Genomic DNA, 55861 nt, shown 5'->3' with positions numbered 1-55861 from the left:
GATTCTTCTTCGCCTGGGCAACATAGGGCAACCCTTCGAAGGTCTGCACCCGCTCCAGGACCCAGTCGCGGACAGCGGCGGGCTCCTGGAGATGCTCGGCACACTCCCCCGCCAACTGGATCACTGCGTTGACCAGGGTGGACTTCGCAGCAGTGAAGTGCTCATAGTCACCGTCGTAGGACTCCACGACTTCGCTGGCCAATTGCCATGACTGGGCCCCGCCCAGAAGGACGACGTCACGTTCGATGCCGAGCCGGAGGCCGTAATCGGCAACTATGCCGCTCGCGTAGGAATGGTACGTGGAAACCTTGGGGTCGAGGTCGTCCGCGCCCAGCAGGCCTTCGGGGAAGCCGAGGCTTCCGTTGTCCGCGGCCGCGATGCGCTGAAGGGTGGCCAGTTTGGAACGGATCCGGCTCGCCAGTTCGCCGGCAGCCTTGCGCGTGAACGTTACGCCCAGGACTTCCTCCGGCCGCACCCAACCGTTGGCCACAAGCCAGACCACGCGGTCTGCCATGGTCGCCGTCTTGCCGGACCCGGCTCCTGCAATGACAAGGCGGGGTGTCAGCGAGGACTCAATGATCGCCGCTTGTTCGTCGGTGGGGTGGTTCTTTTCGCCAAGAATGTCCGCAAGTTCAGACGGCGAAAAGCGCGGTACCGGAACCTCAGGAACTTCCCCAAGGGCACCGTCCACTCCGAAGTGAGGACCGCTCAGGAGCTCGGTTGTCATTCAGTGACCTGCTTTCCTCTGGCGCACAATGGGCAAACATCGGGGAGACGGCAACCATGTCCACCGTGGCCCGCCTTGGTGGGATCATGTCGGGCCTCAAACGTCGAACCGGCCATCAAAGCAGCGGCTTCGTTGACCAGTTCCTCTGCCCAGTTATCCGCTGCATCAAGAGGATCCTGCTGCTGCACTGCGGGAGTTTTCGTCTTGGTCCCGAGTTGGGCAAGGACTGCCCCGCCAGGGGCAGGGCTGGTCCCGCGCAAGGCGGGCTGCGCGGCGTCGTGCGTTGTTGCTCCGTTTACGGCGTCCTGGAAGGCGCCCTTGAGCACCGCCGCCTGATAGGCGCCCAACTGAGGGTGGCTGGCGACCTCGGCTTTACCCGGCTGACGTTTTCCTGTCTTGAGGTCAACAATCACCAGACGGCCCTCGCCGTCAATTTCCAAACGGTCAACCTGGCCTCGAAGAACAGCGTGACGAGTGGTGTCAGCGTCGTTGCCGGCTGCCACCGGATGCGGGCCGGCAAGATGCACGTCTGGAAGACTGACCTCAAAATCGTGCTCGACGGCCAGCAGGCTGCGGCCTTGGCTGCGCATGAGGAGGATGTACTGGGCAAGTTTGCGCACCATGAGTTCGGCCCGCTGATAGTCGAGTTTCCCTTCCCAATTGTCTTTCATGCCAAGTGCCGGCCAACGACGGGCGAGTTCTGCAACGTATTCGCCGCCCGAGGCGTCCGGTAGCTCTTGCGCAATGCTGTGGACCAGCGTGCCCAAACTGCGGGCAAAGTCAGTGGCTGCTTCACCGCCTGCTGCCTGCACAAACCAGTCCAGCGGGGATTTGTGCACGGTTTCCACCTTCGACGGTGAAACGTGGACGGTGGCACCTGGCGGCACCACGGCCTCCTCAGAACTAAGCGCTGCCAGTCCCCACCACGAATCCGGGTGTGCTCCCGGAACGGGCGGGACCACGCTCGCCAATCGGGCCAGGACTCGGGCGGCGTCCTGGGGTGATTGGCTCCCTGCACGTCCTCCGGTGTCCTCCTGCTGCGCGTGCTGCCTGAGCTCAGCGACGAGCGCGCGCAGGGTCATGGGACGGTCAACAGGCGTGTAGTCCCGTGCGTACTCGCCAGGGGCCAACGGCGCGACGTAGTCCAGGAAGGATGACGGCTGCTCGTCCTCCGAGGAAACAGCCGTGCAGATCAGCAGCTCCCTTGCCCGCGAGACTGCAGTGGAGAAGCTCCTCAACTCGTCATAACGAATGTCCCGTAGCCGGCTAAGCGGTCCCCGCCGAAGGGCATGTTCCACCCCGTGTTCCACGGCATCAGCGAACAGCGTGCTCCCCAGCAACTCGCCGCGCAAACGGGTGTTCGGCCATACGCCTTCTTGAAGGCCGGCGACGATGACCACTGGCCACTCGCGTCCGGCAGCACTGGCCGGTGTCATGATCTCCACGCACTCCTCCAGCTGCGCCCGGGCAGCAAGTGTGTCCATGGGCAATTCCTGATTTAGCAGGTATTCGAGGAATTGTTCCGGCCCGCACCCTGGAAGTTGGTCCACAAATCGTTCCGCGGTGTGGAAGAGCGCCATCATGGCGTCAAGGTCACGGTCCGCCCGGGCGGCTCCCGCGCCACCTTCAAGTGCCATCGACGCCCACCGGGACGCCAACCCTGTTGCCTGCCACAAGGCCCACAGGACCGACTCGGCATTGGCGCCCTGTTCTGCTGCAGCAGCCTTGCCCTCAGAAATCATCCGGGCCAGCCGCCGTGCGGAACTGCCTTCAATTCCCAAGGATGCCAGCGCTCCTGGCTCCAGCAAGGCCTCCACCAGCAAGGCGTCGCTGGATCGGCCACCCCCACCCAACAGTTCCTCGCGTCGAAGCGACTGTCGAAGCCTGCGAAGCTCAATGGCAGTGGCACCACCTATCCGGGAGGTAAGTAGGGATACAGCTGTTTCCGGAGTGAGCTTGGCCGGGTCAAGGACAACGCCGAAGGTCTCAAGCAGTGGCCGAACAGCCACTTCATCCCGCACTGCGGAATCCGCCACAGGGACTCGTACCGGAATGCCTTGACCGCTGAGATAGCGCTGCAGTTGCGAGATCTGGCCGCCGTTGCGAACAATCACCGCGATCTGTCCAAGCTCCCTGCCGTCCCGCAACTGCGCTTCCAGAATGCGCTGGGCAACGTACCGGAGTTCATGGACCGATGACGGCAGAATGTGGCCCTCAACGCGCCCGGCTGCCCGTTCTGCTGATCCAGGCGCCTCGCTGGGCGGCAGTTGTTCAAGCCGCCTGGCGAGTTGGCCGCCAGGGCGCTGCGATATGCGCGCCGCCACTCGGGTCCATGAATCTGCGACCTGAGAAGCGTGGCGATGCGTGTATTGGAGGGGCCGCTCCAGTACACGATGCCCGGGGCCGCCCAGAAGCGCCGGAAGTTCAGAAACCAGATCCGGGCGCGCCCCACGGAAACCTTGCACCACCGTGTCCGGCGAGTACGCCACCATGACGTCCTTGGCCTCCGCGATGTCCGCCATCAACTCGAAGACGGCAGGGTTCGACTCTTGGGCGTCGTCCACGATGATCAGCTGAAGGCGTTCCCGCTCTGCGGCCAGGAACTCCGGTGAATCCTGAAAAACCTGGCGTGCAGCGGTGATAATTCCGGCGGGGTCGAAAGCCTCGGGCATCCGGAGATCAAGGACATCGCGGTATTCGCCGTACAGTTCCGCCGCTGCCATCCAATCGGGCCGTCCGCATTCGTAGGCCAGACCCACCAAATCCTCAGCAGTACGCCCCGATTCTATGATGCGGTCGAAGAGTTGCCGGATCTCATGACGGAATCCTCGAGTGGGCAGTGCCGCGGCGAGGTCCTCCGGCCAGGGCAATTCGAAGCCGGGCCGGGCATGCCCTTCAAGGAGTTCCTTGATGATGAGGTCCTGTTCGGGGCCCGACAGGAGCTTGGGCGGACGCGGCAGCGGCAGGACTCCTTCTGCTTTGGCTCGCCGAATGACATCGAAGGCGTACGACGCCCAGGTCCGTGCCGGCGTCGTACTGAGGCTGCGGTCCAACCGCCCGGTAAACGTGTCACGCAACGCGGCAGCAGCGTGCCGGCCCGGCGCCAGTATGAGGATGCGTTCAGGGTCAACGCCGTCTTCCCGGACCCGGCGTACGGCGGATTCAACCAGCACCGTGGACTTTCCGGTCCCCGGTCCTCCCGGGACCATGACGGGACCGCTTCCCTGCCGCAGCGACACGACTGCACGCTGATCCGGAGACAATTCCGGTGGATCGAAATGGACCTCGCGGGGCGGAAGGAGCCGGAGGGCGGCAGTTGCCTGGCCTTCTTTGGTTGGTGCATTGGTAGCTGTTGCGGTCACACAGTCATTTCATCATCGTGCACCGACAATATATGGAGCTGACGCTCCAACTGGTCGGAGATCACATCAAGTTGGTCGAAGTCTGTATCCGAGGGGGTCCATCGCGCCAGGACAAGGTCAACGCGCCAGCGGCCCTCACCCGTGCGGGAAAATGCCTCGTAGGCACCGTGGAGTGGAGTTGACTCCTCCAGATAGTGGCGCAGCGCTTCCGCTTCATGCCCCTGAGGTGCTTCGCCGCTGGCCTTGAGGACACGCCACCATGCCACAGAACTTCCGTAGTGGCTCATGACCGCGCCAACCTGCCGTGGTCCGCCGGAGCCCAGCAGCTCGGCAACATCACCATAAGACACAGCCGCGCCGGGCGGAACGAGGTCCACGACGGCCAGCACTGCCGTCACATACTCCATCCGCATGTGACCAGCCTAACGGCAGCTGTGTCGTGCCCAAACACTGTCGGAGCCAGCCGGTAGCGTGAACGCATGAGCACTTGGAACACCCTCCCCCGCGCCGCGTTTGACCTGGAAACCACCGGCAAGAATTCACGGTCTGCACGAATCGTCACCGCATCCATCACTGTTGTGGATGCGCACGGCGAGCTCATCAAGGAGCACGAATGGCTGGCTGACCCCGGCGTCGAGATTCCGTTGGAGGCAAGTGAGGTCCACGGCGTCACCACGGAGAAGGCACGCGCGGAGGGGCGCCCCGCGGCAGACGTTACCCGGGAAGTCGCCGGCGTTCTTCAGGAATTGTTCGACGACAACGTCCCTGTGATTGCCTTCAACGCGAGCTATGACTTCACGGTGTTGGCTGCCGAGTCGGCACGTTACGGCGTTGCCCAGCTCAGCCGCTTCCCCGTGTTGGACCCCTATGTCATGAACAAGCAGGTGGACCGCTACCGTAAAGGCAAGCGCACCCTGACGGCATTGTGCGAAGAATACGGCGTGGATTTGGACAATGCCCACACGTCCGCGGCGGACGCGCTGGCCACGCTCCGGGTCCTGGATGCCATGGCAGGCAAGTTCCCAAAGCTGCAGATGCCCGCGGCCAAGCTCCACCACTTGCAAGTGGACTGGGCTGCATCACAGGCGGCAGACTTCCAGCAATACTTGCGCCGCAGCAAGCCCACTGCTGTGATTGAAGGCGACTGGCCGGTACTGCCGCCCGAAGACGCCAGCCGCGGCGGTTTCTGAGGCGAATCAGGCTTTCTTGCGGCTTCCTGCGACGCAAGTCACATGATTTTTGGGAACCCGTGTAATTCATGGCGTCAAGCACGGATTCCAGCGATGGCCGGATCGAGGGAATTGTCCCTCGGCTATTGAGCCCTGACCGGAACTTTGTTCGTCAAAACCGAGTCCAAGCCATCACTTATTCGATTCACCGTGCGCTGGCAGGCTGGTGACATAATTAAGTTTGGCGGGTTGAAGTCTGCTAGGCGCAGCCGAACCCCAACGAGCTGCCGTGTTCCCCGCCCACCGCGAAACGTCTCCGTGACCCGATGAAAGTGATTTCTTGATGAAATTGAAAGCCCTTAAGTGGCTGTCTGCCGCTCCCGTGGCTGCTGCCCTGGTGATCTCCCTGGCCGCCTGCGGTGGCGGAGCCTCCCAGCCCAGCGGCACTCCGACGGATGCCCTCGCCGGCAGCGACCAGCAGACGCTGGACAAGTACACCACTGCGGACGTCACTGCGATCGACAAAATCGACAAGTCCAAGCTTGGTCTGATCACTGATGGCACCCTGCGCGTCGGCACCCTGTCGGATGCCCCGCCGAACATCTTCATCGACCCCTCCGGCAAGTTCACCGGCTACGACAACGAACTCCTTCGCGCCATTGGCGACAAGCTGGGCCTCAAGGTCGAATTCGCGTCCACCGACTTCTCCGCGCTGCTCTCGCAGGTTGCGAACAAGCAGTTCGACGTCGGATCTTCCTCGATCTCCACCACCGACGCCCGCCGCAAGACAGTCAGTTTCACCAACGGCTACGACTTCGGCTACATGGCAGTGGTAACCAAGAGCGATGCCAAGGTCACCGGCTTTGCCGACCTCAAGGAAGGCGTGCGCATCGGCGTCGTCCAGGGAACGGTTCAGGATGACTACGTCACCAACACCCTGAAGCTTGAGCCGGTCCGCTTCCCCGACTACAACACCGTCTATGGCAACGTAAAGAACGGCCAGATCGACGCTTGGGTGGCTCCTTCGCAGCAGGCCACCGGCCAGGTCAAAGAAGGCGACAACACCAAGATCGCCGAAAAGGTTGTGAACACCCAGAACTTCACCGCATATGCCGTGAACAAGGACAACCAGCCCCTGATCGACGCCCTTAACGCCGGCCTGGACGCCGTCATTGCTGACGGCACCTGGACCAAGCTCACCTCTGAGTGGTACGAGGACCGCCCGACCGCGGCAGAACAGACCCCCCAGGGCTGGAAGCCGGGCAGCAAGGCCGTCCAGATCCCCGCCAAGTAACCCGGTCGTTCCATGGATATCCTCAAGCAGCTCGCTGACACCTTCCTTGATTGGGAGGCCATGGGCGAAGTCATTCCCAAGATGTTCGCGGTCGGCCTGCCGAACACCCTCGTGCTCGCCGTCATCTCGGGCATCATCGGGACGCTGATCGGAATGGGGCTTGCCCTGATGGGGATCTCCCGGAACCCCGTAGCCCGGTGGATCGCCCGCGTCTACACAGACATCCTTCGCGGGCTTCCGCCGGTGCTGACCATCCTGGTCATCGGCTTCGGATTCGGCCCGATCATCCGTGAACTGACGGGTTCCACAAGCCCGTATCCCATGGCCATCACAGCGTTGTCCCTGATGTCAGGTGCCTACATCGGCGAGATCTTCCGATCCGGTATCCAGAGTGTGGACAAAGGACAGCTCGAGGCATCCCGTGCTCTGGGGTTCGGCTACGGCGCTTCCATGCGCCTAGTGGTGGTTCCCCAGGGTATCCGGCGGGTACTGCCGGCGTTGGTCAACCAGTTCATCGCGTTGATCAAGGAATCGTCGTTGGTCTTCCTTCTCGGATTGCTGGCAACGGAACGTGAAATCTTCCAAATCGGCAAGGACGCGGCAGCAACCACCGGCAACCTGTCACCGTATGTTGCGGCAGCCATCTTCTACCTGGCGCTGACCATCCCGCTCACCCACTTCGTGAACTGGATTGATGGCCGCCTGCGTTCGGGCCGGCCGGAAAAGAAAGAACCGGACGAGGCCGCGGCTGTCGTCGGAAAGGGAGCCCAGGCATGAGTGAATTCGCGTCCGGAACGCTGACTGCCAAGAACATCCACCTTTCCTTCGGCAGCAACCATGTGTTGCGGGGCATCGACCTCCACGTTGAGAAGGGCACCACGGCCTCCGTGATCGGCCCTTCCGGCTCGGGCAAGTCAACGCTCCTCCGCGTCATGAACCGTCTCATCGAACCGGATCAGGGCGACATCCTGCTGGACGGCCGTTCTGTGCTGAAGGACAATCCGGATGAGCTGCGTCGGCGGATCGGCATGGTCTTCCAGCAGTTCAACCTGTTCCCGCACAAGACGGTGGCAGAGAACATCTCACTGGCACTCCGGAAGCTGCGTGGCATGTCCAAGGAGCAGGCCCACGATGAAGCCCTGGTCCAACTGGACTTGGTGGGCCTCAAGCACAAAGCAGATGCCCGACCGGCCAACCTTTCAGGCGGCCAGCAGCAGCGCGTGGCCATTGCCCGCGCCTTGGCCATGAAGCCTGAGGTCATGTTCTTCGATGAAGCCACCTCGGCCCTGGACCCGGAACTCGTCAAGGGCGTCCTCGCCCTCATGACGGACCTGGCAAAGGGTGGCATGACCATGGTGGTGGTGACCCACGAAATGGGATTCTCCAGGAATGTCTCCGACGTTGTGACGTTCATGGACGCGGGAGTTGTGGTTGAGTCCGGCCCGCCGGAACAACTCTTCAGCAGCCCCCGAACGGAACGCCTACAGGGCTTCCTCTCGGACGTCCTTTAGGACCAGCCACAATAAGCGAACAGGAAACCCGCCCCTGACCACCCTGGTCACGGGCGGGTTTCCTGCATCCGCCGATGAAACGCCTCAGTGGCCGGACTTAACCCTGAGCACTGTCAGAGCGGCTGCATCCACCTTTGCCCGGAACACCGCGTCCACCTCGGCCTTTTGCACGACGGCCTGATGCATCGCAGGGATACTCGCAGGTTCCGCGCAGACCAGCATGGTGCCACCGGCATCAACGAAGTTCAGCGCACGCTCAGCGTCGGTCCAAGGCTCCAACTGCGCGGCGCTGCAGAGATCATCGGAAAGAATTATTCCGGTAAATCCAGCGTCGGCGCGGAGCATGGAGTCCATCACCACAGGTGAAAATGGGGCGATGTTGGCCGGATCAATCCTGTCATAGTAGGCGTTGGACACCATGACCCACCGGACGCCTTGCTTGATGGCCGCTTGGAACGGCTCAAGGTTGGGATCGTTGCGGGTGGTGTCCGTGTCGCGAACGTTACGGCTGGCATCAGTATTGGGAACCACTCTGCCGAGGCCCGGGAAGTGCTTCACCACGGGCGCCACCCCGGCGTCCGCCATACCCTGCGCAAAGGCGTTTCCGAGGGCAGAGACCTGTGCAGGCAAATATCCGTATTCGCGTTGAAAGTACCCGATGGGTGCATTGGACGGCGCGAACCCCGGGCTGGTTACAGTATCAAGGACCGGGGCCAGGTTCACGTTCACGCCGGCACTCCGAAGTTCCTTGCCCCACGTTGTTGCGTCTGCCCGTAGCTTCGCAGGACCAGACCCTGCCTGCACGAGCGCGGTGGGAATCGTGGAGAACCCAGGACCGGCGAGCACTTGAACGAACCCGCCTTCTTGGTCGGTGGCAACGAAGAGTGGCAAACCTCCTGTGGTCGCCGCCGAGACTGTACCGGTCAACGAGGACACGACGGCAGCCGTGGCAGCGGTTCCTGCCTTGCTGCGGCCAGTGAGGTAAACGTTGCCTGTGTGGTACCTGGTGAGCGCTTCCATGGTGCCCGGCTCTGCACCGGTTGCCTTGGCCGCGACCATGAACAACTGCCCCACGCGCTGCTCCAGGCTTAGTTTGGCAAGCTCTTGTTCTGCTGCGGAAGGACCTTGGGTGCCCGGCTCAAGGGAGGCTGACGGTGACACCGACGGTTTAGTAGCAGGCGGGGGCGTAGACGTACCGGGCGTTGAAGTACCGGTCGGTGAAAGCGACGTCGCAGAAGGCAAACCCTCCGTTGATGCCTGGCTTGGGTTTCCAGTTCCACTGGAGCACCCGGACGCCATGCCGGCAAGGAGTCCGACCACCGCAACGCTCGCGCAGATGGATGCAGTTTTCTGGGTCTTGAGCATGGTAAACCGTGAATTCGTTGGGTTGGGTTTCCATAACGAGCCTACCCCTGGAAAAGACACAGTGCCCCGGTCCGGCGATCATGGGCACCCAACAGTCATTGGGGTCCCGACCACTATTGGGCCGAGGCACTGCAGTCCATGGATCTAGGCAGTAGCTGCGGCGGCGGCCTTTGCAGCAGCCGGCAACGCGTCCAGAATGCGGTTCATCGCGGCGTCGTCGTGCGCGGCAGAGAGGAACCAGGCTTCGAACACGGACGGCGGCAGGTAGACCCCTGAATCCAGCATGGAGTGGAAGAACGGGGCGTAGCGGAACGTCTCCTGGCCCTGGGCGTCGTCGTAATTGTGCACACCGTGAGCAGACGTTCCGAAGGCAGCCGAGAACAAATTCCCCGCGCGCTGGATGGAGTGGTCCACTCCTTCGGCGTCAAGAGCCGAAGAAAGAGCCGCAGACAACTCCAGCGAGCGGGCATCGACGTACGCGTAAACCTCGGGCGTGGCATGGGTCAGCGTTGCCACACCGGCAGCCATGGCCACCGGGTTCCCCGACAGAGTACCGGCCTGGTAAACGGGTCCAACCGGTGCGAGGTAATCCATGACGTCGGCACGTCCGCCAAGTGCCGCCGTCGGCATTCCACCGCCAATGACCTTGCCGAAGGTGAGCAGGTCAGGCACCCAGCCTTCCTGGCGCCCGGTCAGGCCCCAGTATCCGGCGTAGCCGGTGCGGAAGCCGGTGAGGACCTCGTCCAGGATCAGGAGGGCACCGTGCGCCTGGGTGATGCGGGAGAGCCCTGCATTGAAACCCTCGCCCGGCGTGACAACACCCATGTTGGCTGGCGCTGCCTCCGTGATGACGGCCGCGATGTTGCTGCCGTGCGCGGCGAAGGCAGCTTCAACAGCTGCGAGGTCGTTGTACGGCAGTACCAGGGTCTCTGCCGCTGTTGCGGCTGTAACACCGGCGGATCCGGGAAGGGCCAGCGTGGCCACCCCGGAACCGGCAGCGGCCAGCAGCCCGTCCAGGTGCCCGTGGTAGCAGCCGGCAAATTTGATGATGAGGTTGCGGCCGGTGAAGCCTCGGGCCAATCGGACCGCCGTCATGGTGGCTTCGGTGCCGGTAGACACCATCCGCAGGCGCTCGACGGCGGAGACGCGCTCCTTCACGATCGCGGCCAGGTTGGCCTCGTCAGGGGTGGACGCCCCGAAAGACAGGCCCCGGTCCACGGCCGCGTGCACGGCATCGAGCACGGCCGGGTGGGCGTGGCCCAACAGCGCCGGCCCCCAAGAGCAGACGAGGTCCACATATTCCTTGCCATCGGCGTCAGTGAGGTAGGCGCCCTTGGCCGAGACCATGAACTTCGGCGTGCCGCCGACAGATCCGAAGGCGCGCACGGGCGAGTTCACTCCACCGGGCATCAGGGACTGGGCGCGGTCGAAGAGTTGGTCGGACACAGGGGTTTTTGACGTCATGGTTCCTATTCTTTCAGTGATTCAGGGGTGGCTGGGCCAGCCCCGCAGCGCAGGAGTCTAGGCAGAAGCGAGCAACTCGGCCACGCGAGGGGCAACTTCGGTGCCATAGAGCTCGATGCAGCGCATCATCGAACGGTGCGGGAGCGTCCCGTTGCTGTACTTGAGGTCGAAGCGGTCAACGCCGAGGTTGCGCTTGAGCAGAACAATCTTCTGGGCCACGGTCTCCGCTGAGCCCACGTACAGGGCACCCTCAGGACCGCACATGGCGTCGAATTCGCCCCGGTTGCCTGGTCCCCATCCCCGTTCTGCGCCGATGCGGTTGCGCTGTTCGAGCCAGTGAGGGAAGAGCTCCTCCCGCGCGTCGTCGTCGGTGTCGGCAATGTACCCTGGCGAGTGGGTCGCGATCTGGCGCATCGGGTGCCCGTACTTGCCCATGGCTTCCCGGTAAAGGTTAACCAGCGGTCCGAACCGGCGCGGTTCTCCCCCGATGATCGCGAAGATGATCGGATAGCCGTACTCTGCGCAGCGCAGCACTGATTCGGGAGTGCCTCCCACTCCGATCCATGCCGGCAGCAGGTGGTGTTGCAGATGTGGGTAGACCTGGAGCCCGCTGACGTTGGGCCGGGTGCGGCCTTCCCAGTAGACGGGTTTCTGTGCGCGCACTTTGTCGAAGAGCTCAAGCTTTTCCTCGAACAGGACCTCGTAGTCAGCAAGGTCCAGGCCAAAGAGAGGGAAGGACTCCACGAAGGAACCCCGCCCCAACATCACTTCAGCCCGGCCGTTGGACAAAGCATCCACAGTGGCAAAGCGCTGGAAGACGCGGATCGGGTCATCCGAACTAAGAACCGTGACAGCTGACCCCAACCGGATTCTCGAGGTCGCGGCGGCTGCTGCTGCCAGGAAGACCTCAGGGGCTGACACCGCGAAGTCGCGGCGGTGATGTTCTCCAACACCGAAGGCATGGATCCCGACGGCGTCAGCCAGCTTGGCTTCCTCCAGCAACTCGCGCAGCACCTGGGCGTGCGGCTTGGGGTTGGCTTCCGCGTCGAGCCCGGCGTCGCCGAAGGTATTGAGGCCGAGCAGGATTTCGTGAGCGCCGACCGGTGCAGTGGGGTCGGAGGGAACGGAGGTCATCAGGACTCCTTCAGCCAGCCTGCCAGTTCAGAGGCCCAGTAGGTCAGTACGGTGTCGGCTCCGGCCCGTTTGATGCCGAGCACGGATTCGGTGATGGCACCCCGCCGGTCGATCCAGCCGTTGGCGGCGGCCGCTTCGATCATGGCGTACTCGCCTGAGATTTGGTAGGCCGAGACGGGGACCGGACTCATGGCTGCCACGTCCGCGAGGATGTCGAGGTAGCTCATGGCGGGCTTGACCATCACCATGTCGGCGCCTTCTTCGAGGTCCAATTCGACTTCGAGAATGGCTTCGCGGCGATTGGCGGCGTCCATCTGGTAGGTCCGGCGGTCGCCCTTCAGCTGGGAATCGACGGCTTCCCGGAACGGGCCATAGAACGCAGATGCATATTTAGCGGCGTAGGCCAGGACGGCGGTGTTCTTGTGTCCGGATTCTTCGAGTGCTTGGCGGATGACGGCGATCTGTCCGTCCATCATGCCGGAAGGCCCCAGCACATGGGCGCCGGCTTCGGCCTGGGCCACGGCCATCCGGCCGTAGATTTCCAGGGTCGCATCGTTGTCCACATAGCCCTCGGCGTCCAGGACTCCACAGTGGCCGTGGTCGGTGAACTCGTCCAGGCAGACGTCACCCATGATGACCAGGTCATCGCCGACTTCAGCCCTGACGTCCCGGATAGCCTTGTTCAAGACGCCTTCCGGGTCCAGGGATGCGCTTCCTTGGGCATCGCGAACGGCCGGTACTCCGAACAGCATGATGCCGCCCACGCCAAGCTCCACGGCCTCGGCTGCCGCGCGCTTCAGCGAGTCGGTGGTGTGCTGGACGACGCCCGGCATGGAACTGATGGGGCTGGGCTCGGTGAGTCCCTCGCGGATGAACGCGGGCAGGATGAGGTCCGCGGGAGCCAAACGGTTTTCTGCGGTGAGCCTGCGCATGGCCGGCGTTGTGCGCAAGCGGCGGGGGCGGTGGTTCGGATAGCTCATCGGGTGGTCCCTTCGTTGGCGAATACGGTTCCCAAGGCGGCCGCGATGCCGTCCGGGGTGGGTTCTTTGGCGGTGGCTGCGACGGTCATGCCGAGTACCGCGGCCTCTGCCGCCGTGGGACGACCAATGGCGATGAACTGGCACCTGCCCAACGGCAGGAGTGTTTCGGCAATGCGCCGTGCGGCGCTCGGTGAAGCGGCAACCACAGCGTCCAGGGCCCCGGCGTCGAGGGCCGCACGGGCCTGTGACGGGGTGATCTCCGGCGGCAGCTGGGTGTCCGAAACCACGACGGCGGCAGGCAGTTCCGCTTCCAGGCGGCGGCCGGCCCTGGCCGGGTAATCCACCGTATGGTACGCGATCACGGAGGTCACGTCCGCACCCTTTGCCGCAAGGCCGTCACGAAGTTTTTCCGCAGCGATGTCCGCTTGCGGCAAGAGGACGCGTGCGGGAGCCCCGTCCCACAAGGCCAAGAGGCCTTCTGCCGATTGGAGGTCGGTGGGTGCTACGTCAACGGTGATCCCAACGGATTCCAGGATCCGTTTGGAGGACGGGCCGATAGTGGCCACGCGTGTGCCGGAACGAATGAACTGCGACGGCGTTGTGCCCCGTTCAGCGGCCTTCTCGATCAGCACCCGCACCGTGGTGATGCTGCTGACAACAAGCCAGTCAAAACTGCCGGCTGCCAGGCCGTCCAGTGCGGCGTCGAGGCTTGCCTGGTCCTCTGCCCGCTCGAAGTCAATGAGTGGCAGAACCAGCGGCTCCGCTCCCAGGCTGACAAGGAGGGATGCAAGAGGTCTGGCGCGGTCGGCGCTTCTGGTGATCAGAACGCGCCGACCCGCCAGTCCGGCGTCTTTCAGCAGGTCAGGACGCTGCAAGGTCCGCGATCTCCGCGGCACCAGCGGCGAGCAGGAGTTCTGCCACTTCAATGCCGAGCAGGGTTGCCCCCACTTCGGTCAGGCCATCCGTGGCTTTCTTCTCGCGCACGGTCTTGGTTCCATCCACTGCGCAGACAACAGCTTCCAGGTGCAGCATGCTGCCCTTCCGGAAGGCGTACGCACCAACGGGTGCTGCGCAACCTGCTTCGAGGCGGGCCAGCACGGCGCGCTCAGCAGTGACGGCCAGGCGCGTGTCCTCGTCGTTCAGCGCCGCGAGGGCCTGGGCCAGCACGCCGTTGGAACCCTCGGTCGAACCTGCCTGACGTGGGGCGTCCCCAGTCCGGCATTCGATGGCCAACGCACCTTGCCCAGGTGCGGGCAACATGACGTCGGACTCGAAGAATTCGCTGACGGTATCCAAGCGATCCATACGCGCCAGGCCTGCCGCGGCAAGGACGACGGCGTCGAGATCGCAGGACTTGCCCGGAACAACGGCGTCAGTGGTGTTCCCGGGAAGCCCGGGAACACGGCCAAGGCGAGTGTCCACGTTTCCACGGATATCGAGCACCTCGATGTCCGGGCGCACTGCCCGAAGCTGGGCTGCACGACGCGGCGAACCCGTGCCGATTTTGGCGCCGCCCGGCAGCTCGGCCAGCGTCAAGCCGTCGCGCGCGCACAGGACGTCCCGGACGTCAACGCGCTTGGGCGTAGCGGCAATGGTGAGTCCAAGTGCTGCGCCAGTGGGCAGGTCCTTCAGGGAATGCACGGCGACATCGCACGTTTCAGCCAGCAGGGCGTCCCGCAGTGCCGCAACGAACACACCGGTGCCGCCCATTTGCGAGAGGGATCCGGTCTTGACGTCCCCTTCGGTCTTGATGTGCACGAGCTCCACCGGGAAGCCTCCGACGGCGGCCAATTGGTCCGCGGTCTGCTGCGTCTGGGTCAGCGCGAGCTTGCTGGCGCGGGTACCGATGCGAACAGTCACTTGCTTGCCTCCGCAGCCGGGTAGGCGTCGTGTCCGATGCCGACGCTGGAACCGACTTCTGCAATCACAGGCTTGGCTCCCCGGAAGTTCTCGCAGCAGCTGGGACGGCATACGTCGTACCACGGTCCGAGGTCCGTCACATGGGGACGGTCCGCGATGTTGTTCTCAACGGTACGTTCGCAGATCAGGTCAACGAGGCCTGAGACAAACGCAGCGTGCGTACCCGGAGTGGGAACACGGATGGCTTCCATACCCAGGTTCTTGCAGGTCTCCAGTGCTTCAGTGTCCAGGTCCCAGGCAACTTCCATATGGTCGCTGACGAAACCGAGGGGAACAATCACAACACCGCGGACGCCCTCGGGCGCGATTTCCTCGAGGTGGTCGTTGATGTCCGGTTCAAGCCACGGAATGTGGGGTGCCCCCGACCGGGACTGGTACACGAGGTCCCAAGCAACGTTCGGAGCCACTGCGTCCATGATGGCCTTCGCATTGGCAAGGTGCTGTGCCGCGTAGGCAGAACCCTCGGCAAATCCGCGGGGCTCGTCCTCAGACGTGCCGGCGGCCTCAGCGTCGCGGGTGGGGATGGAATGGGTCGCGAACAGCACGCGGATCTTTGCGTCGGGGTCGGTCTCCCCCGCTGCAGCAAGCTTCCCGCGGACCTCCTCGAGCCCGGCAGCGGTTCCTTCCAAGAAGGGCTGCACGACTCCCGGGTGGTCGAAGTACTGGCGAATCTTGTCCACCTCAAGCTTGCCGTCAAGCCCGGTTTCCGTCAGGGCAATGCCAATGTCCTCGCGGTACTGGCGGCAGCTGGAGTAACAGGAGTAGATGCTGGTGGTGAGCATCAGCAGCCGGCGGTGTCCGGCGTCGTAAGCGTCTTGCAGGACCGGGGCGATGTACGGGTCCCAGTTGCGGTTGCCCCAGAGGACGGGCAGTTCGATGCCGCGCTTTGACAGTTCAGCCTCAATTGCAGCTTTGAGCTCACGGTTCTGCTGGTTGATGGGGCTGATGCCGCCGAAGGCGCGGTAGTGGTGCGAGACCTCTTCGAGGCGCTCGTCCGGGATGCCACGGCCACGCGTGACGTTGCGCAGGAAGGGAATGACATCTTCCTGGCCCTCCGGACCACCGAAGGATGCCAGCAGGACGGCGTCGTAGTGCTTTGGTTCCTGACGACCCCGCTCGGTGACAGCGTTGACGGCGGTGGAGATGGCCAAACCGCTCACGCGAGGACCTCGGCAATCTCGGCAGCGGTGATGCGGCGGCCAGTGTAGAAGGGGATCTCTTCACGGACGTGGTTGCGGGCATCCGTCGCCCGAAGGTGGCGCATCAGGTCCACAAGATCCACCAATTCCGGGGCTTCAAGGCCAAGGATCCATTCCCAGTCGCCCAGCGCGAACGAGGAAACGGTGTTGGAGATGACCTGCGGGAATTCCCGGCCGAGCATGCCGTGCTCGCGGAGCATCGCGCCGCGCTCGTCGGCAGGCAGGATGTACCACTCGTAGGAGCGGACGAACGGGTAGACGCAAAGCCAGGTGCTGGGCTCGACGCCACGGGCATAGGCCGGGACGTGGCTCTTGGCGAACTCAGCTTCGCGGTGCACGCCCATGGCAGACCAGACGATCTCAGTGCCGGCGAAAAGCTTGCTGCGGCGGATGGCGCGGATGGCGGACTGCAGGTCTTCCGGCTTGGGTCCGTGGAGCCACACCATGATGTCGGCGTCCGAGCGCATGGCGGAAACGTCGTAGCTGCCTCGGAGAATCACGCCGTCTTCGGCGAGCTTCTCTGCAAGGGCTTCAAATTCCTGGGCAGCATCGCCGCTGCGCAAGACGTCTGCTGAGCGCTTGAAGACGGTCCAGAGCGTAAAGAACTGTTCTTCGGTTTCAGCAGTTTTAGTGACAGATTCGGCAGAAGTGTGGCTCATGGTTCAAGTTTGCCCCGTGCTGGCCGGTAAGTCGAAACGGATCACTTCTACAAGACGTAGAAGTGACACAAATCACGGAGTTGGGGGTTCCTCCGCGTCCTCTTGCGCGAGCTGGGTGCGGGTGTCCGCCACAACGGCTGCAAGGCCATTGCCCGCCAGCCAACCACCCACCACAGTCAACCCATCCACGGCAGCACAGAGCCTTCGCACTCGTGCCACCCGCTGTTTGTGACCGACAGCAGCGAAAGGCAGGGCTCCCGCCCAGCGCACCACATCCCAGCCGACGATGTCAGTCCGGGACACCGGAACTGTCAGCAGGATGGAGGCGTCCTCCAGCGCTGCCATGAGCAGTGCTTCGTCATCCAGCACGACATCCCCGTCTCCTGCGCCAGCGTCCTCCCGTCGACCGTACGACAGACGAAGTACATGCGTGCCAGGGCCGGCTTCCTCCGCCAGCCAGTCCCATTTGGCCGTTGCATGGGTCAGGGCCTTTGCCCTGATACCCGGGGTCTGCGGAGCCACCAGGATCCCTGTCCCCCGCGGACGGCTATCCAGTTCCGGGAGGTCAACAACGATCGTCACGAGGCTCACCAGGGGCCCCGGCGCGGGACGCAAGCCGGACAGCTCCGGGACGGCGTGCTCCAGCAGCCCCACCGCAGCGGGGCCGTCGAGCGCCACCACCAAGCGACCGGCGTCGTACGTGGAATCGCCGGCGGCGACCCGCCAGCCATTGCGGGTTTTCGTTACGGTGTCCGCGCGTTTGCCGGTCAACAGAGTGACGCCGCGCCGGCGTAAATCCGCGAGCAAAGCGGTCACCAGCGTGTTCATGCCACCCTTCAGGCCCGCGACGGCGGAACCCGCCTTCGCGGGACTGGAACCTGCTCCGCGGGCTGAGGCGCGTTGGGCCGCAACCGCGGCCGCCAAGGATCCATGTGCTCGAAGCCCGGAACGTAGGCCCGGGGCCACCATGTCGACATCCAGAAGTCCGGGATCAGCAGAATGGACACCGCCGACCACCGGAGCCACCAGACGGTCCAGAACCCGCCTGCCCATACGCACACGGACCAGCGAAGAAACGCTCGTGACCTCCGAGGATGTGCCGAACGATGCTGGGAGCCACCTGTCGACTGACGCACGCAAGGCGCCCGTAAACCCCAGGGATCGACGGACTTCGGGGTCCCAGGGGTTCGCGGGAATACCGAGAATTCCGGTCTTGGGGAGTTCCTGCGGGCCGTCCGGCAACTGCACCCAAGCACCGCCGGCATGGGGGGAAACAATGCTCTCCGCCAGTCCCAGTTCGCGGGCAAGGTCGGCCACCGCCGGGGACCGGGTTGCGAATGACTCCGCCCCGCTGTCCAGCGTTAGTCCGGCAACCGTATGGCTGCCTACGCAGCCACCCCACCCGTCACTTGCTTCCAGGACCGTGACCGAAGCTCCGGCCACGGCCAGCTCCCTGGCCGCCACGAGTCCGGAAACGCCGCCACCAATAACCACGGCAGCAGGGCCGGGCGTTGGATGTGCCCCGCGCATTGGCCCTACTCTGCCGGGATCGAGTGAATGAGTTCCACCACGCGGGTCAAAACGGTGGGGTCCGTTTCGGGCGGAACGCCATGTCCAAGGTTGAGGACGTGGCCAGGAGCAGAGGAACCAGAAGCAATGACCTCACGGACGTGCGCTTCCAGGACATCCCACGGTGCAGAGAGGAGGGCGGGGTCGATGTTGCCTTGCAGGGGCACGGTGCCACCGAGGCGACGGTTGGCCTCATCAAGCGGGAGGCGATAGTCAACGCCCACCACATCAACGCCGACGTCCCTCATGGCAACCAGCAACTCCGAAGTACCCGTGCCAAAGTGCACGAGGGGTGCGCCCAAATCGCGGACATGGTCAAGTGCACGGGCCGAAGCGGGAGCTACATATTTGGTGTAGTCGGCCAGCCCCAGGGATCCCGCCCACGAATCGAACAGCTGCCCGGCTGACGCGCCTGCCTCGAGCTGGGCCTGCAGGAACATTCCTGAGGCATCGGCCGCCCAGTTGGCCAAGGCTGTCCAGGTTTCCGGATCGGCGTGCATCATGGTCCGCGGCCCCAGGTGGTCGCGGGAAGGCTTGCCTTCCACCATGTACGCAGCCAAGGTGAACGGCGCCCCGGCGAAGCCAATCAGCGGGGTCTTCCCCAGTTCGGCCACGGTCAGGCGCACCGCTTCACGGATGGGCTCCAATGCCTCCCACGTCAGCTGGGGCAGGGCGGCGACATCCGCAGCGGTACGGACAGGCTTTTCGAGCACCGGACCGACGCCGGGAACAATGTCCACGCCAACGCCGGCCAGCTTGAGCGGAATGACAATGTCCGAGAAGAAAATGGCTGCGTCAACGTCGTGGCGGCGGACCGGCTGAAGGGTGATCTCGGAGGCAAGCTCCGGCCGGAGGCACGAGTCCAGCATCGCAACGCCTTCGCGCACCTTGAGGTATTCAGGAAGGGAGCGGCCAGCTTGGCGCATGAACCACACGGGACGGCGGGACGGCGTGCCGCCACGGTATGCCGTGATCAGCGGCGAGTCCGAGGTACGGCCATCCACGAGCGGGTGGGTGGCGTCGAGGGTGCCCGCAGGGGCGTTGGTGGCCGTACTCTTGGATGCTGCCGCGCTAGAAGTCATGCTTTCGATTGTGCCGAAAATCCGGGGTAAAAGATAACGACAGCCTGTCACACACGTCGGCGCAGGAGTTGCAGTGGCGCGGATCACGGCAGTGCGTGTGAAGTGCCACGGCAGCATATTGTTCTACCGGGCTACGAAAAAGCTATGATTGGGGTGCTGTGGTTCTTTTCTCATTGGTGGCTACACACGCCGACATCGACCTCGAAACCGTTGCTCAGCTGAGCAACGGTTCCTCTGAGCTTGCCTCCGCCGCGCTCTCAGGATCGCCCCTCGTTTCCGGCGCCGTGGTCCTGGCCACGTGCAACCGCTACGAGATCTACGGCGAAACGGCCAACGGCGCAGGCTTGGAAGCCGCCCGTTCCGCCCTTGTTTCGCAGATCAGTGAACTGAGCGGACTCAACGAGCAACTCGTTTCCCGCTCCTTCAGCACCCACACGGGTCCTGACGTCACGCGGCACCTCTTCGCCGTGAGCGCGGGCCTGGATTCAGCCGTGGTTGGTGAACGCGAAATCGCCGGCCAGGTTCGCCGGGCCCTGATCACCGCGCAGCAGGATGGGACCGCGAGCGCCGGACTGGTACGGCTCTTCCAGGCTGCGTCCAAGACCGCCAAGGACGTCGGCGCACAGACAGCACTGGGTTCGCGCGGACTCTCGATCGTCTCTGTCGCACTGGACCTGGCAACCGACCTCTCGGACAGTGAGGATTGGTCGGCCAAGAAAGTGGTGGTGTTCGGCACGGGAGCCTATGCCGGAGCGACGATGTCCCTCTTGCGAGAACGTGGCTGCACTGACGTTTCCGTTTACTCTTCTTCCGGCCGGGCCGAAGGTTTCGTCGCCACGCGTGGTGGTACCGCGCTCGACGCCGACACCCTCCCCGCTGCTGTTGCCGCGGCTGACGTCATGATCGGCTGCAGTGGCTCAGACACCCGCGTGGAAGCCGAGGATCTTGCCCGCGTCCGCGCAGGTGCCGCCAAGACGTTGATCGCGATCGACCTCGCGCTCACCCATGATTTCGATCCCGCTGTTGGCGAGCTCGACGGCGTTGAGCTGCTGACGCTGGAGTCTGTGCGTCTCGCAGCGCCCCAAGAGCAGGCTGAATCTCTCTCCCAGGCAAGCGCGATCGTCAGCGGCGCTGCCAGTGCCTTCGAGTCCGAGCGCGAGTCGCGGTCCGTGGATTCCGCGATCGTTGCGCTGCGCCGCCACACCATGAACGTCCTGGACGCCGAAATGGAGAAGGTCCGCGCCCGCCACGGATGCACCGCGGCCGCGGAAGAAGTTGAATTCGCGCTTCGCCGTATGGTCAAGCAGCTTTTGCACGTCCCCACTGTCCGGGCCCGCGAGCTCGCTGCAAACGGCCAGCAGGACGAGTACGTTGCCGCGCTGGAAGCCCTCTACGGCATCCAGGTGGAACAGCCCCGGCCGGCAGCTCAGGCGGCGGAGTGCCCAGTGGACCACGAGCAACTCCGCTCCGAGAGCGCCTAGGCCGCCGAACCCCTAACTTCCGGCGGGCGTTTAGCCGAAAGCGTTCACACCAGTAAGCTCTGCCGACACGTTCCAGAGCTTTGTGGCATCCGCAGGGTCAATCGCGTGAGGATCCACTCCTTGGTACCGGGCAAGTGGCGAATCCTTGTCCGTGGGCTTGGCAATGTCACAATCTTCGCAGTACACACCACCCTTGCCGTTGAGGGCCGGGGACGTCGCCGCCCACACGGAGGTTGCCGCACCCTGCGCGGGCGTCTTGAATCCCTCCCTGAGTTTCCCGTCGGCGTCCATCCAGCCAGCGGCAACCATCTCTTCTCTGGGCAAGTGCCGCTGCAACTCGGTCATGATCCCGCCGGGGTGCACAGCGAACGCGCGCACTCCGGAAGAGCGGCCCAACCGGTCCAGCTCAACAGCAAAAAGAGCGTTGGCCGTCTTGGCTTGGCCATAGGCCCGCCACTTGTCGTAGCCGGCGTCGAAGTTGATGTCCTCAAAACGGATCCTGGACAGTTTGTGTCCGGTCGAGGAGAGGGAGACCACGCGGGCATCACCCGCAGCCGCCAGGGCCGGCCACAACAGGTTGGCCAGGGTGTAGTGCCCGAGGTGGTTAGTGGCAAACTGCGCCTCCCACCCGGGCCCGACACGCTGCTCCGGACTCGCCATAATGGCAGCGTTGTTGATCAGGATATCCAGCGTTCCATGATTCGAGAGGAACCGCCCGGCAAAGTCTTTGACGCTTGCCTGGTCCGCGAGGTCGAGGAGCTCAACGTCGACGGACCCCGGCGAACCGCCCGCCGCCAACCCTGCCTCGGCCACAACAGCCTCGGCATGCTGGACCCTCCGCGCCGGGACCGTCACGCGGGCGCCGGCCGAGGCAAGTGCCTTGACGGTTTCCAACCCGAGGCCGGAATAACCTCCGGTGACGATGGCCGTCTTCCCGGTGAGGTCCAGGCCGGCGATGACTTCCAAAGCCGTTGAACCATGGCCAAAGCCCGAGCCGATGGGGTGTTGGGGTGTCACGCTTGAATCTTCGCTCATGGTTGAGCTTCGCAGATCCGCAAGGCCAGCGGCAACGATCTGGCAGCAGCCTAGTAAACCGGCTTCTCGGGCTCGACGTCGCGGACCCAGGCGAGAATACCGCCGTCGAGATGGCGGACGCGGGTGTACCCTGCCTTCCGTGCCGCCTCCAGGACCGCCGCAGAGCGCGTACCGGCTTTGCAGTGGAACACTATGTCCTTGTCCTGCGGCAGCTCGACCCAGGCCTCGCCAGACAGAATCCGGCCCTGCGGGATCAGCACGGAACCGTCGATGTTCACAATGCTGTGCTCACCCGATTCGCGAACGTCCACGAGCTCGAAGTCCCGCTCCCCCGCTTCACGTTCGGCCAGCATGGTGGCCAGTTCCGGGGCGGACACTGTGTGGTCGGCATCAGTCCGGGCCAGCGGCGTGACACCGCAGAAGGCCTCGTAGTCGGTCAGCTCGGTGATGGGTTCTGCTGCCGGGTCCTTGGACACCTTGATCTCGCGCCAGCTGCCGCCCAAAGCGTCAAAGAGCGACACTCGGCCAAGCAGTGAACGCCCGACGCCGGTGATCAGCTTGACTGCCTCCGTGACCATGAGCGAGCCAACGGCCGCGCACAGCATGCCAAAGACGCCACCCTCGCCGCACGAGGGCACCGAACCCGCCGGTGGAGCTTCCGGGTACAGGTCGCGGTAGGTGGGCCCGTGTTCGGCCCAGAAGACGCTCACTTGGCCGTCGAAGCGGAAAATTGAACCCCAGACGTAAGGCTTGCCCAGGATGGCGGCAGCGTCATTGACCAGGTAGCGGGTGGCAAAGTTGTCTGCACCGTCGAGGATGAGGTCGTAACCGGCGAACAGCTCCAAAGCATTGGTCGCGTCCAGCCGGACGTTGTGCAGGACGACGTTGACCAACGGGTTGAGTTCGGCGATGGCATCACGCGCGGATTCGATCTTTGGCTTGCCAACGTCCTTGACACCGTGGATGACCTGGCGCTGGAGGTTGCTCAGGTCCACGTCGTCATCGTCGACGATGCCGAGCGTGCCAACCCCGGCGGCCGCCAGATACAGCAGCGCAGGTGAACCCAGTCCGCCGGCACCTATGACAAGGACTTTCGCATTCTTAAGCCTGCGTTGGCCCACCGCGCCGATTTCCGGAATGATGAGATGCCGGGAGTACCGTTCCACCTCGGCCGGCGTAAGCGCGGCGGCCGGTTCAACGAGGGGCGGCAAGACAGCGGGCGCAGTGTGGGCAGCAAGAGTTGTGGCCATACTTCAATGTATGCCTGCCGATGCCGCCCGGTCATATTACCCACCGGTACAGTGGTCATAACTGCAAAGGAAAGGCGGCAGACTGTGGCTGACGGCACACGGGCAAACGATGAGACACCAGCGAAGCAAGAGCGGACTGGTTCTCCGCGTTCGGCAAGGTTGCCGCGCGACGAGCGTCGTGCCCAGTTGCTCAACGCCGCTTTGGAAGTTTTCGTCTCCAACGGCTTCCATGGTGCGGCCATGGACGAAATCGCGGAGACGGCGCATGTCAGCAAGCCCGTGCTGTACCAGCACTTCCCGTCCAAGCGGGAGCTCTACATGGCGCTGCTGGACAGCCACCTGGCTACGTTGACGGACCTGATGCTCGGAGCACTGAACTCCACGACGGACAACAAAGAACGCGTGAAAGCCGTCATGCGGGCCTATTACCGGTTCATCGCCGACGACGACCAAGCACACCGTCTGGTGTTCGAATCCGACCTCATCAACGATCCCGACGTCAGTTCGCGTTTGGAGACTTTCAACAAGACCTTCGCCGACGCCGTAGCCCATGTCATCGCCGAGGACACCAAACTGCCCCCTCTGGAAGCGCAACTCCTGGGCCGCGGACTGGCGGGAATGGCGCAGGTCAGCGCCCGGTACTGGCTCGAAACGGACGGAAATCTGGATCTCGATGTGGCCAGTGATCTGATCTATCGTTTAGCTTGGCGCGGAATCAGTCGATTCCCCAAAGAGTCCTAGGCTACAAATAGAGGACTGACTTAATTCTTGATTGGCTTGGAGGCCTTGCTGTGGAAGTAAAGATCGGCATTCAGAACGTTGGCCGTGAAATCGTGCTCGAATCCGCACTCGATGCTGATGCTGTAGCCAAGATCGTCGGAGAGGCAATCTCCAAGGGTTCGGATCTAAGGCTCACAGATGAGAAGGGCCGTCAGATCATCGTTCCGGGAAACGTCCTGGGCTATGTGGAAATTGGCGCCGAAGAAGTTCGCCGCGTGGGCTTCGGTGCCCTGTAGCCGCTCTCTCTCAACAGCCGTCGCTGACACCTGCCTGCCAAGGAGTTTTCATGCTTTCACTCGTCGTTGTTGTGCTTGCCACCGTCGCCACCGGTTTCATCGTGTGGGCGAACGACAAGCGCCACGGTAAGTACGGCATCGCCTTGCCGGCAGGTGTTTCAGCGGCTGTGGGTGCCCTGGCCTGGATTGCCTTCATCCTTGCCGGTCTGGGCTACCAGCCCGGACTGACGTGGATTCCCTGGATCCTGCCCATCGTGCTCGGCACGGCCGCATCTGCAGCCGCGGTGGTCTACCTGGGGCGTACGCGCACCAAGCAGGACACCGAAGCACTTACCAAAGCGTTGATGCTTTAGTCCTGACCGTCCTCCGCTTCAGTGCACAGACAGAAGCGGTTGCCTTGTGAATCCGTGACCACCACCCATGCGGGTGCGTGGTCATGCTCCATTAAGGCCCCCGTTGATTCCGTCTTTGTGAGGACGGGCCCTGATTCAGCCAGGCTCCGGTACACATCCACGTGCATCCGGTTCTCATGGGGCTCATCCGTCTCCTGGAACCACAACGCTGGTCCCCGGCCATAAGGATCCACCAGCGCCCCGTCGGCGGTTTTACGGTATCCGAGGCCCACTCGCCAGGTTTCTGAGATAGCCGGGGCATCGTCGGTATCGATCGCCAGTTCCACACTCCGGTACAAGCCCGGTTCCGCGACAGCTCCAACGACGGCGGCAACCTCGCTCGCCGCTGAAGCGGCGGCGACGTCGCGGTCCGTTACCTGTGTCCCGGCATCGTGGGACGTGTAACGCAGGAACACCCGGTTATAGCGCCAGTCCAGGTCCGGATGATGGTTCTGTTCTTCTGCGATCTGCCCGACGGCGGCAATAAGGGCCAGCGCGTCAGCCGCCGTCGAGGTCTTGAATACCGTGACGAGTCCGTCCAACTGGTACCTCCAGTCGGGGAGGTCCGCAAGGACGGCGTCGATGACCGCCCTGGACAGTGGATCTTCCGTGTCTGCCACAGCTGCTCCTAGCTAACAGTCGGCGTCAGGGTTATCAGTCGGCCATCAGGCCCGGGTCCTAGAGGAACTCTGCCCGGCCTTCCATGGCAGAGGATGCCAAGGCGTGTTCCCTGCGCGGAATCCGGCCCGCTTGCTTGGCCAGCCTACCGGCGATCACGGCGTGTTTGAAGGCTTCGCCCATCTGCACGGGGTTCTGCGCACGGGTGACCGCGGTGGCGAGCAGGACGGCGTCGCAACCGAGTTCCATGGCCAGCGCAGCGTCCGAGGCTGTACCGATTCCGGCGTCGAGCACTACGGGAACCGAAGCGCGCGAGACGATCAGTTCGATGTTGTGCGGATTCAGAATTCCCAGGCCCGTTCCGATCGGCGAACCCAGGGGCATGACAGCCGTGGCTCCCAGATTTTCCAGCCGAAGCGCCAGCACGGGGTCATCGTTCGTGTAGGCAAAGACCTTGAAACCGCGGTTGACCAGCTGTTCCATGGCGTCCACCAGTTCCACGGCATCAGGCAGAAGCGTGTGCTCGTCGGCAATGACCTCCAGTTTGACCCAGTCCGTCTCCAACGCCTCACGGGCAAGTTCGGCTGTCATGACGGCGTCCTTCGCAGTGAAACACCCTGCCGTGTTCGGAAGGACCCTGATGTTGTGATCCACCAGGAGCTGAAACAGCGAGCCTGTCTCGGCCGGCGAGTATCGGCGCATGGCAACTGTGGTGAGTTCCGTACCCGAGGCCAGCAGAGCAGCGCCCAGCCCGTCGAGGCTCGGGGCGCCCCCAGTGCCCATGATGAGGCGCGAGCCGAACTCAACACCGTCAATCACCAATGCATCGGTGTGAACGTCAATGTTTGTTGTGGTCATGGTTCAGCCTCCCTGTACTGCGGTCACGAGTTCGAGTTCATCGCCGTCTGCGAGCGCCGTGGCAGCCCACTGGCTGCGCGGAACCACTTCGGAGTTGCGGGCGACGGCGACACCCAGCTTGCCGCCGTCGGTCGCCTGTCCGAGGTGGTCCAGAACGCGGCCGGTGATGGCGGTGACGAGGGTGCTGACTGAGGCGTTATCCGACACTGCGTGGTCGGCGCCATTGAGTTTGATGTTCATGCTGGGTCCTTGCTGGCGATGGGTGTGGCGGACGTCAGGAGTCGTGGTGTTGATCCGATGCCGGTAGCGGTGTGGCCGGCGGTGAACCGGTCCGGCCGGAACCTGGTCCATCTGGGATCTGTGATGCCCTCCATCAGCTGAGCGGTGATCTTTGCCGCTGCAGGCATCAGGAGGACACCGTGGCGGAAGAAACCAGTGGCGATCACAAGCCCGGCGACGTCGCCGTCGTGCCCGGCGGCGCGTCCCAGCAGCGGTGCGTTGTCCGGGGTTCCGGGGCGGGCACGGGCTGTGGCTTCCAGGAGTTCCAGCTCGGCGACCGCAGGAACCAGGACCTGGGCGTCGCGCAGCAATTGGTACACACCGCCGGCGGACACGGCATTGGACGATGCCGAGAGGCCATCCTCACGTTGGGTGGCTCCGATCACCACAGTGCCGTCCTCACGGGGCACGATGTATACGGGAACTCCACGCACCATGCCGCGGACTGTGGAGGTGACCAGCGGCCTGAGGTGTTCGGGGACACGGAGTCGGAGAATGTCGCCATAGACGGGGCGCAACGGGAGGGCGAGTCCGTCCGGCAGGCCGGCGAGGCCGGCAGCACCCAGGCCGTTCGCCACCACGGTCTCCTCCGCGCGAATCACGTGGCCGGATGCGACCGTGGCTCCGCAGACCCTGTCATCGTCCCAGTCGAGCCTGACAGCCGACGAGGCCATGGCGAAGCCATCGGCTGCGCCGCCGACCCAGCTGGCGTCTGCTGGTGTGTGTGCCGCAAGGCTTGCGATGAGGCGACGGGCAAGCTTGCGAGGGTCCACCTGATGGTCGGCCGGGATGTCGAACGCACACGAGATTTGCGGGCTCAGGAGCGGTTCCCGCTCGCGTGCCTGGCGAAGCGCCAACGGTTCAACGTCCAGCCCGTTGGCCACCTGCACCGATCGCAGGTCCGCCAGCGCCCGACGGTCCGCGGCATCCGCGCCAACGGCCAGGGTCGACGTCGTGCGGTATCCGGTGCCGTCTCCGTCGGAGGGCAGGAGCGTTCCAACGAAACCCGGCCACAGTCCTGAGGACTCCAACATCAGTTCGAGGAGATCTTCTTCCTGGTAGTGCAATTCGCTGACCGGAGCGAGCATGCCCGCGGCGGCGAACGTGGCGCCGGTGGCTGGTTGAGGATCGATGAGCACGACCGAGCGGCCGCGTCGCCTTGCCTCCTCGGCAATGCCCAGGCCAATGATGCCGCCGCCGATCACGGCAACGTCCGCGTGCAGCAGTTGCGAGGTTCCGGGGGTGTGGTCCGATGCTCCCATGGGTTTCCTTCCCTACGCCGGTATTAGCCGGATCAGGTCAAGCGGTCGGCGCTGAAGCCCTCTCAGCCGGACGGTCATATGACGCAGTCTCGGCTCCCGCAGTACGTGCCCAGTTTAGAGGAACTACTCTGGTTTTCATGACCCAGCATGATGTCCACACCACAGCCCGCCTCTACCTGTGCACCGATGCCCGCAAACAACGAGGCGATTTCGAAGACTTCGTCGACGCCGCATTTGAGGGCGGCGTGGACATCATCCAGCTTCGCGACAAGACGCTCGAGGCCGGAGAGGAACTGGAAGTCCTGGAGGTTCTCCACAAGGTCGCGCACCGCCACGGACGGCTCTGGTCGGTCAACGATCGGGCCGATGTTGCCAGTATTTCCGGGGCTCCCGTATTCCACATAGGACAAAAAGACATCCCCCTCCGAGCCGCCCGCCACCTGCTCCACGACCCCACCGTGATTGGTCTCTCCACCCACACCCCTGAGCAGATTGACGCAGCGATCGCAGCTTCCCCGGGCCGCAGTGGGCTGGACTATTTCTGCGTGGGCCCAGTGTGGGCAACGCCTACCAAACCTGGACGCGCGGCAGTTGGCCTGGACTTGGTCACATATGCCGCAGAAGCCGTGAAGCGGGCTGACGAGGAGACGGTCGGGGGCGTGCTGCTTCCTTGGTTTGCCATCGGCGGCATCGACCTCACCAACGTGGAGCAGGTTGTCGCGGCGGGCGCGAGCCGGATCGTCGTGGTCCGCGCCATCACTGAAGCAGAAGACCCGACGGCGGCAGCCAAGGCGCTGGTCGAAGCCCTCGGCGCGTAGCACAACTGTCCGTTGGGGTCTCTGCCGAACCACTTCAAGCGGTCAGGCCGAGGCCCGTCATGCGTTGACTGTGGCGCCCTGCCAACTCCGCCGTCAAGGCAGTCGCGGTTTCCCGGGCATCCCCTTCACCCCGCAACATGGGACCGAGGAGGGGATGCTCCATGGCCACCCGCTGGGCTTGGGTGAGCGCCTCTCCCACCAGCCGTCGGCCCCACAAGGCAAGTCTCGAGGACAAACGGGGGTCCTCTGACAGGGCCCGACGCAGCAGGACCCGTAGAACCTCCGTGGCCTGATCGGAAGCGGTAATTTTCTCGACGAACTCCTGGGTCCCCGCATCGAGGTAGGCCGCCACCGCCCGATAGAAATCGGACGATACGGTGTCGATCACGTACGCCTTCATGATGGACTCAAACCAGTCACCGGGCCTGGTCCGCTCATGGAAATGGTCAAACGAGCGCTGGAACGGGAGCATGGCCTCGTCGGGGTCTATCCCCAACCCGTTGAGCCTGGCAGTGACCATGGCGAAATTTCCGTAGGCACCCACGGCAATTTTGGCCAGAACCGCCCGGTCATGCAGCGTCGGCGCATATCTGGAGTCCGAGGACAGCCTGCCGAAGGCTGACAACTCGCCGTAAGCCATGGCTCCGAGCATCTCCGCCACGAGGTGCCCAGGGGAAGGAATGCCAGACCAGGATGTGCCCATGATCCAAGACTATCCGCCGATTTCGGGCTAACCTGATTTTCGTGCCACATCATCGGATAGCGCCCAACGTCACCGACGCATCGAACCAGCTCGCAGAGGCATTTGCCGCGTTGAGGACCGAGCTGGAGCTCCCGGGGGTCTACCCTTCTGCGGCCGTTGAGGAAGCCCGCGAGTCCGTGGAACACCATGGGCTGCCGGATCGGGATCTGCGTGACGTTCCCTTTGTGACAATCGACCCCGCAACGTCCACGGACCTGGACCAGGCGCTCTTCATCGATCGTGACGGTGAGGGGTACAAGGTTCTCTACGCGATCTCGGATGTCCCGTCTTTTGTAGCTCCCGGCGGGGCCCTGGATGCCGAAACACGGCACCGCGGACAGACGTTCTATGCACCGGATGGCAGGATCCCGCTCCACCCCGAGGTCATCAGCGAGAACGCCGGAAGCCTGTTGGCCGACCAGGATTGCGCGGCATACGTCTGGGAGTTTGCGCTCGACGCCGAGGCCAACGTCGTGTCCGTCCGTGTTGCCAGGGCAACAGTCCGCAGCCGCGCCAAGCTCAGCTACAAGGGAGCCCAGGAAGAGATTGACGCCGGCACGGCGCCTCCGGTTCTCCAGCTCCTCAAGGAGGTTGGACTCAAGCGCGTTGAGCTCGAGCGCTTGCGCGGTGGAGCCAGCCTCAACATGCCTGAACAGGAGATCGTCCAAGTGACGGATTCCGGAGGATACAGAATCGTAGCTGCGCCTTCTCTCCCCGTTGAAGACTGGAACGCCCAAATCTCCCTGATGACCGGAATGGCCGCCGCGCAGCTGATGCTCGACGGAAAAGTCGGCATCCTGCGCACCATGCCAGCGCCGGAAGAACGTTCCCTGCTCCACTTCAAACGCCAAACAAAGGCACTCGGCAAGCCATGGGACGGAGAGGTCAGTTATGGCGAATACTTGCGGACCTTGGACGCCTCGGACCCGAGACAACTCGCCATCCTGCATTCAGCGGGCATGTTGTTCCGCGGCGCAAGCTATACCCCGTTCGACGGCGAGGTTCCGGCCAACGTCATCCAGTCGGCCATCGGCGCACCCTATGCCCACACCACCGCTCCCCTGCGGCGGCTCATCGATCGTTTCGTCTTGGTGATCTGCGAGGCACTGAGCAATGACCAACAGATCCCTGGCTGGGCCCGCGAAGCACTTCCTTCCCTTCCTGAGATTATGGCGGGCTCGGACCAACTGGCCTCCAAGCTGGAGCGGATGGCCTTGGATGCGGTTGAAGCCGCGCTTGCTGTGAACCACATCGGCCAGGAGTTCGAGGCGGTTGTTATTTCCGGTTCGAAGCCGCCCAACGGCAACGGCAACGGCAACGGTCCTTCCGGCATTGTGCAGATCGCGGAGCCTGCAGTGACTGCCCGCTGCGAGGGCGAACTTGAGCCTGGCACCAAGGTCAGGGTGAAGCTTGTGAAGGCGGACATCGCCACGCGGGAGATCCGTTTTCAACTTCTTCCCTAGCGCAGATCCGCCCCGATCCGGGCTTTGAGGCTCCCAGAGGATAGACTGACCCTGTAGTAATGGATGCCCGGTCGTTGATTCAGTTCATTTTTGAAGTCAACAAGCCCGCCCCTACGCGATCTTGAGATGTGCCCGCTGGTCACCAGTGCCAGTACTTAGATAGCCCGCGATCGGCTTCCACTGGATTTGCTTGTGCGCCCGTTGTGCTCCGGTACGGCTCCGCCGCCGCCGTTGAGCACGCAGCGCCAATGCCCAAATGAATAAGGAAACTCCCCTGTGAGTGAATTGCACACCCATGAAGTCTTGACCGACTCCACCGGAACCGAATCGATCGAACCCGAGGAAACCATTACCTCGGACGAGACACCCCATGAGATCGAAGAAAAGTCCTTCGCTGACTACAACGTCCGTGCCGACATCGTCGAATCGTTGGCCGACGCAGGCATCACCCACCCGTTCCCCATCCAGGCCATGACGCTGCCTGTGGCCCTCAGCGGCCACGACATCATCGGCCAGGCCAAGACCGGTACCGGCAAGACCCTTGGTTTCGGTATCCCTGCCCTCCAGCGCGTTGAAGGCCGGGATGACGCAGGCTACGCCAAGCTCGCAGTGCCGGGTGCCCCCCAGGCGTTGGTGATCGTTCCAACCCGTGAACTCGCAGTCCAGGTTGCCAATGACCTCCAGACGGCGTCCCGCAAGCGCAACGCCCGCATCGCCACCATCTACGGCGGCCGCGCCTACGAGCCCCAGATCGACGCCCTCCAGAAGGGTGTCGAAATTGTTGTCGGAACACCCGGCCGCCTGATCGACCTCTACAAGCAGAAGCACCTGAGCTTGAAGAACGTCAAGATGGTCATCCTGGATGAGGCCGACGAAATGCTGGACCTTGGCTTCCTCCCGGACGTCGAGACGCTGATCGCCGGAACCCCTGCCGTCCGCCAGACCCTGCTCTTCTCCGCCACGATGCCGGGCCCCGTGATCGCGATGGCCCGCCGCTACATGACGCAGCCGACGCACATCAGGGCAGCTGACCCCAACGACGAAGGCCTCACCAAGCGCGACATCCGTCAGCTCATTTACCGTGCGCACAGCATGGACAAGACGGAGGTCGTGGCCCGCATCCTCCAGGCCCGCGGCCGGGGCAGGACCATCATCTTCACCAAGACCAAGCGCACCGCCGCGAAGGTTGCCGAAGAGCTCGTGGACCGCGGGTTCGCCGCTGCCGCCATCCACGGCGACCTCGGCCAAGGTGCCCGTGAGCAGGCCTTGCGTGCCTTCCGCAACAACAAGGTGGACGTTCTGGTCGCCACCGACGTCGCAGCCCGCGGCATCGACGTCGACGACGTCACCCACGTCATCAACTATCAGTGCGTTGAAGACGAGAAAATCTACCTGCACCGCGTGGGACGTACGGGTCGTGCAGGAAACAAGGGCACCGCTGTCACGTTCGTGGACTGGGACGACATGCCCCGCTGGGGCCTCATCAACAAGGCTCTGGGACTCAGCGTTCCGGAACCCATCGAGACGTACTCCTCCTCGCCGCACTTGTACGAGGACCTGGACATTCCCGAGGGCACCAAGGGCCGCCTTCCCCGCAACAAGCGCACCCTTGCTGGTGTCGACGCCGAGGTCCTCGAAGACCTTGGCGAGACGGGCAAGAAGAACTCCGGTTCCGCCCGTGGCAGCCGCGACGGCGGGCGTGGACGCGATGGTAGCCGTGGCCGCTCCGACTCGGCCAGCAGCGAGTCAAAGGGCGACTCCGGGCGCAACCGCACGCGCCGCCGTCGTACCTCCGACGGCGATGCAGCCCCGGCCTCAGCAGGGGAAGCCAAGGCTCCCGTTGCTGAAGGTGCTGAGAAGCCTGCACGGTCGCGCCGTACGCGCACGCGCCGCCGCAACGGCGAAGTCGTATCGGGCGAAACGGCCGGCGCGCAGTCCGGTAACTCCGAGGCCTAAATCCCTCAATGACTGAAACTGTTTGGGCGCCGGACGGCGGCAATCTGGTGGTGCACGCGGACAACGCGGAATTCCTCCCGACGCTGCCGGACGGCGCCTTCACACTCATTTACGTGGACCCGCCATTCAATACCGGCCGGGTCCAGCGCCGCCAGGAAACCCGCATGGTCCGCAACGCGGACGGCGACGGCGACCGGGTCGGCTTCAAGGGCCGTTCCTATGACACCATCAAGGGCGCCCTGCACAGCTACGACGACGCTTTCAGCGACTACTGGTCGTTCCTGGAGCCAAAGCTCGTTGAAGCGTGGCGCCTACTGGCCGACGACGGCACCTTGTACCTGCACCTCGACTACCGTGAAGTGCACTACGCCAAGGTCATGCTGGATTCAATTTTCGGCAGGGAATGCTTCCTGAACGAGATCATCTGGGCCTACGACTACGGCGCCCGCGCCAAAAACCGCTGGCCCACCAAGCACGACAACATCCTGGTGTACGTCAAGAACCCCGCAAAATACCACTTCGACAACGCCGAAGTGGACCGCGAGCCGTACATGGCACCCGGCTTGGTCACGCCCGCCAAACGCGAGCGTGGGAAGCTCCCCACGGACGTCTGGTGGCACACGATCGTCTCGCCGACGGGCCGGGAAAAGACCGGCTACCCCACCCAGAAGCCTGAGGGACTGGTGCGCAGGATCGTCACGGCATCAAGCCGTGAGGGCGATTGGTGCCTTGACTTCTTTGCGGGCTCCGGGACCCTGGGCGCGGTCGCGGCCAAGCTCGGCCGCAATTTCGTGTGCGTCGACCAGAACGAGCAGGCCATCGAGGTCATGCGGAAGCGGCTGGGCGCCAAAGCGTCCTTCCACCCCAATTAGTTCGCGTTTGCTGGTCAGCCGCACCCGTGCATCAATTGGATTCCCTGGTCGTCCTGCCTGTTTTCCAGGACTGCTCCGTGGGAATCACACAATGCGTTGACCAGCAGCGCGAAGCCTTGGCCGTTCTCAAAATTCCCTCCACCGCCCGGCACATCAGGCACGGTTCCTGGAGGGATGAACACCCAGGCGCCCCAAGCTTCCACGTAGCCCCAGTTGCCGCTGAAGTGGACGTTACTGCTGATGTCCGGAATAAATACCCACTCAGTCCCTGTGTAGGCCGGGCGGCTCACGTTATTACAGTCCAGGGCATTTGCTGTGGCAGGGATGAACATTAAAGCGGCTGCAAGGGCTGTTGCAGCCAAGGATTTCTTGAACATGATTGCTCCATCGAGAGTGATTTCTTGCGATGAGACCTTCAGTGGTGCGGCCCAGCCCGCCTCCCCCACGAGCGCCAGACTACTCTTCCCGCGGAGCACGTCAAGATACTTTCCGAACACGGGGACCGCAACGTTGGTCCTCGTTTATGGCCGGACAACCTGCGTTCCAGTGCCCAGCTGCTCAATCATCTCCAGGACCCCGGGAGCTGTCAGGTTCTCCCCCAGCCGGTTCGGTTTCCCTGCCCCGTGATAATCCGAGGACCCAGTGATGAGCAGGCCGTTCTTTGCCGCCAACGCACGCAAGTAGTCCCGGCCCGCCTCCGGATTGTCCCGGTGCTCGATCTCCAGGCCCAACAGTCCAGCGTCGATCATCTCGCGATATGTGCGGTCCCCTACTACACGCCCTCTGGCCGACGCCACCGGGTGGGCGAACACCGGCACGCCGCCGGCGGCACGCACAAGTTCGACGGCGATGGCTGGGTCCGGCGCGTAATGCTGTACGAAGTAGCGCGAATGTGAGGTCAGGATGGAGGCGAATGCCTCGGATCGGTCCGCGACCACCCCGGCCGCAACCAAGGCGTCGGCGATGTGGGGGCGGCCCACTGTTGCCCCAGGGGCTACATGGTGGATGACGTCGTCCCAGCTCAGTGGATAATCCTCGGACAACAGCGTGACCATACGCTCGGCCCGGGTCAACCGAGCGTCTTTGGATTTGGTGATTTCCTCCAGCAACCCCGGGTGCGTTGGATCGTGGAGGTAACTGAGCAAATGCACGCTGATCCCCTGCTGGGTCCGGCACGAGATTTCCATCCCGGGAACCAGGGCGATCCCCTCTTCCTTTGCCGCTGCAGCGGCCTGCGCCCAGCCATCCGTGGAGTCGTGGTCGGTGAGTGCAACCACGTCCAAGCCTGCCGCGGCGGCCGAAATCATCACCCCGGCCGGTGTCTCGGTTCCATCGGAAACATTCGAGTGCGCATGCAGGTCTATCCTCACTTTCCCAGCCTATGGGATGCAGGCCTGCATGGAGCGTTGCGCCGTTGGCCTCCTCACGTAACTGGTGGGACGATGTAACGGTGAACGATGCCGAAAACACCCAGAACTCTGCCTCCCAGCCCCTGCAAGAGCGCGTCAACAACCGCTCACAGAGGCCCACGTCCGATGCCTTCAAGGCATTCATGGCCAGCAATTGGGCACCCGCGCCGCAGGTGACCCCTGCTCGTGACGCCGTAGCAGACCATGCCGCCAACCGCCGTCGCACCATTTCCGAACTGTTCAAGGGCGAACGGCTCGTTGTCCCGGCCGGTCCGCTGAAGGTCCGTTCCAACGACTGCGACTACCGTTTCCGCCCGCACTCCGGCTTCGCCCACCTCACCGGTTTGGGCTTGGACCACGAGCCCGACGCCGTACTCATCCTCGAGCCTGTGGCGGAAGGAAAAGGCGACGACGGCGGTCACCACACTGCGACGCTCTACTTCCGCCCGCTGGCTGGCCGCGATACCGAACAGTTCTACGCGGACTCCCGCGCAGGCGAGTTCTGGATCGGCGCCCGCCCCACCCTGGCCGAATTCGAAGCACGGCTGGGCCTGCCCACCGCGCACATCTCCGAACTCGAAATGGCCATCACCAAGAACGTGGGAGCCCCGGAAATCGGTGGCATCTCCATCCGCCTGGTCCGCAAGGTGGACGAGAACATCGACGCCCTGGTGGACACTGCCCGCTACAACACAGCCAAGGACCCGGAAAACCTGGACCTCGGCGCACTCGACGCCCTCGACGAGAAGCTCAGCGAAGCGCTCTCCGAACTGCGCCTGATCAAGGACGCATGGGAAATCGAACAGATGAAGGTTGCCGTCGCCGCCACCGTGGAAGGCTTCGCCGACGTGGTTCGCGCGCTCCCCCGTGCCCTGACCCACAAGCGCGGCGAGCGTGTTGTTGAAGGCGCCTTCTTTGCCCGCGCCCGCGAAGAAGGCAACGAACTCGGCTACGACACCATCGCCGCTTCCGGCAACAACGCAACCGTGCTGCACTGGAACCGCAACTCCGGAACGGTCAACGCCGGCGAACTGCTGCTGCTCGACGCGGGTGTGGAAGCCGATTCGCTGTACACCGCCGACGTCACCCGTACCCTCCCGGCCAACGGCACCTTCTCCGACGTGCAGCGCAAGGTCTACGAAGCCGTCCTTGACGCCGCCGACGCCGGTTTCGCCGCCGCGCGCCCGGGCGTGAAGTTCCGCGACATCCACACCGCTGCCACCACCGTCCTGGCCGAGCGCCTCGCCGAATGGGGCCTGCTGCCGGTTTCCGTGGAAGAGGCCACCAGCCCCGAAGGCCAGCAGCACCGCCGCTGGATGCCGCACGGAACCAGTCACCACCTCGGCCTTGACGTCCACGACTGCGCCCAGGCCAAGCGTGAGCTCTACCTCGATGGCACCCTCACCGAAGGCATGGTCTTCACGATCGAGCCCGGCCTTTACTTCAAGAACGAGGACCTCGCCATTCCCGCCGAATACCGCGGCATTGGCGTCCGGATCGAAGACGACATCCTCATGACAGCCGACGGTCCGGTCAACCTCAGTGCCGCACTGCCGCGCAAGGCCGACGACGTCGAGTCCTGGATGGCCGGCATCTACCAGGAAGCCGCGGGCTAGCCTTCAGGCGCCACATCCGACCATAAGAAAGGGAAGGTCACCGGATCACCGGTGGCCTTCCCTTCTTGCCTCTTTTGTCGATCCGTCGCTACTGCTTGGACGAACCATCGGCGTCGGATTGCTGGCCATCCTGCTGGGGAGCGTTCTGTGGTTCGTTGACGCGCACGCCGTACTGCGGGCGGCCGTCAGGCAGGTCCGGGTAGCGCACGGCAGCGGGAGCCGGGTTCTGGGCCGGCTGGTCGGCCGGAGAAGACTGGCCGTACTGCGGCGCCTGACTGGCAGGAGCACCAGGCTCGCTGGCTTCGGGTCCCCGCTGGCCGTAGGGGTCATTCCAGGTGGCCGGGCGTTCGGGTGCCTGTCCTGGCTGCTGGAACGGCGCATTCTGCGGGTTGTAGTTGCGCGCCTGGCCGGTCGCCGCTTCCGAAGGGTTCATCGGCAACTGGTGCAGGAGCCTGCGTGCCTCGTGCGCCGCCTCGAAGGCAACGATGACGTCATAGTTGGTGGCCACCACTTGGCTGGTGGACGTGAAGTCGCGCTTGCCGCGCTGCGTGGCATACGTGACGATGCCGAACAGCATGAAGAACGCGGCACCCATGAGCACCGAGGTGATGATCGAGAAGGGCCCGCCGGCGGGAGTGAAGAAGGACAACATGACGCCGACGAAGAGGCCGAACCACATGCCGCTCAAGGCCCCGGACAAGGCCACGCGCGGGTAGCTCAACCGACCGGTGACACGCTCCACCATCTTGAGGTCGTTGCCTACGATCGAAACGAGCTGGACCGGGAACTGCTGGTCCGCCAGGTAGTCCACCGCCTTCTGGGCATCCAAATACGAGGTGTACGAGCCCACGACGTCGCCTTGCGGGACGCTACGGGATTCCTCAGCGGCCTTGGGAGCACCAAAAATGTTAGACATAGCCCCATTGTGTCTCATGGACATGTGAAGAGGCTGGAATTCAGCTAAAAGAGAGCAGACTCGGTAGCCTGTAAACATGAGCACACATCCCTCACGCGTCTTTGTCGCGCGCTTGCTCGGACTGGACGTCTTCGACCCCTTGGGCGATCGTCTGGGCCGATTGCGCGATGTGGTTGTGCTCTCCCGCGGGACGCGCGGGGCACCCCACGTTGTGGGCATCGTCGTCGAAGTGCCTGGCAAGAAGCGTGTCTTCGTTCCCATGACCCGCATTACGTCCATCGACCAAACGCAGATTATCTGCACAGGTTTGGTTAACCTCCGCCGCTTCGAGCAACGCGGTGCTGAGACCTTGGTGGTCGCCGAGATGTTCGACCGCCGGGTTACCCTTGCCGATGGCAGCGGCGACGCCACGATCGAGGACATCGCCATGGACCAGCACCGTTCCAAGGACTGGTTTGTCAGCAAGTTGTTCGTCCGCCGCGGTCACTCCTTGTCGCCCTTGAGCCGCCTCCGCCGCAATGAAACCCTGATTATCGACTGGGCAGATGCCCAGACCGGGGCTCGCAACGAGCCCCAGGCGGCCACGCAGTTCGTTGCCACCCACGAAGACCTCAAGCCTGCCGACTTCGCCGAGGCCCTCCAGGAGATGAGCGACAAGCGCCGCTTCGAAGTGGCCAGCGAACTGCAGGATGAGCGTCTTGCAGACGTTCTGCAGGAACTCCCCGAAGACGACCAGGTGGAAATCCTGTCCGCCTTGGATGTTGAGCGTGCCGCGGATGTTCTTGAAGAGATGGACCCGGACGACGCCGCGGACCTCCTGGCCGAACTCCCCACGGCCCAAGCTGAAGAACTGCTGCAGTTGATGGAGCCCCAGGAAGCCGAAGATGTCCGCCGCCTCCTGGAATACGACGAAGACACCGCCGGTGGCCTGATGACTCCGGTGCCGGTGATCCTCCCGCCGGAAGCCACAGTGGCTGAAGCCTTGGCCCATGTGCGCCGCGAGGAACTGTCGCCCGCGTTGGCATCCTCCATTTTCATTGCACGTCCGCCCTTGGAGACGCCCACGGGGCGTTTCCTTGGCGTCGTCCACATACAGCAGCTCTTGCGCTTCCCACCGCCGGAACCCCTGGGCAACCTCGTGGACAAGAACCTGGAACCCCTCTCGGATCAGGCCCACATCAGCGAGGTAGCCCGGACCCTGGCCACGTACAACCTCAACTCGCTTCCCGTCGTCGACGACGACGGCCGTCTTGTGGGGGCGGTGACTGTTGATGACGTGCTGGATCACCTGTTGCCCGATGACTGGCGCGCCCACGAGGACGACGCCCCTATAAGGAAACTTGGAGGCCGCATTGGCTGATAACAACGCCTCACGATCCTCCAAGTCCTCGGGACGTGCAAGCAGCGCATTCGCCGGCCTGGATACGCCCCTGAGCGGGCGCAAACGCATTCTTCCGAAGTTCTCACCGGATCCGGACGCTTTCGGCAACGCGACCGAGGGCTTCGCCCGTTTTATGGGCACCCCGACGTTCCTGGTCTACATGACGATCTTCTGCGTGTTCTGGCTCGCCTGGAACACGTTCGCGCCCACGGACTGGCAGTTTGACCGGGTGGAACTGGGCTTCACTCTGTTGACCCTGATGTTGTCACTCCAGGCCTCCTACGCGGCTCCCCTGCTGCTGCTCGCGCAAAACCGCCAAGATGACCGGGACCGCGTATCGCTTCAGCAGGACCGCCAGCGGGCAGAACGGAATCTCTCCGACACCGAATACCTGACCCGTGAACTTGCCTCTCTGCGGATTGCACTCCGGGAAGTAGCCACCCGCGACTACGTCCGCGCAGAACTCCGGAGCCTGTTGGAAGACATGCTCGAAGCCCAGGAAGAACTCCGCGAGGCCGACACCGGGACCGAAAGCAGCGAATCGCCACGCGAGAAGGTCAAGGAAAAGCTGAAGGAAAAGCGTGACAAATCCCGCGGCCCGCGGACACAGCAGATCCCCAAGATCCGTCCGCAGCAGTCCGGGCCGCAACACTCCTCCGCAAGTCCCCCCGCTACCGAGAAGCCGGAAAGCCGAGCCTGACCGTATGAGCACCCCTTCTGCCGAGGCGCTCCAGGCTGCCTTGGCTACCGTCATTGATCCCGAACTCCGCCGCCCCATCACCGAACTCGGCATGGTGGACTCTGTCTCTGCCTCAGCCGACGGCACCGTTCACCTTGCCGTCCTGCTGACCATCGCCGGATGCCCTCTCCGGGAAACCATCACGGAGGACGCCACCAACGCCCTCTCCAGGGTCTCCGGAGTGACGGGCGTCGACGTCGAGCTCAAGGTCATGACCCAGGCCCAACGCGAGGCCTTGAAAGAACAATTGCGCGGACCGGGCGGGCAGCGCGGCATTCCGTTCACCAAGCCCGGTTCATTGACCAAGGTGTACGCGGTGGCCAGTGGTAAGGGAGGTGTAGGCAAGTCCTCCGTCACGGTCAACCTGGCCTGTGCATTGGCAGCCCAGGGGCTTCGCGTCGGCATTGTTGACGCCGACGTCCATGGCTTCTCTGTGCCCGCCCTCATGGGCATTACGCAAAAACCAACCCAGGTTGACGACATGATCCTGCCGCCCGTGGCCTACGGGGTGAAAGTGATCTCCATCGGCATGTTCGTTGCCGGCAACCAGCCTGTGGCTTGGCGCGGGCCGATGCTGCACAGGGCCTTGGAACAGTTCCTCACCGACGTATATTTCGGCGACCTCGATGCCCTGTTCCTGGACCTCCCGCCGGGCACTGGCGATATCGCCATTTCCGTGGCCCAACTCTTGCCGAACGCAGAGATCCTGGTGGTCACCACTCCCCAGGCTGCTGCGGCAGATGTCGCGGAGCGTGCCGGAACCATTGCTACGCAGACCGGGCAGAAGGTGGCGGGCGTCATCGAGAACATGTCCTTCCTGGAAATGCCCGACGGCGGCCGCATGGAACTGTTCGGAAGCGGAGGAGGCGCCCTCCTGGCAGAGCGACTCAGCGCCGCCGTGGGCAGCGACGTACCTCTCCTGGGCCAGATCCCTTTGGACATCCAGTTGAGGGAAGGCGGGGACGCAGGCAAGCCCGTGGTGCTGGCCGGACCCGACACCGTCGCAGCCCAGGCACTCGAAGGAATCGCGGGCAAGCTGGCCACGCGGCCCCGGGGCTTGTCCGGCATGCCTTTGGGGATCCAGCCCCGCTAAGGGTGCCATTCCACCTCAGCCCATCCAGGGCAGAAAGGCCTGCCGGCTGGCTCCAGACGGCTACGTTGCCAGGTGGCTACGTGGCTACGTGGCTACGTGGCTTCGGAATCGAAAGGCGCGGCTTCGCCGTCGGCAAGTCGTTCGATGGTCCGGACCGGGGCTTTGGGCGTGGATACTTCCACGGCGGCAGCAGCCGCGGCAGCGGGCGCTCCAGCGCTGACCGGCTTGGAGTCATCGTCCAGCAAAGCATCCTTGATGATGCGGCGCGGGTCATACTGCCGGGGGTCATATTTCTTCCAGTCGACTTCATCGATGTCGATGCCGACTTCTTCTTTGATCTGCTCGCGCGCGCCGGAGGCCATACGGCGGACTTCCTTGACCAGGTTCGCAAGCTTTTGAGTGTATTCGGGCAAACGGCTGGGACCGATGACGAGTACGCCGATAATCAGAAGGAGTATGAACTCCGGGCCGTTGATTCCAAACACGCTACGAAGATTACCTTGTCTGTGGTGCCGCTCATAAACCGGCGGGGCGGAGCAAGGTCCGGAGCCCGCGAACGAGCCTGTCGGACCATGCCTCGGAGTCTTGCGCGATCTGTGGAACAAGCATGGATTCCCCTGCCCGGACGAGTTCAGGGACGGCGTCGTCCGCCTTGTCCGCTGGCAGGTCAGAGGTGTAACTGAGGACTGTTGCCGATGTTCGATAGACGGCTTCCCACGGCGTTCCCTGGGTGATGGAAAGCTGCGCGGACGTGGAAGCTGAGGCTGCAGGCAGATCGGTCGCTTTCAGGTGCTCCTCCACTACCGTGGCGTAGTGGCCATTGCTTTCCAGCCGGAGCTCCACGGCCGGGTGGCCGTTGTGCATGGTGGCCTGAGCCGAAACCACCCGGAAGCCCATCGCTGAGAGTTCCGGGCAGGCCCAGCCGTCGTCGCGGAGCATGTCCAACTGATCTGAACTGAGACTGACCGTACTCCCGGCCGTGAACGCGGGCATCGCTGCGCCGTCCGAGTGGCCGCTGGTCAGAGCCCCGGATAGCAATCCCACGTCGTTGTTCCCGGCAAGCCGCGCCTCCGGCACGGGTTCGCCCCCGACGGCGTAGGCGGCTACGGCAAGTACGCCGGCGCTGACGGCCAAGCCGCCAGCTGCGACCCCCGCCATGCGGAGGCCACGCCACGTTCCCGGGCGTGAGGTGCCAGGCACAGCCAGGAAGTCCGGCTCTTGAGCGAGTCTTTCAGTGTGCTGAATCAGGCGGGCGGCCAGATCCTGGCTGGCCTCGGGCACGGACGCGCCACGGAGACGTTCGAGATACTGCCGCTCACGGTGCAGCGCGGACTTGCACTGCTCGCACGACTCTAAATGTTCAGGGCTTCGCGTGTGGCGCAGGGCAGCCAGTTTGCGCCGGGAAAACACGCCCGGTCCCAGTTTGCGTGGAGCCATTGACGGCCTAATGGAGACTTGCGATGCGTGGCATCTTCAGACGCGGCTTGCGTGCCTCGACCGGGCGTGGATCGCGGTGGGCGAGTTTCTCGCGCAGCATGGTGCGGCCACGGTGGATACGGGACCTGACGGTCCCCAGCTTCACGCCGAGCGCCTCGGCCACTTCGTCGTACGAAAGACCCTCAAGGTCGCAGAGCACGACGGCGGCACGGAAGTCGGGGGGCAGTTCTTCCAGTGCGCGCTGGACGTCGAGATCCAGGTTGTTGTGCTCGAAGCTCTGCTCAGGGCCGGGCTCCTTGCCAGGCAGGCGGGACTCTGCATCCTCTGCCAACGCGTCAAAGCGGATGCGGCTCTTGCGCCGGGCTTGGTCAAGGAACAAGTTGGTGGTGATCCTGTGCAGCCAGCCGTCCAGGGTTCCGGGCTTGAAGTTCTCCAGCGAACGGAACACCCTGACGAAGACCTCCTGCGTGAGGTCTTCGGCGTCGAACTTGTTGCCGGTGAGGCGATAGGCAAGGCGATACACCTTTGCGGAGTGGTTCGCCACCACTTCCTCCCAACTGGGCATGACCCAGTCAGATACGGCCTCAAGGCTTTCCGATGTTTGGACTGGCGCAGCATGCGATGCCGGCATCGTCCACTCCCCTCAAACTGTGGTTCACCGCAACTGGTTCGGTGCCGCCCACCACGTGGATGGCCGGACCAATATCATCCCAAGCTTGTCTGGGAATTACCTGACCGAAGCACGATTTCCACGCAAGGCGAAATACGACGCCGGACACAGCCACGGGGCGGCAACGAACACCGGGTTTGCCGGGCAGAACACAGTACTCTGGTACAAACACCCCCTACGCGCGGAAAGCGAACCTTCATGAGTGCCGACAAGTCAACCAGCTGGTCCTATGCAGAAGATCTGCCTGCTGAGGATGACGTCTTGTTGCGCGCCCGGGAGAGGTCCTTCGAACTCGGTGTTACTCCCATCAGCCCAGGCGTTGGGGCCGTGCTCACGGTGCTCGCAGCGGCCTCGAAAGCCCAGACCGTAGTTGAGGTGGGATCCGGTGCCGGCGTGTCCGGCGTCTGCCTTCTGCGCGGCCTCGGCCCACAGGCCGTCCTGACCACCATCGACGTCGACGTCGAACACCTCAAAGCCGCGCGCGAGGCATTCCTTGAATCCGGGAGCCCCGCCAACCGGACGCGCACCATTTCGGGCAGGGCTGCGGATGTGCTGCCCCGCCTGACTGACGCCGCGTACGACCTCGTCTTCATTGACGCGGACAAGCCCAACTTTCCGAGCTACGTGGAGCAGGCCGTCCGGTTGCTGAAGTCGGGCGGCACCCTGGTCATCAATGACGCACTGGACAAGGACCGGGTAGCCAACCCGGCGGCACGGGATACCACCACCGTGGTGCTGCGCCACGTTGGCAAGGCCATCCGCGACGACGAACGCCTGGCATCCGCGATGCTTCCCACCGGCGACGGCCTGTTGGTCGCCGTCAAGAAATAGCCACTCCGATTTCCGTTCGGCATCAACAAAAAAGCAGGGCCCCGGCTCCCGCCGGGCCCTGCTTTGTGAATCCGTAACTGCGAATCTATTCAGTAACGCCAACCAGGCATTCCTTGAGGTTCTCCGCTTCCGCGGCGTTGAGCTCGACCACAAGTCGTCCTCCGCCTTCGAGCGGCACACGCATAATCAGGCTGCGTCCCTCTTTGGTTACTTCCATAGGGCCGTCGCCAGTACGTGGTTTCATAGCCGCCATTAGGAAAATCCCCTCCATTTGTCCCAGGTCACGCCCAACCCGGCCGGGCTGGATCCGCGTCGCAATTGCAGCCGGCGGCAACGCTTGGGAGGCCGCCTTGGCCGGGCACCGTTTGAGTGCTTTGTCCTTGCTCGTAGTTCATTATCCCGTACTTACCCGTCCGTAGCGAATCAATGGACTAATTGTGCGGGCTTTGTACAAATTGCCGATCCGGGACAAAGCGCCTTGTCAGGGCGGGTAGTCGCCACCTCCGGGCAACTGCGCCCACGCCCACAGCCACACGACCCAGACGATTTGAAGCAGGACGAACATCACCACGACGGTCCCCCGGTATGCCTTCGACCTCGACAACAGCGCTGCGCCGAGCGCCAAGGGGAACAGCGGCAGGAGCATCCGGAATGTGCTGGTCTGGGGATGCAGGAACAGCAGCAGATACCCCATGTAGCTCGCACACCACAGCCGCAGCTCGGTGCCAAGAGCCCTGACCGGCTTGGACGTCATCAGCAGGACGAACAACCCGGCGAAGACGAAGGGCGCCAGTACACCCAGAACGGGGCCGAACAGCATCCTTCCGGTATCGAACCAGGGTTTGAACGGCACCAGGTCGTGGCCGCGCCATGCGGTTTCCGTCCGCGTGTACGCGGTCGGGTCGCCAGTGACGGCCCAAGCGATGGTCGGCCAAGCCAGGGCTCCCATGCAGGTAACTAGACCAAGGACGGCGAGGGCCACAAGCTCACGGGCTGACGTTCCCGGACTTGTTGGACTGCCAGGGGGTGGACGGAAACGCAGCCATAGCCGCCGCAGGAACAGCAGGCCCAGCATTGCTGCGAACGGAACCCCCGTAGGTCTGGAAAGACACATCAACAGGACTACGGGGATGGCCATCAGATAGTGACGCCGGACCACCAGCAGCAGCGCCGCTGCCAGGAGCAGGAGGTTCAGGGACTCTGCGTACGGTACCTGCAGGATCGGAGAAACCGGGAAAGTGGACACAAAAACCACTCCCCACATGGCCGTACGCCTGCCGGCAAACTCACCGAACAACCTGAAGATCACCAGGGCTGCCCCCAGGCCGGCCACCATCGCGATCGCCGTCAGTGCCTGCAGCGTTCCGAGTCCAGTGATCGCGCTCAGTCCTCGTGCGAGGAAAGGAAACAACGCATAGAAAGCCCAGGCGTTTTCCTTGACCACCCCGTTCTGGTCTACGGGCAATTCTGACGGGTAGCCGTTGTCCGCCGCTTCCGTATACCAGCGGCCATCCCAGATGGTGATGAAATTCCAGTAGTCAGGTGCCGGCGGGAACCACGGATTCGCACCTTGGTGGATTGCTGCTGCCATGAAGATGGCGGCACTGACCAAGCGCGCTGCAACGAAGACCAGAGCCACTTGCAGCCACCATGGCCATCCCGCTATCCGTTTCGCCGCGGCGGCCAAGCCTCGCGCAAGGTGGACAGCAGGTCCGGCCCCCGTGTCCCGGGAAGGCGCAGGGGAGGTCACGGTGTGGCCCGGCTGGACCCGCCATCCTCCACCCGTGCCTGGGTCAAGGCAGTCAGCCGCCGGATCTCCCGGTCCTTGGCAGCCAGCTGATCGCGAAGCTCATCGAGGACTTGGTCCACCTGGTCCATCCGGTACCCCCGCAGCCCCAGCGCAAAGCGCACGCCATCGACGTCGGAAGCCTTGGCCTCTGACGGCAGCAATACCGGTGGCAGGTTGGGCACGGGATCGTCAAACCCCGCTCCCATCGAACGCCCCCGGACGATTCCAGCTCCGAGAAACAATGCGGCGCCAATAAGGACAATCGCGAGAAACACCAGGAAAAAGCTCACAGCCACCATCGTGCCAGAAAGAGGAGCCTATTCCGGGCGCTGGTTTCCGTTGGTGCCTGCCGGCAGCGGACTCCCATGCAGCACGCGATGTACAGCGTCCGCGGGATCGTCTGCCAACTGGATCAGGTCCAGGTCCTTTTCCGACACCATGCCCTCGCCCACCAGAGTGTCCCGGATCCACTCGATCATGGGGCCCCAGAAGCGGACGCCCAGCAGCACAATCGGGAACGACGTCACCTTGCGCGTCTGCACCAGAACCATGGCTTCGAACAGTTCATCGAGGGTTCCGAGCCCGCCAGGCAACACCACGAAGCCCTGCGCATACTTGACGAACATGGTTTTGCGGGCAAAGAAGTACCGGAAGTTGATGCCCAGGTCCACCCACTGGTTGAGGCCCTGCTCGAAAGGCAACTCGATACCGAGTCCGACGGAGACGCCGTTGCCCTCCACCGCTCCTTTGTTGGCTGCTTCCATGGATCCGGGGCCGCCGCCGGTGATCACGGCGACGCCGGCTTCGGCCAACTTGCGTCCCACTTCGACGGCCATCTCGTAATACTCAGTGCCGGGCTTGGTGCGTGCAGAACCGAAAACGCTCACTGCGGGGCCAAGATCTGCCAAGGCTCCAAAGCCCTCAACGAATTCACTCTGGATCCTCAGGACACGCCAGGGGTCGGTATGGATGAATTGGCCGGCACCGCGCGAATCGAGCAAATGTTGATCGGACATTCCCGCATCGGCCTGTTTGCGCCGAAGCTCCAGAGGCCCCTTGTGCTTGGCTGGCGCAATGGCGGAAGGAAGCGGCGCAGTAGTGCCTGCGGCGCGGCCATTGGCATCTGGGTTGGGAACTGGGTGCTGGCTGATGCTCATGGCCCAAGGCTAGCGCGGTAAATGCGCCTTCGGCGCCAGTTGGCCGGGTGTTGCATTGCAGTCTGGTATCTGGCTGGAGAGCAGGTTTCTGTTCAGTCACGATCTGGAGGAAGTTGGCGTGACCGTGGTCATATTCGCCGCTTTGTTCGCTAGATTCGTCCTATGACTACTCAAGTGTCCGGCGATGCGCTCGTCTCCCTGAACAGCGTCAACAAACACTACGGTCAATTGCACGTCCTCAAGGACATCAACCTTCAGGTTCGGAAGGGTGAAGTCGTCGTGGTCATCGGGCCGTCCGGCTCTGGTAAGTCCACGTTGTGCCGTGCCATCAACCGTTTGGAAACGATCGACGACGGCGATATCGCGATCGATGGGAAGAAGCTTCCCGAAGAAGGCAAGGACCTCGCCCACCTACGGGCCGACGTCGGAATGGTATTTCAATCCTTCAACCTCTTCGCCCACAAGACGATCCTTGAGAACGTCACGTTGGGACCGATCAAGGTGAAGGGTGTTGCCAAGGGCACCGCGGAGCGGGAGGCCATGGCACTTCTGGAACGTGTGGGCGTGGGCCACCAGGCGCCCAAGCTACCGGCCCAATTGTCCGGTGGCCAGCAGCAGCGTGTGGCCATTGCCCGAGCGCTTGCCATGAAGCCCAAGGTCATGCTGTTCGACGAGCCCACCTCGGCTTTGGACCCCGAAATGATCAATGAGGTCCTCGACGTCATGATCCAACTGGCCAAGGAGGGCATGACCATGATCGTGGTCACCCACGAGATGGGCTTCGCCCGCAAGGCAGCAGACCGCGTGGTGTTCATGGCCGACGGCCAGATCGTGGAGGACGCCTCTCCCGAAGAATTCTTCACGAATCCGAAGAGCAACCGCGCCAAGGATTTCCTGTCCAAGCTCTTGACCCACTAGCTCCTTACAGCCCGCACCCCGGCCGTAAGGCGGCCATCCAATGAAAGGAACGTCATGAAGTCTCTTATTACCCGGAGGAAGTCACTCCTGGTTGCCGCATCGGCCGTGCTGGCTCTTTCGCTGAGCGCTTGCGGCGGCGGAAGCGGCTCGACGCCTGCCCCCGTTGCCTCGGCGAGCTTTGCTGCCGGCACCACGATGGAAAAGCTTAACAAGGCCGGCAAGATCACCATCGGTACCAAGTTCGACCAGCCTCTGTTCGGCCAGAAGGGCCTGGACGGCAAGCCTGTCGGCTTCGACGTCGAAATCGGCAAGGCAATCGCTGCGCAGCTCGGCATCGCCCCAGACAAGATCGAATGGGTGGAGACAGTTTCCGCCAACCGTGAACCGTTCATTGAGCAGGGCCGCGTTGACATCGTCATCGCCACCTACACCATCAACGCCGCCCGCAAGGAAAAGGTCTCCTTCGCAGGCCCGTACTACGAAGCCGGCCAGGCGCTGCTGGTGAACAAGGACGACAACTCCATCACCAAGCCAGAGGACGTCAAGGGCAAGAAGGTTTGCTCGGTGACAGGTTCCACCCCGGCGAAGACCATCGTTGACAAGTACGGCGCTGAACTCGTTCCTGCGGCCAACTACACCGCTTGCCTCGAGCCGCTGCGCAACAAGCAGGTTGTGGCCGTTACCACTGACAACGTGATCCTCGCCGGTTACGTGGACAAGGAACCTGAGGCCTTCAAGCTGGCTTCTGAGGAGACGTTCACCAAGGAGCCCTACGGCATCGGCCTGAAGAAGGACGACACCGCGTTCCGCACGTGGATCAACGACCAGCTGGAAGCTTTCGCAAAGGACGACACCTACAAGAAGGCTTGGGAAGCCACTGCGGGCAAGGTCATCAAGACCGTTCCCGAGCTCCCCACCATCGACCGCTACTAGCCGGAATCCGGTGGCTGTCGCCCTCTTCACGGGGAGGGCGGCGGCCACCGACCTTAGGATTCAATCCCTTTCCGCCGCAGCCGAAGGAAGCCATGGACGCCATCTTCGAAAGCCTCCCCCAATACTGGGACGGATTTCTCCGAACCCTGTTTCTCGCCGTCGTATCCGGGGTGATTGCACTCGCCGTCGGTACTCTGCTGGCAGCCATGCGCGTCTCGCCGGTGGCAGCCTTGCGAGGCTTCAGCACGTTCTACGTTGAAGTCGCCAGAAACACCCCGCTCACCATCATTTTCTTTTTCTCAGCAATCGTTCTCCCCCGCTTGGGCGTTAAGTTCGAGCAATTCGAAGTCGCCGCCATCATTGCGCTCAGCAGCTACACAGCCGCTTTCGTCGCCGAAGCCGTGCGATCAGGCGTGAACAGCGTTCCCGTCGGACAGGCCGAAGCTGCCCGCAGCATCGGCATGACGTTCACCCAGGTGCTCGGATTCATCGTCCTGCCACAAGCAGTCCGTACCGTTGTGCCGCCACTGATCAACATCATGATCGCCTTGGTCAAGAACTCGTCCGTTGCCGGTGCCTTCTTCGTCCTTGAACTGTTCGGCTATGGCCTCCAGCTGTCCAACAGCCGTGGTGACGCCGTCATGTGGATCCTGATCGGCGTGGCGTTCTTCTACCTGCTGATCACAGTGCCCCTCGGCCTCTTGGCCCACTTTGTCGAGAAAAAGGTGGCGATCGCCCGATGACTTCGGTTCTGTACGACGTACCGGGCCCCAAGGCCCGCCGCATTTCGCTCATTGGTTCCGTGCTCGGTTCCATCATCATTGCCGGCGGCGTGGTGGGAGCCATCGTCATCCTGTCGTCGCAGGGAATTTTCAACGCTTCCCGATGGGAAGTGTTCGTCAACGAGTCAGCCAAGGACGTGTGGACGCAACTCGGTTTGGGCGTGCTCGCCACGCTGCAGGCTGCTGGTGTGGCCGCAGTAATTGCGTTCCCGTTGGGCGTCGCCTTGTGCCTGCTCCGTATCTCGCTGATTTCCTGGGTCCGGGTTCCCACCCAGGTGGTGCTTGAGTTCCTCCGCGGCATGCCCGTGGTCCTCATGATCCTGTTCGTGCTCCTGGTGTTTGCCACCAGCCCCTTCGTGGCTGTTGTCAGCGGCCTTGTCCTGTACAACGCAGCGATCTTCGCGGAAATCCTGCGCGCCGGCATCCAGTCACTGCCGAAGGGACAGCGCGAGGCCGGCTTGGCTATCGGCCTGCGCAGCTTCCAGTCGCGGATGAGCATCGAGTTCCCGCAGGCAATCCGGCGCATGCTCCCGTCGCTCATTGCACAGCTCGTGGTCCTCCTCAAGGACACTTCACTGGGCTACATCGTGGCGTACGAGGAATTGCTGCGGAAGGTCAAGCTCATTTCGGACCTCGAGCCAAGCCTGTTGTTCTCGGCCTTCTTCGTCGGTGCCGCGATCTACATCCTCATCAACCTCTCCGTGTCGCGTCTGGCGATCTGGATCGAACGCCGCGGGTCCAAGAAGGCTGCCGGTGGAGTCGCTTCCGCCATCAAGACAGTTGACCTCCAGGTCGACGCCGGCGGGCCTAAATAAGGGGTCTGCCGCCCAGCACCAGCTTCATACAAGGAAGGTCCGCAGCCACCTGGCGCGGACCTTCCTTGTCTGACCGTGGTTCTTAGCCGGCCAGCCACGTCCTGAGTGCACGGAGGCACTCACGGATGGCATCGGCGTCGACGTGTTCGTTGTCCTTGTGTGCCAGCAGTGGATCACCGGGCCCGAAGTTCACTGCCGGGATGCCCAGCTCGCTGAAGCGCGCGACGTCGGTCCATCCGTATTTGGGTTTGGGCTCAGCACCGACCGCGGCAACGAAGGACGCCGCGGCAGGGTGGTTCAGTCCGGGCCGCGCGCCGGCGGCAGCATCCGTTCGGACGACGTCGAAGCCTTCCAGCAGTTCCCGTACATGGGCCTCGGCCTGATCGGGGGTCTTGTCCGGAGCAAAGCGGTAGTTAATCTCCACCACGCACCGGTCCGGAATGACATTTCCGGCTGTGCCGCCGTTGATCTTCACCGCATTGAGGCTTTCGCGGTAATCGAGTCCGTCCACATTGATGGTGCGTGGCTCGTATGCTGCCAGGCGCGCCAGGATGGGTGCCGCAGCATGAATGGCGTTGCTGCCCATCCATGCACGCGCAGAGTGGGCCGTTTCGCCGATGGTGGTGGCCTCGAAGCGGCTGGTGCCGTTGCAGCCACCCTCAACGGTGCCGTGCGTCGGTTCCAGCAGAATGGCGAAATCGCCGTTCAGCAGGTCCCCGTGGTTGCGGACCAACCTGCCGAGGCCACTCTTCACGGCTTCCACTTCCTCATGGTCGTAAAAGACAAAGGTGACATCCTTGTCCGGTTGCCGACCGCCGTCGAACAATGTTGCCGCAAGTGCGAGCTGCACAGCGACACCACCCTTCATGTCCGTGGTCCCGCGGCCGTACAGCACGCCCTCGCCTGGGATACCGGACTCCCACGTGGCGGGAACCGTGCCCAATGAACCATCCACCGTGGGCAGCGGAACAGTGTCCAAGTGCCCGGCCAGTATGACCCGCTCGGCGCGTCCAAGTTCGGTGCGGGCGATGATCGCATCACCGTCACGAACCACCGAGTACTCGGGAATCGCGCGCAAGGCGAATTCAACGGCGTCGGCAAGTTCGGTCTCGTTGCCGGAGACGCTGTTGACGTCGATCAACGCGGCTGTCAGAACGGCGACGTCCTGGCGCAGGTCAAGAAGGGCGAAGGCGGGGTTTAGGGTCACACCTCCACTTTAAGGGGCATTGTTGGTGCTTCAGGCACTCAGGAACCACCACAAATGCGACCTGTAGCGGATGAGACGGGTTTCAGCCGATCTGGGCGTGCTGGATACACTGGGGCCATGACTGAAACTGCTTCCTCTGCTGTGCCCGCAAACAACCGTTCCGCCTACGGATTTGGCCTCGCCACCATTGCCACCTCGGCCTCCGGGGAAGCAACAGTACTGGATGTCTGGTACCCGGCACCGGCCCTCGGCGTTGCAGCCGAGACCCTGCGCGACGTCGAGAACGCCGACCCCTCGCTGACCGCCCTCGCAGCCGAAGGCGCCGACGCCGACCGCGGCACCGAACAGAAGGTAGTCTTCGCCCAGATCGACCTCGACGCCCCCCCTGCAGATACCGCTGACGCTTACCTTCGCCTCCACCTGCTGTCGCACCGCTTGGTCAAGCCGAACAGCATCAACTTGGACGGCGTTTTCGGCAAGCTCCCGAACGTCGTGTGGACCAACTTCGGCCCGGCCGCCGTCGAAGGGTTCGAACTGACCCGCGCGCGCCTGCGCAAGCGCGGCGCTGTTGTGGTTTACGGCGTGGACAAGTTCCCGCGCATGGTGGACTACGTGGTTCCCACCGGTGTCCGCATTGCCGACGCCGACCGCGTTCGCCTTGGTGCCCACCTCGCCGAAGGCACCACCGTGATGCACGAAGGCTTCGTGAACTTCAACGCCGGCACCCTTGGCACGTCCATGGTCGAGGGCCGCATCTCCGCTGGCGTTGTGGCCGGCGACGGCACGGACGTGGGCGGTGGAGCCTCCATCATGGGCACGCTATCGGGCGGCGGCAAGGAAAAGATTGCCTTGGGTGAGCGCGTGCTCCTGGGCGCCAACTCGGGCGTGGGTATCAGCATCGGTGACGATTCCGTCGTCGAAGCCGGCCTCTACGTGACCGCCGGTACCCGTGTACGCATTTCCGGTCCGAAGGACGAAAACGGCGAGGACACCAGCAAGATCATCAAGGCCGTGGAGCTCTCGGGTGTCCCCAACCTGCTTTTCCGCCGCAACTCCACCACGGGCGGCGTTGAGGTCCTGGCACGTAAGGGCCAGACAGTTGAGCTGAACGAGGCACTTCACGCCAACTAGCAGGAGAGAAGCAATGCGCCGGTTCCGCCGCGCCATCGTTGCGGTGCTGGCCCTGGCGCTCGTGGCCGGCGCCATCTACGCAATAGTTGCTGTGCTGCAGCGCTCCGAGACCCTCGTCACGGAGCGCTGCGTCGCCGTCGTCGGTTCTGAGAGCTTCGAACTGGCCACAGACCAGGCGGCCAACGCTTCTCTGATCACAGCGATCGCCGTGCAACGCGGCCTGCCGCCGCGTGCTGCGAGCATCGCGCTTGCCACGGCCATGCAGGAATCCCGGCTGCGAAACATCAACTACGGCGACCAGGCCGGACCGGACTCACGCGGCCTCTTCCAACAGCGGCCCTCGCAAGGCTGGGGCACGGAGGCACAGGTCATGGACCCCGTCTACGCCGCGAATGCCTTCTACGACGGACTCATCAAAGTGCCGGGATACGAGACGATGGAAATCACGCAAGCCGCCCAGACGGTCCAGCGGTCGGCCTTCCCCCGGGCCTATGCGCAGCACGAAGGCATGGGTCGCGCCTTCGCTTCGGCCCTCACCGGGCACTCGGAGTCGTCACTGGATTGCACCCTGCGCATGCCGGAAGCTGCCGGGGACCCCAGTGATGTCACGACAGGAATTGCGACAGCATTCGGCCCCCTGCCGGCGACAGTCCAAGGCCGTTCGGTCCAATTGGACGTGACAGGCACGCAAGCCTGGGCGGTCGCCCACTGGGCCGTAGCCAACGCCAAGGCTTTGTCCATCACACAGGTGGACGTGGGCGGGCAGACATGGAACCGCGAGAAACGGAACGGCTGGGAGGCCTCAGCTGCCCCGGCAGAAACGGTGACCATCACAGTTTCCGCGCCAGCGACCTGAGTTTTTTTGTACAGCTCCTGCCCTCAAAGACGCCGCTGGAGCCTAAACGGCGTTAGCTCTACAAGAACTCCATCACGCGAGGATCTCCACCACGGGCTGGACGTAGCTGCGGAACATTTCGGGTTCGGACAGCAGTTTGTGGCTCATGATCATGGTGCTGGGTTCCAAGTACCATGCGCGCGGCTCGTTCAGGGGCAGCTCAATGATGGTGAGATCGAAGTCCCTGGAACTACGGCCCACTTCAAGGAGCCGGTCCTCCACCATTTCGTTCAGCACCTGCGTCATCCCGTTGGTCTCGCGGATGGCTTCGATTTTGGAGTACTCCTCGATGCGGTCTTCAGCCCAGCCCAGTGCGGCTCCAAAGTGTGCCTGCAGGACTCGTTGCAGCGCAGGAGAGTTTCCAAACGCATGGAAGCTCGGCGGCGCCAACTCGAGTGCAGGTTTGGGATAGGACTTGAGGAGCTTGTCCCACCAGGCTTCCCATTCCGTCTTCAAAGCATGGACCCCACCCACCTCAGCGGTGAGGTGGGTGTGGTCAGCGTGCCGGACTTTGGGGGCAGCATGCGACAACAACGGCCTGCCCGCGCCGTCCAGTCCGGCTACGTCCCGCAAGTACAGGGCGATGAGCATCGGCCCGGAAGTATCCATGGTGATGCGCCATCCCGGGCCGCCTGACTCATGCATCCGATCGCCTTCCCTTGGCAGGACTCCGACATCACCCAGTCTATTCCCGTTGGGCCCAGAGGTTAACGGGAAGCTGAAAGCCCGCTGAATGCCGCCAAATGGGCCGTGAGGACATCGCTGCATACCTGGGCGGTCATCCACTCCGGTTGAAGCAGGGCGTGCATGCAGAGCCCGTCCATGGTGGCAAGGAGCCGTTCCGCCTCTGTGACCAAGATCTGCTGCACAGCGTCTTCACCGGGGCTCAGGAGCATGATCAGACGCCCGACGACGGCGGCCACCGCGCGGTGGCTGCGCTCGGCCTCGGCGGCCAGCACGGGCTTGATTCTGGCAGCGTGGCGGAATGCCATCCAGACACAGGCGTCCACCGCAAGCTCTTCGTCCAGGGGCAGGACTTGACCCAAAAGGTTCAAGACGGCCGAGAGCTGTTCCGGGGTGCCCGATACCTCTTTTTCGACATTGACAAGGCTGGCTTCGAGCCGCCCAACAATCCGGTTGATGACTGTGGCAAATGAGAAGACCAAAAGTTCGTCGCTGCTGGCGAAGTAGTGGCGCACCGACCCTACAGCCAAGCCCGCTTCATCGGCCACCTCCCGAAGGGATGCCCGTTCCAAGCCGTCGCTTGCAATGATCCGGAATACAGCGTCTACTACGTCCTGGCGCCGGGCTTCGGCATCAACAATTTTGGGCACCAGTATTTTTTAGCACGAACGTGCTTCAACCTCGCTCAACACTGCGCGGCGTGGCTCCGATTTCCGATAGCGTAGACATCATGAAAATCCTTGTCACGGGTGGCACCGGCTATATCGGTTCGCACACCGTTCTGTCCCTTCAGGAAGCCGGCCACGACGTCGTCGTGCTCGATAACCTCGTGAACTCCAGCGAAGAGTCCCTGCGCAGAGTCTCGGAGCTTACCGGCAAGGCAGCTGCCTTCCACAACGTGGATCTGGTGGACGAGCCCGCCGTCGAGTCCGTCTTCGACCAGCACAAGATTGACGCCGTGATCCACTTCGCCGGGCTCAAGGCAGTCGGCGAGTCCGTTCAGGAACCCCTGGCCTACTACTACAACAACATTGTGGGCACACTGAACCTGCTCCGGGCCATGGACAAGCACGACGTACGCTCGATCGTCTTCAGCTCCTCCGCCACCGTGTACGGCGAGCACAACCCGATCCCCTACATCGAAAAGATGGAAATCGGCGCCAACAACCCGTATGGACGCACCAAGGAACAGATCGAGGACATCCTCTCGGACCTGGGCAACGCGGACGACCGCTGGCATATCGCACTGCTGCGCTACTTCAACCCGGTGGGGGCACACCCGTCCGGACGGATCGGCGAGGACCCGCAGGGCATACCGAACAACCTCGTCCCGTTCATCGCACAGGTGGCCGTGGGACGCCGTGAGAAGCTCATGGTCTTCGGCGGCGACTACGACACCCCTGACGGAACCTGCCAGCGCGACTACATCCACGTGGTGGACCTCGCCGAAGGCCACGTGGCGGCTCTGAACTACATTGCCGAACGCCCCGGCGTCCGCCGCTGGAACCTTGGCTCGGGCAAGGGTTCGTCCGTACTTGAGGTTCTGCGCTCGTTCGAAAAAGCTGTAGGCCACGAACTCCCCTACGAGATCACCGGCCGCCGCGCGGGCGACCTCCCTGCATTCTGGGCAGACGCGTCTTCGGCCCTGGCAGATCTCGGCTGGTCCACCACCAAAACCGTGGACCAGATGTGCGAGGACCACTGGCGCTGGCAGAAAAACAACCCGTACGGGTACAACGCTTCCTAACAACAACGCGGGGTCACTTAGGGCCCATTTCGGCCTGCATTATGGGCCCTAAGTGACCCCGCGTTGCTTTATCAACGTCGGAACCAACGACGGCGGGGGGCCCCCCCCCCGGGGGGGGGGGGGGGGGGGGGGGGGTGGGGGGGGTGGGGGGGGGGGGTGGGGGGGGGTTGGGGGGGGCGGGGGGGGCCGGGGTGGGGGGGGGGGGGGGGGGTTGGGGGCGCAGAGTGGGCCCCG

57 protein-coding genes and 1 riboswitch (1 of these 58 running past the window's edge) are annotated in these 55861 nt (G+C 63.4%); of the genes, 24 read left to right on the top strand and 33 right to left on the bottom strand.

Annotation, left to right across the window (positions count from 1 at the left end; all coding sequences use genetic code 11):
- The 3 genes in view from ACIQC5_RS03055 to ACIQC5_RS03045 are tightly spaced (each overlapping or abutting the next) and all read right to left on the bottom strand, a layout consistent with a single transcriptional unit that may run on beyond the window.
- A protein-coding gene (locus ACIQC5_RS03055) for an ATP-dependent helicase (protein ID WP_400278311.1) crosses the window boundary here: on the bottom strand, positions 1–727 show its beginning. The gene continues 2816 nt to the left of window position 1, outside the view; 727 of the gene's 3543 nt are visible here — the first part of the coding sequence; it begins with the start codon at positions 725–727; the stop codon falls past the left edge of the window.
- A complete protein-coding gene (locus ACIQC5_RS03050) occupies positions 724–4089 on the bottom strand; it encodes an ATP-dependent helicase (RefSeq protein ID WP_400278310.1) in 3366 nt (1121 codons plus the stop codon). The genes ACIQC5_RS03055 and ACIQC5_RS03050 overlap by 4 nt, the downstream gene beginning before the upstream one ends.
- Complete coding sequence (locus ACIQC5_RS03045; RefSeq protein WP_400278309.1) at positions 4086–4502, bottom strand: MGMT family protein; 417 nt, start codon at positions 4500–4502, stop codon at positions 4086–4088. The genes ACIQC5_RS03050 and ACIQC5_RS03045 overlap by 4 nt, the downstream gene beginning before the upstream one ends.
- Before the next feature lie 66 nt (positions 4503–4568).
- Here ACIQC5_RS03045 and ACIQC5_RS03040 point away from each other — a divergent pair, with 66 nt between their 5' ends.
- From ACIQC5_RS03040 to ACIQC5_RS03025, 4 genes are all read left to right on the top strand, one after another.
- Positions 4569–5279 (top strand): 3'-5' exonuclease, encoded by a 711-nt coding sequence (locus ACIQC5_RS03040; protein WP_400278308.1) that lies wholly within the window; start codon positions 4569–4571, stop codon positions 5277–5279.
- A 322-nt stretch (positions 5280–5601) separates the two neighbouring features.
- Positions 5602–6552 carry an ABC transporter substrate-binding protein gene (locus tag ACIQC5_RS03035; RefSeq protein ID WP_400278307.1) on the top strand — a complete coding sequence of 317 codons (951 nt, stop codon included), beginning with the start codon at positions 5602–5604 and terminating at the stop codon, positions 6550–6552.
- A 12-nt stretch (positions 6553–6564) separates the two neighbouring features.
- The gene (locus ACIQC5_RS03030) at positions 6565–7329 is read left to right on the top strand and encodes an amino acid ABC transporter permease (RefSeq protein WP_400278306.1); all 765 of its coding nucleotides are present in this window, start codon (positions 6565–6567) and stop codon (positions 7327–7329) included.
- Complete coding sequence (locus ACIQC5_RS03025) at positions 7326–8063, top strand: amino acid ABC transporter ATP-binding protein (RefSeq protein WP_400278305.1); 738 nt, start codon at positions 7326–7328, stop codon at positions 8061–8063. The genes ACIQC5_RS03030 and ACIQC5_RS03025 overlap by 4 nt, the downstream gene beginning before the upstream one ends.
- Positions 8064–8147: 84 nt before the next feature.
- Here ACIQC5_RS03025 and ACIQC5_RS03020 read toward each other — a convergent pair whose 3' ends face one another.
- The 10 genes from ACIQC5_RS03020 to hemE all read right to left on the bottom strand — a co-directional run bounded on the left by ACIQC5_RS03020 (position 8148) and on the right by hemE (position 19435).
- Entirely contained in the window at positions 8148–9224 is a 1077-nt protein-coding gene (locus ACIQC5_RS03020) for a glycoside hydrolase family 3 N-terminal domain-containing protein (protein WP_400278304.1), read from the bottom strand.
- Between the two features lie 348 nt (positions 9225–9572).
- Complete coding sequence (gene hemL, locus ACIQC5_RS03015; RefSeq protein ID WP_400278302.1) at positions 9573–10892, bottom strand: glutamate-1-semialdehyde 2,1-aminomutase; 1320 nt, start codon at positions 10890–10892, stop codon at positions 9573–9575.
- 57 nt (positions 10893–10949) lie between these two features.
- Positions 10950–12026: an LLM class flavin-dependent oxidoreductase gene (locus ACIQC5_RS03010; RefSeq protein WP_400278300.1), complete on the bottom strand. Its 1077-nt coding sequence runs from the start codon at positions 12024–12026 to the stop codon at positions 10950–10952.
- On the bottom strand, positions 12026–13006 hold the full coding sequence (hemB, locus tag ACIQC5_RS03005; protein WP_400278298.1) for a porphobilinogen synthase: 981 nt from the start codon (positions 13004–13006) through the stop codon (positions 12026–12028). The genes ACIQC5_RS03010 and hemB overlap by 1 nt, the downstream gene beginning before the upstream one ends.
- Positions 13003–13881: a uroporphyrinogen-III synthase gene (locus ACIQC5_RS03000; protein ID WP_400278297.1), complete on the bottom strand. Its 879-nt coding sequence runs from the start codon at positions 13879–13881 to the stop codon at positions 13003–13005. The genes hemB and ACIQC5_RS03000 overlap by 4 nt, the downstream gene beginning before the upstream one ends.
- Positions 13868–14866 (bottom strand): hydroxymethylbilane synthase, encoded by a 999-nt coding sequence (gene hemC / locus ACIQC5_RS02995; protein WP_400278296.1) that lies wholly within the window; start codon positions 14864–14866, stop codon positions 13868–13870. The genes ACIQC5_RS03000 and hemC overlap by 14 nt, the downstream gene beginning before the upstream one ends.
- Positions 14863–16086 carry a ferrochelatase gene (locus tag ACIQC5_RS02990; RefSeq protein WP_400278295.1) on the bottom strand — a complete coding sequence of 408 codons (1224 nt, stop codon included), beginning with the start codon at positions 16084–16086 and terminating at the stop codon, positions 14863–14865. Before ACIQC5_RS02990 ends, hemC begins: the two co-directional genes overlap by 4 nt.
- A complete protein-coding gene (gene hemQ / locus ACIQC5_RS02985) occupies positions 16083–16784 on the bottom strand; it encodes a hydrogen peroxide-dependent heme synthase (protein ID WP_400278294.1) in 702 nt (233 codons plus the stop codon). Before hemQ ends, ACIQC5_RS02990 begins: the two co-directional genes overlap by 4 nt.
- Before the next feature lie 72 nt (positions 16785–16856).
- Positions 16857–18314 (bottom strand): protoporphyrinogen oxidase, encoded by a 1458-nt coding sequence (gene hemG / locus ACIQC5_RS02980; RefSeq protein ID WP_400278293.1) that lies wholly within the window; start codon positions 18312–18314, stop codon positions 16857–16859.
- Between the two features lie 5 nt (positions 18315–18319).
- Positions 18320–19435 carry a uroporphyrinogen decarboxylase gene (hemE, locus tag ACIQC5_RS02975; protein ID WP_400278292.1) on the bottom strand — a complete coding sequence of 372 codons (1116 nt, stop codon included), beginning with the start codon at positions 19433–19435 and terminating at the stop codon, positions 18320–18322.
- Positions 19436–19593: 158 nt separating this feature from the next.
- On the opposite strand from hemE, the gene ACIQC5_RS02970 reads away from it, so the two are divergent.
- Positions 19594–20916, top strand: a complete 1323-nt coding sequence (locus ACIQC5_RS02970; protein ID WP_400278291.1) for a glutamyl-tRNA reductase — start codon at positions 19594–19596, stop codon at positions 20914–20916.
- A gap of 30 nt (positions 20917–20946) precedes the next feature.
- Here ACIQC5_RS02970 and ACIQC5_RS02965 read toward each other — a convergent pair whose 3' ends face one another.
- Positions 20947–21951, bottom strand: a complete 1005-nt coding sequence (locus tag ACIQC5_RS02965; protein WP_400278289.1) for an SDR family NAD(P)-dependent oxidoreductase — start codon at positions 21949–21951, stop codon at positions 20947–20949.
- A 50-nt stretch (positions 21952–22001) separates the two neighbouring features.
- Positions 22002–23201, bottom strand: a complete 1200-nt coding sequence (gene moeB, locus ACIQC5_RS02960; RefSeq protein WP_400278287.1) for a molybdopterin-synthase adenylyltransferase MoeB — start codon at positions 23199–23201, stop codon at positions 22002–22004.
- Positions 23202–23207: 6 nt separating this feature from the next.
- Here moeB and ACIQC5_RS02955 point away from each other — a divergent pair, with 6 nt between their 5' ends.
- Genes ACIQC5_RS02955 through ACIQC5_RS02945 form a run of 3 tightly spaced genes read left to right on the top strand, consistent with a single transcriptional unit; the run spans position 23208 to position 24570 of the window.
- Positions 23208–23942 (top strand): TetR/AcrR family transcriptional regulator, encoded by a 735-nt coding sequence (locus ACIQC5_RS02955; RefSeq protein WP_400278285.1) that lies wholly within the window; start codon positions 23208–23210, stop codon positions 23940–23942.
- A gap of 50 nt (positions 23943–23992) precedes the next feature.
- On the top strand, positions 23993–24217 hold the full coding sequence (locus tag ACIQC5_RS02950) for a DUF3107 domain-containing protein (RefSeq protein ID WP_224088175.1): 225 nt from the start codon (positions 23993–23995) through the stop codon (positions 24215–24217).
- A gap of 50 nt (positions 24218–24267) precedes the next feature.
- Complete coding sequence (locus ACIQC5_RS02945) at positions 24268–24570, top strand: hypothetical protein (protein WP_400278283.1); 303 nt, start codon at positions 24268–24270, stop codon at positions 24568–24570.
- On the opposite strand, the gene ACIQC5_RS02940 is transcribed toward ACIQC5_RS02945, so the two are convergent.
- The 4 genes from ACIQC5_RS02940 to thiO all read right to left on the bottom strand — a co-directional run bounded on the left by ACIQC5_RS02940 (position 24567) and on the right by thiO (position 27626).
- On the bottom strand, positions 24567–25229 hold the full coding sequence (locus tag ACIQC5_RS02940) for a 4a-hydroxytetrahydrobiopterin dehydratase (protein WP_400278282.1): 663 nt from the start codon (positions 25227–25229) through the stop codon (positions 24567–24569). The genes ACIQC5_RS02945 and ACIQC5_RS02940 overlap by 4 nt on opposite strands.
- Positions 25230–25287: 58 nt before the next feature.
- Positions 25288–26085 (bottom strand): thiazole synthase, encoded by a 798-nt coding sequence (locus tag ACIQC5_RS02935; protein ID WP_400278281.1) that lies wholly within the window; start codon positions 26083–26085, stop codon positions 25288–25290.
- Between the two features lie 3 nt (positions 26086–26088).
- A complete protein-coding gene (gene thiS, locus ACIQC5_RS02930; RefSeq protein WP_400278279.1) occupies positions 26089–26325 on the bottom strand; it encodes a sulfur carrier protein ThiS in 237 nt (78 codons plus the stop codon).
- Entirely contained in the window at positions 26322–27626 is a 1305-nt protein-coding gene (gene thiO / locus ACIQC5_RS02925) for a glycine oxidase ThiO (protein WP_400278277.1), read from the bottom strand. Before thiO ends, thiS begins: the two co-directional genes overlap by 4 nt.
- Positions 27619–27736: riboswitch (TPP riboswitch) on the bottom strand. Its footprint overlaps the gene before it by 8 nt.
- Positions 27737–27763: 27 nt before the next feature.
- Between thiO and thiE the strand changes: the two genes are divergently transcribed.
- Positions 27764–28444, top strand: a complete 681-nt coding sequence (gene thiE, locus ACIQC5_RS02920; RefSeq protein ID WP_400278276.1) for a thiamine phosphate synthase — start codon at positions 27764–27766, stop codon at positions 28442–28444.
- Between the two features lie 34 nt (positions 28445–28478).
- Here thiE and ACIQC5_RS02915 read toward each other — a convergent pair whose 3' ends face one another.
- Positions 28479–29147, bottom strand: coding sequence for a ferritin-like fold-containing protein (locus ACIQC5_RS02915; RefSeq protein WP_400278275.1), 669 nt, complete (start codon positions 29145–29147; stop codon positions 28479–28481).
- 41 nt (positions 29148–29188) lie between these two features.
- Here ACIQC5_RS02915 and ACIQC5_RS02910 point away from each other — a divergent pair, with 41 nt between their 5' ends.
- The 3 genes from ACIQC5_RS02910 (at position 29189) to ACIQC5_RS02900 (ending at position 33477) form a co-directional block, all read left to right on the top strand.
- A complete protein-coding gene (locus tag ACIQC5_RS02910; protein WP_400278273.1) occupies positions 29189–30649 on the top strand; it encodes an RNB domain-containing ribonuclease in 1461 nt (486 codons plus the stop codon).
- Positions 30650–30925: 276 nt separating this feature from the next.
- On the top strand, positions 30926–32605 hold the full coding sequence (locus ACIQC5_RS02905) for a DEAD/DEAH box helicase (protein WP_400278272.1): 1680 nt from the start codon (positions 30926–30928) through the stop codon (positions 32603–32605).
- 8 nt (positions 32606–32613) lie between these two features.
- Positions 32614–33477 carry a DNA-methyltransferase gene (locus ACIQC5_RS02900; RefSeq protein WP_400278270.1) on the top strand — a complete coding sequence of 288 codons (864 nt, stop codon included), beginning with the start codon at positions 32614–32616 and terminating at the stop codon, positions 33475–33477.
- Between the two features lie 14 nt (positions 33478–33491).
- On the opposite strand, the gene ACIQC5_RS02895 is transcribed toward ACIQC5_RS02900, so the two are convergent.
- A complete protein-coding gene (locus tag ACIQC5_RS02895; protein WP_400278269.1) occupies positions 33492–33923 on the bottom strand; it encodes a hypothetical protein in 432 nt (143 codons plus the stop codon).
- A gap of 75 nt (positions 33924–33998) precedes the next feature.
- On the bottom strand, positions 33999–34847 hold the full coding sequence (locus ACIQC5_RS02890) for a PHP domain-containing protein (protein WP_400278267.1): 849 nt from the start codon (positions 34845–34847) through the stop codon (positions 33999–34001).
- Between the two features lie 80 nt (positions 34848–34927).
- On the opposite strand from ACIQC5_RS02890, the gene ACIQC5_RS02885 reads away from it, so the two are divergent.
- Positions 34928–36502: an aminopeptidase P family protein gene (locus ACIQC5_RS02885; RefSeq protein ID WP_400278265.1), complete on the top strand. Its 1575-nt coding sequence runs from the start codon at positions 34928–34930 to the stop codon at positions 36500–36502.
- An 88-nt stretch (positions 36503–36590) separates the two neighbouring features.
- Here the strand turns inward: ACIQC5_RS02885 and ACIQC5_RS02880 are convergent, their stop codons facing one another.
- A complete protein-coding gene (locus ACIQC5_RS02880; RefSeq protein WP_400278264.1) occupies positions 36591–37418 on the bottom strand; it encodes a general stress protein in 828 nt (275 codons plus the stop codon).
- 76 nt (positions 37419–37494) lie between these two features.
- Between ACIQC5_RS02880 and ACIQC5_RS02875 the strand changes: the two genes are divergently transcribed.
- The 3 genes from ACIQC5_RS02875 to ACIQC5_RS02865 are packed head-to-tail and all read left to right on the top strand — an operon-like array spanning position 37495 to position 40631.
- Positions 37495–38778, top strand: a complete 1284-nt coding sequence (locus tag ACIQC5_RS02875) for a magnesium transporter MgtE N-terminal domain-containing protein (RefSeq protein WP_400278263.1) — start codon at positions 37495–37497, stop codon at positions 38776–38778.
- Positions 38759–39499, top strand: a complete 741-nt coding sequence (locus tag ACIQC5_RS02870) for a DUF1003 domain-containing protein (RefSeq protein ID WP_400278261.1) — start codon at positions 38759–38761, stop codon at positions 39497–39499. Before ACIQC5_RS02875 ends, ACIQC5_RS02870 begins: the two co-directional genes overlap by 20 nt.
- A gap of 4 nt (positions 39500–39503) precedes the next feature.
- The gene (locus ACIQC5_RS02865; protein WP_400278259.1) at positions 39504–40631 is read left to right on the top strand and encodes an Mrp/NBP35 family ATP-binding protein; all 1128 of its coding nucleotides are present in this window, start codon (positions 39504–39506) and stop codon (positions 40629–40631) included.
- Positions 40632–40723: 92 nt separating this feature from the next.
- Here ACIQC5_RS02865 and ACIQC5_RS02860 read toward each other — a convergent pair whose 3' ends face one another.
- From ACIQC5_RS02860 to sigE, 3 genes are read right to left on the bottom strand one after another with little or no spacing between them, the layout of a single operon-like run.
- Positions 40724–41116: a Sec-independent protein translocase TatB gene (locus tag ACIQC5_RS02860; protein WP_400278258.1), complete on the bottom strand. Its 393-nt coding sequence runs from the start codon at positions 41114–41116 to the stop codon at positions 40724–40726.
- A gap of 31 nt (positions 41117–41147) precedes the next feature.
- A complete protein-coding gene (locus ACIQC5_RS02855; protein WP_400278256.1) occupies positions 41148–42068 on the bottom strand; it encodes a hypothetical protein in 921 nt (306 codons plus the stop codon).
- Between the two features lie 7 nt (positions 42069–42075).
- Positions 42076–42699: an RNA polymerase sigma factor SigE gene (gene sigE / locus ACIQC5_RS02850; RefSeq protein ID WP_400278255.1), complete on the bottom strand. Its 624-nt coding sequence runs from the start codon at positions 42697–42699 to the stop codon at positions 42076–42078.
- A gap of 237 nt (positions 42700–42936) precedes the next feature.
- Between sigE and ACIQC5_RS02845 the strand changes: the two genes are divergently transcribed.
- Positions 42937–43569: an O-methyltransferase gene (locus tag ACIQC5_RS02845; RefSeq protein WP_400278253.1), complete on the top strand. Its 633-nt coding sequence runs from the start codon at positions 42937–42939 to the stop codon at positions 43567–43569.
- A gap of 85 nt (positions 43570–43654) precedes the next feature.
- Here ACIQC5_RS02845 and ACIQC5_RS02840 read toward each other — a convergent pair whose 3' ends face one another.
- The 4 genes from ACIQC5_RS02840 to ACIQC5_RS02825 all read right to left on the bottom strand — a co-directional run bounded on the left by ACIQC5_RS02840 (position 43655) and on the right by ACIQC5_RS02825 (position 46515).
- Entirely contained in the window at positions 43655–43822 is a 168-nt protein-coding gene (locus ACIQC5_RS02840) for a DUF3117 domain-containing protein (RefSeq protein WP_064721643.1), read from the bottom strand.
- A gap of 228 nt (positions 43823–44050) precedes the next feature.
- Positions 44051–45235: a hypothetical protein gene (locus ACIQC5_RS02835; protein WP_400278686.1), complete on the bottom strand. Its 1185-nt coding sequence runs from the start codon at positions 45233–45235 to the stop codon at positions 44051–44053.
- Between the two features lie 80 nt (positions 45236–45315).
- Positions 45316–45657: a DivIVA domain-containing protein gene (locus tag ACIQC5_RS02830; protein WP_400278252.1), complete on the bottom strand. Its 342-nt coding sequence runs from the start codon at positions 45655–45657 to the stop codon at positions 45316–45318.
- An 18-nt stretch (positions 45658–45675) separates the two neighbouring features.
- Positions 45676–46515, bottom strand: coding sequence for a TIGR00730 family Rossman fold protein (locus ACIQC5_RS02825; RefSeq protein WP_400278251.1), 840 nt, complete (start codon positions 46513–46515; stop codon positions 45676–45678).
- Positions 46516–46677: 162 nt separating this feature from the next.
- On the opposite strand from ACIQC5_RS02825, the gene ACIQC5_RS02820 reads away from it, so the two are divergent.
- The 4 genes from ACIQC5_RS02820 (at position 46678) to ACIQC5_RS02805 (ending at position 49963) form a co-directional block, all read left to right on the top strand.
- A complete protein-coding gene (locus tag ACIQC5_RS02820) occupies positions 46678–47433 on the top strand; it encodes an amino acid ABC transporter ATP-binding protein (RefSeq protein ID WP_400278249.1) in 756 nt (251 codons plus the stop codon).
- A 54-nt stretch (positions 47434–47487) separates the two neighbouring features.
- The gene (locus ACIQC5_RS02815; RefSeq protein WP_400278247.1) at positions 47488–48366 is read left to right on the top strand and encodes a glutamate ABC transporter substrate-binding protein; all 879 of its coding nucleotides are present in this window, start codon (positions 47488–47490) and stop codon (positions 48364–48366) included.
- 92 nt (positions 48367–48458) lie between these two features.
- The gene (locus ACIQC5_RS02810; RefSeq protein ID WP_400278246.1) at positions 48459–49109 is read left to right on the top strand and encodes an amino acid ABC transporter permease; all 651 of its coding nucleotides are present in this window, start codon (positions 48459–48461) and stop codon (positions 49107–49109) included.
- A complete protein-coding gene (locus ACIQC5_RS02805; RefSeq protein ID WP_400278244.1) occupies positions 49106–49963 on the top strand; it encodes an amino acid ABC transporter permease in 858 nt (285 codons plus the stop codon). Before ACIQC5_RS02810 ends, ACIQC5_RS02805 begins: the two co-directional genes overlap by 4 nt.
- Positions 49964–50045: 82 nt before the next feature.
- Here the strand turns inward: ACIQC5_RS02805 and dapE are convergent, their stop codons facing one another.
- Positions 50046–51170 carry a succinyl-diaminopimelate desuccinylase gene (dapE, locus tag ACIQC5_RS02800; protein WP_400278243.1) on the bottom strand — a complete coding sequence of 375 codons (1125 nt, stop codon included), beginning with the start codon at positions 51168–51170 and terminating at the stop codon, positions 50046–50048.
- 117 nt (positions 51171–51287) lie between these two features.
- On the opposite strand from dapE, the gene dapD reads away from it, so the two are divergent.
- Together dapD and ACIQC5_RS02790 are read left to right on the top strand one after the other, a co-directional pair.
- A complete protein-coding gene (gene dapD / locus ACIQC5_RS02795; RefSeq protein ID WP_400278242.1) occupies positions 51288–52301 on the top strand; it encodes a 2,3,4,5-tetrahydropyridine-2,6-dicarboxylate N-succinyltransferase in 1014 nt (337 codons plus the stop codon).
- 13 nt (positions 52302–52314) lie between these two features.
- Positions 52315–53157: a hypothetical protein gene (locus tag ACIQC5_RS02790; protein WP_400278241.1), complete on the top strand. Its 843-nt coding sequence runs from the start codon at positions 52315–52317 to the stop codon at positions 53155–53157.
- 72 nt (positions 53158–53229) lie between these two features.
- Here the strand turns inward: ACIQC5_RS02790 and ACIQC5_RS02785 are convergent, their stop codons facing one another.
- The gene (locus ACIQC5_RS02785) at positions 53230–53841 is read right to left on the bottom strand and encodes a hypothetical protein (protein ID WP_400278239.1); all 612 of its coding nucleotides are present in this window, start codon (positions 53839–53841) and stop codon (positions 53230–53232) included.
- A gap of 62 nt (positions 53842–53903) precedes the next feature.
- Positions 53904–54530: a TetR/AcrR family transcriptional regulator gene (locus tag ACIQC5_RS02780; RefSeq protein WP_400278237.1), complete on the bottom strand. Its 627-nt coding sequence runs from the start codon at positions 54528–54530 to the stop codon at positions 53904–53906.
- 80 nt (positions 54531–54610) lie between these two features.
- Here ACIQC5_RS02780 and galE point away from each other — a divergent pair, with 80 nt between their 5' ends.
- Positions 54611–55627 carry a UDP-glucose 4-epimerase GalE gene (gene galE, locus ACIQC5_RS02775; RefSeq protein ID WP_400278236.1) on the top strand — a complete coding sequence of 339 codons (1017 nt, stop codon included), beginning with the start codon at positions 54611–54613 and terminating at the stop codon, positions 55625–55627.
- Positions 55628–55861: the final 234 nt, after the last annotated feature.

The organism is Paenarthrobacter sp. NPDC092416 (assembly GCF_044755025.1).
GTDB lineage: Bacteria > Actinomycetota > Actinomycetes > Actinomycetales > Micrococcaceae > Arthrobacter.
This window is presented reverse-complemented; position numbering and strand designations above follow the sequence as displayed.

Excerpts from the sequence above, each read along its gene's own strand:
- ACIQC5_RS03045 (WP_400278309.1), bottom strand. The coding sequence starts at position 4,502 with ATGCGGATGGAGTATGTGACGGCAGTGCTGGCCGTCGTGGACCTCGTT.
- ACIQC5_RS03040 (WP_400278308.1), top strand. The coding sequence starts at position 4,569 with ATGAGCACTTGGAACACCCTCCCCCGCGCCGCGTTTGACCTGGAAACC.
- ACIQC5_RS03035 (WP_400278307.1), top strand. The coding sequence starts at position 5,602 with ATGAAATTGAAAGCCCTTAAGTGGCTGTCTGCCGCTCCCGTGGCTGCT.
- ACIQC5_RS03030 (WP_400278306.1), top strand. The coding sequence starts at position 6,565 with ATGGATATCCTCAAGCAGCTCGCTGACACCTTCCTTGATTGGGAGGCC.
- ACIQC5_RS03025 (WP_400278305.1), top strand. The coding sequence starts at position 7,326 with ATGAGTGAATTCGCGTCCGGAACGCTGACTGCCAAGAACATCCACCTT.
- hemL (WP_400278302.1), bottom strand. The coding sequence starts at position 10,892 with ATGACGTCAAAAACCCCTGTGTCCGACCAACTCTTCGACCGCGCCCAG.
- ACIQC5_RS03010 (WP_400278300.1), bottom strand. The coding sequence starts at position 12,026 with ATGACCTCCGTTCCCTCCGACCCCACTGCACCGGTCGGCGCTCACGAA.
- hemB (WP_400278298.1), bottom strand. The coding sequence starts at position 13,006 with ATGAGCTATCCGAACCACCGCCCCCGCCGCTTGCGCACAACGCCGGCC.
- hemQ (WP_400278294.1), bottom strand. The coding sequence starts at position 16,784 with ATGAGCCACACTTCTGCCGAATCTGTCACTAAAACTGCTGAAACCGAA.
- hemG (WP_400278293.1), bottom strand. The coding sequence starts at position 18,314 with ATGCGCGGGGCACATCCAACGCCCGGCCCTGCTGCCGTGGTTATTGGT.
- hemE (WP_400278292.1), bottom strand. The coding sequence starts at position 19,435 with ATGACTTCTAGCGCGGCAGCATCCAAGAGTACGGCCACCAACGCCCCT.
- ACIQC5_RS02965 (WP_400278289.1), bottom strand. The coding sequence starts at position 21,951 with ATGAGCGAAGATTCAAGCGTGACACCCCAACACCCCATCGGCTCGGGC.
- moeB (WP_400278287.1), bottom strand. The coding sequence starts at position 23,201 with ATGGCCACAACTCTTGCTGCCCACACTGCGCCCGCTGTCTTGCCGCCC.
- ACIQC5_RS02955 (WP_400278285.1), top strand. The coding sequence starts at position 23,208 with ATGTATGCCTGCCGATGCCGCCCGGTCATATTACCCACCGGTACAGTG.
- ACIQC5_RS02945 (WP_400278283.1), top strand. The coding sequence starts at position 24,268 with ATGCTTTCACTCGTCGTTGTTGTGCTTGCCACCGTCGCCACCGGTTTC.
- ACIQC5_RS02935 (WP_400278281.1), bottom strand. The coding sequence starts at position 26,085 with ATGACCACAACAAACATTGACGTTCACACCGATGCATTGGTGATTGAC.
- thiS (WP_400278279.1), bottom strand. The coding sequence starts at position 26,325 with ATGAACATCAAACTCAATGGCGCCGACCACGCAGTGTCGGATAACGCC.
- thiO (WP_400278277.1), bottom strand. The coding sequence starts at position 27,626 with ATGGGAGCATCGGACCACACCCCCGGAACCTCGCAACTGCTGCACGCG.
- thiE (WP_400278276.1), top strand. The coding sequence starts at position 27,764 with ATGACCCAGCATGATGTCCACACCACAGCCCGCCTCTACCTGTGCACC.
- ACIQC5_RS02915 (WP_400278275.1), bottom strand. The coding sequence starts at position 29,147 with ATGGGCACATCCTGGTCTGGCATTCCTTCCCCTGGGCACCTCGTGGCG.
- ACIQC5_RS02900 (WP_400278270.1), top strand. The coding sequence starts at position 32,614 with ATGACTGAAACTGTTTGGGCGCCGGACGGCGGCAATCTGGTGGTGCAC.
- ACIQC5_RS02880 (WP_400278264.1), bottom strand. The coding sequence starts at position 37,418 with ATGTCTAACATTTTTGGTGCTCCCAAGGCCGCTGAGGAATCCCGTAGC.
- ACIQC5_RS02875 (WP_400278263.1), top strand. The coding sequence starts at position 37,495 with ATGAGCACACATCCCTCACGCGTCTTTGTCGCGCGCTTGCTCGGACTG.
- ACIQC5_RS02865 (WP_400278259.1), top strand. The coding sequence starts at position 39,504 with ATGAGCACCCCTTCTGCCGAGGCGCTCCAGGCTGCCTTGGCTACCGTC.
- ACIQC5_RS02855 (WP_400278256.1), bottom strand. The coding sequence starts at position 42,068 with ATGGCTCCACGCAAACTGGGACCGGGCGTGTTTTCCCGGCGCAAACTG.
- sigE (WP_400278255.1), bottom strand. The coding sequence starts at position 42,699 with ATGCCGGCATCGCATGCTGCGCCAGTCCAAACATCGGAAAGCCTTGAG.
- ACIQC5_RS02845 (WP_400278253.1), top strand. The coding sequence starts at position 42,937 with ATGAGTGCCGACAAGTCAACCAGCTGGTCCTATGCAGAAGATCTGCCT.
- ACIQC5_RS02840 (WP_064721643.1), bottom strand. The coding sequence starts at position 43,822 with ATGGCGGCTATGAAACCACGTACTGGCGACGGCCCTATGGAAGTAACC.
- ACIQC5_RS02830 (WP_400278252.1), bottom strand. The coding sequence starts at position 45,657 with ATGGTGGCTGTGAGCTTTTTCCTGGTGTTTCTCGCGATTGTCCTTATT.
- ACIQC5_RS02825 (WP_400278251.1), bottom strand. The coding sequence starts at position 46,515 with ATGAGCATCAGCCAGCACCCAGTTCCCAACCCAGATGCCAATGGCCGC.
- ACIQC5_RS02820 (WP_400278249.1), top strand. The coding sequence starts at position 46,678 with ATGACTACTCAAGTGTCCGGCGATGCGCTCGTCTCCCTGAACAGCGTC.
- ACIQC5_RS02815 (WP_400278247.1), top strand. The coding sequence starts at position 47,488 with ATGAAGTCTCTTATTACCCGGAGGAAGTCACTCCTGGTTGCCGCATCG.
- ACIQC5_RS02810 (WP_400278246.1), top strand. The coding sequence starts at position 48,459 with ATGGACGCCATCTTCGAAAGCCTCCCCCAATACTGGGACGGATTTCTC.
- ACIQC5_RS02805 (WP_400278244.1), top strand. The coding sequence starts at position 49,106 with ATGACTTCGGTTCTGTACGACGTACCGGGCCCCAAGGCCCGCCGCATT.
- dapD (WP_400278242.1), top strand. The coding sequence starts at position 51,288 with ATGACTGAAACTGCTTCCTCTGCTGTGCCCGCAAACAACCGTTCCGCC.
- ACIQC5_RS02790 (WP_400278241.1), top strand. The coding sequence starts at position 52,315 with ATGCGCCGGTTCCGCCGCGCCATCGTTGCGGTGCTGGCCCTGGCGCTC.
- ACIQC5_RS02785 (WP_400278239.1), bottom strand. The coding sequence starts at position 53,841 with ATGCATGAGTCAGGCGGCCCGGGATGGCGCATCACCATGGATACTTCC.
- galE (WP_400278236.1), top strand. The coding sequence starts at position 54,611 with ATGAAAATCCTTGTCACGGGTGGCACCGGCTATATCGGTTCGCACACC.